The sequence below is a fragment of the Pseudarthrobacter sp. B907 genome, assembly GCF_040137805.1.
GTDB lineage: Bacteria > Actinomycetota > Actinomycetes > Actinomycetales > Micrococcaceae > Arthrobacter.
The window spans coordinates 227,412-283,193 of the sequence record NZ_JBEEQE010000004.1 but is presented as its reverse complement, the minus strand read 5'-3'; the positions used below and the strand labels follow the sequence as shown (position 1 = coordinate 283,193).

Below are 55,782 nucleotides of genomic sequence, written 5' to 3'. Positions count from 1 at the left end.
GGACCTGTCCACCACGGTGGAGGGAACCTCCTCGGCCGAGTGGATGCGCGCCCGGGAAGCGGTGGCCGAGCAGGAGAAATCCTTCACCGATGTACTGGCCAAGCGCGGACTTTCGGTGCGGACCGACCTGCTGAAACCGCTGGTGAACTGGCTCAGCCCGGACTTCTCACACCGCCGCTTCAATACCCGGTACTTTGCCGCGACCGTCCCGATGAACCAGCAGCCCTCGCTTCTGGCCAGCAAGGGCGTGTGGGGGCGCTGGGTCTGCGTCCGCAAGGTCATCGCCGAACGTGACAGCACCGCCCTCGGCGACGAGGTGGGCCAGCCGAATACCGTGGGCCTGAAGCTGGGCCAGCTCCTGGTCCCGGGCTCGGAGATCATGCTGGAGAAGATGGCGGCCGCGAACGGCTGCATCGCCTACCTCAGCTACAAGCGCACGGCGCACGCCTACCAGCCGACCCTCGTGGAGGAGGACGGCACACTGATGCTTGAGGTCGAGGCGGCCAAGACCGTGGCCGGGGAACCCCAGCGGGAGCGGTAGGAAGCCTGCCGGGCCTGTGCGGTAGGCCTGCGGGCATGGGCAATGGACATGCCCGTTGGGTCGGGCAGGCGTTGCTGGGCATGCCCATCGGTCGGGCTGGGGAATGGACATGCCCGTCGGGGCCGGAACTCGTTGCCGGACATGCTCATCGTTCGGGCTGAGCAATGGACATAGTGGGTGTATGTCCATTCCTGGCGTGCAGGGATGAGCATGCCCGTCGGGGCGGACGCGCGTTGTTGGGCATGCTCATCGTTCGGGCTGGGCAAATGGGCATGCCCGTTGGGGCCGGAACTCGTTGTTGGGCATGCTCATCGTTCGGGCTGGGCAATGGACATAGCGGGTATATGTCCATTCCTGGCGTGCAGAGATGAGCATGTCCGTTGGTAGCCGCCGCGAAAACCACTGAGGGCCGGCCCGTTGTCGCGGGCCGGCCCTCAGTGTTTAGCGAACGTTGCGCGGAACGCCTAGCGGGAACGCTGGCGCAGGCGCTGCATGTCGAGGATGACGACGGCGCGGGCTTCCAGGCGCAGCCAGCCGCGCTGGACGAATTCGGCGAGGGCCTTGTTGACGGTTTCGCGGGAGGCGCCGACCAGCTGGGCCAGTTCTTCCTGGGTGAGCTCGTGGGCCACCAGGACGCCGTCGGTCGCGGGACGGCCGAAGCGGTCCGCCAGGTCCAGCAGGGCCTTGGCGACGCGGCCCGGGACGTCGGAGAAGACGAGGTCGGAGAGCGAATCGTTGGTGCGGCGCAGGCGGCGGGCCAGGGCCTGCAGCAGCTGGGCGGAAACCTCCGGGCGGGTGCGCAGCAGGGCGTTGAGGCTCTCGTTCTTCAGCCCGGCCAGGCGGGTTTCGGACACGGCCGTGGCCGTGGCAGTGCGCGGGCTCGGGTCAAACAGCGCCATTTCGCCGAAGAGTTCGCCCGGGCCGAGGATGGCGAGGAGGGACTCACGCCCGTCGGGGGAGGTGCGGCCGAGCTTTACCTTGCCGGAGACGATGAAGTAGAGCTGGTCACCCTGGTCGCCTTCCCGGAAAACCGAGGCTCCGCGTGAGAGGTCCACCTCGGTGAGTTCGTCCGTCAGCAGACGGAACGCCTCGTCGTCGAGCGTGGCGAAAAGGGGTGCGCGGCGCAATACCTCGATATCCATGAAATCTCCTGACTTACTGTGTCGGCTGGGGGCGCTTCAGCCATTGTTTCAGAATTTTGTGGCTTCTGTGACGTACTTGGCACCGAAACACGCGAAACGGCGCCGGAGTGCGCGCCGGAGTGCGCGCCCGGGCCGCCGGCGCGCAGCCCCCCGGCCAGCCGGTGTGCACCCGGGCGCGGGACCGTCAGGTCCGGCCGCCGCCGGCCGACAAAGTGTCGGTGCGCGCCGGTAGAATAGTGGCCTAGACGTTTCTAAGGAGCCCCCGGTGTACGGCTTGACCATTTTGGACCTGGCGTTGATCCTCACGCTCCTGTCCTACCTGATCTACGGCTTCCGCAACGGCTTCCTGGTGACGCTGGGCGGCATCGCAGGGTTCGCGGCCGGGGCGGTGGCTGCTTTTGTGTCGGTGCCGATTGTCAGCGACCTCGTCGACGACCCGTCCTGGCGCCTGACCGCGATCATCGCCACGGCCGTGCTGCTGATGATGCTCGGGCACGGGCTGGGCACCATGATCGGACGGCGCATCCGCAGCGTCGTCAAGATCAGCCCGCTCCGGCTGGCCGACCGGGTGGTGGGCGGCGGCGTCAACGTGGCCGTGTCCGCCCTCGTGATGTCCATGCTGGCGTTCAGCATCAGCGCCCTGGGCGTTCCCTTTGTGTCCCAGCAGCTTGCCGACTCCAAGGTGATCGGGTTTATCGACGGCGTCACCCCCACCCCGCTGAAGACGTCCATGGCCCAGCTGCGGTCGGCCGTCATCGGCGACGGGATTCCGACCCTGTTCGAAGGCATCGGCGGCCAGCCCGTGCCGGTCCCCAACGCCAGCACCGACACCCCGGCACTGAACAAGGCGGCCGCGTCCGTCCTGAAGATCGCCGGAACCGCCTACCAGTGCGGACAGAACCAGACCGGAAGCGGCTTCGTTGTCTCGCCCGGCCGCGTGGTGACCAACGCCCACGTGGTGGCCGGCGTCCCCGAACCCGTGGTTGAAGTCCCCGGCGGCGGGGCCCTCCCCGGCCGGGTCGTCTACTTTGACAGCCGCCACGACCTGGCCGTGCTGGCCGTGGAGGGTCTGCCCTCCGCGCCGCTGCCGCTGGGGCCAAATCTCCCTTCAGGCAGCCCCGCAGCGTTCGCCGGCTATCCGCACGGCGGCCCGTTCCAGTCCAAGCCGGCCACCGTGCGGGATGTCGCGACCGTCCTGGTCCCGGACATCTACGGCAACAATGCCGCGGCCGAGGATGTCTACCGGCTCGCCGGCGACGTCCAGCCGGGGAACTCCGGCGGCCCGCTGCTGACCATGGACGGGCAGGTGTCCGGTGTGGTCTTCGCCAAGTCCACCTCGGAGGCCTCGCTCGGTTTCGCCATCACCATGAACGACCTCGGCCCCGTGGCCGCCCAGGCCCCTGGGCTGGGCGACGCCGTCTCACCCGGGCAGTGCATCAAGAAGTAGGCACCCAGCGCGCGGGGCTAAGTCAGCCGGCGCCCGCCTCGATCCACTCGAGGCCCTGGCCATGCGGTCCGGCAATGGCCACCGGCAGGCCGTCCTCCAGCAGCAGGAAGCGGCCGCCGAGCCGGGCGGCGTCCATTTCCGGAACCACGCTGGAGTCCGCCTGGACAATCACCGTGTGGCCCTCGTTGGAAATCCAGTGGCAGCCCCGGTCAGCGGCCAGCAGCGCCATGGTGTCCCGGAAGCGTTCGCGCCCGGCCGCGTCGAGGTAGGCCATCACCGCGCTGTGGAACACCACCAGGGCGGCGTCTGCCGGGGCCTGCCCGGCCAGGGCCATGAGCTGTTCGTTCAGCTCGCCGGCGACGAGCAGCGGCGGATCTGCCTGCGCGACGCCGATCGCCTGGCGCAGCCGCTCGCGGCGGAAGACCTGCTCCGGCCAGATTAGCGCCTCCAGCCAGGCGACGTCGTCGGGGTCTTTGATGTCGAGCGGATTCAGGTCGATGCCGGCGCGCCAAACGACCGCGGGCAGCCCGGTCGGCAGCGGAACGGGCCCGGTGGCGGCGCAGCGCAGGACCGGGTAGCTTCCGGCCGCGGCCCCGGCCGGCGCCAGGCGCGTCACGCCGCCGGGCCCGCCGTCGTACTCGTAGCCGTAGCGGTCCGGAAACAGCGCCAGGCCCGCCGAGGCGCCGACTTCGATCAGGGCCAGCGGACGGCCTTCCGCGGCGGCGATGCGGGCCAGCGACGGCAGCAGCGCGGCGCAGCGTCCGGCCTCGTTCGTCTGGGTGGACCGGGAGAGCACAATCCGGGAGACGTCGTCCCAGCGGGCGTCCAGGAAACTCCGGAACTCCCGGTAGGGGCCGATCCGGGCGCCGAGGAAGCGGGCGGCGGCCAGCATCAGCAGTGGCTGGCGCTTATTGTGCGGCCAGGCGTCGATCCGGCGGATCAGTTCGGGATCGTCCGCGATAGCCACCGACCACTCGGCATAGCAGGCGGAGTTTCCAGGGGCGTCGACGGTTCCAAAATGGCGGTACCAGTCCGCGGTCCCGGCAGGCTCCGCCGCGGGGGCCATGCTCAGTCCCGGCCCGCGTGCAGTTCGGCGAGGTATTCGACGGCGAAGCGGTACCCGAGGATGCCCGCCCCGGCAATCACCGCCTTGCTGACGTCCGAGAGGTAGGAGTGGTGCCGGAACGGTTCCCGGGCGTGCACGTTGGTGATGTGGACCTCGACGGCGGGCAGCTGCACGGCCGTGATCGCATCCCGGATCGCCACCGAGGTGTGCGTGTAGGCGCCGGCGTTCAGGACGATGCCCAGCGCCTTGCCGCGGGCGGCGTGAATGGCCTCCACCAGCGCGCCCTCGTGGTTGGACTGGAAGCATTCGACGTCGAGCCCGTGCGCCGCGCCGGCGTCCTTGGCGAGCTGTTCGACGTCGGCCAGTGTGGCCGTGCCGTACTTCTCGGGCTCGCGCGTACCCAGCAGGTTCAGGTTGGGTCCGTTGAGGACCAGGACGGTGCCGCGTCGGGCGACGGTATCCAAGGGGTTGGCTTCGCTCATGCCAGCCAATGTACCGCGGAACCCCGGTCTCTGGCCTGCACCTTGCCGGGAGCCTACTTCCTGAGCGACTGCGCGATCTGGGCCATCACGGTGTTGTCGGCCAGCGTGGTGGCGTCACCGACCTCGCGGCCCTCCGCGACGTCCTTGAGCAGGCGGCGCATGATCTTGCCGGAACGGGTCTTGGGCAGTTCCGGGACGATCAGGATGGTCTTGGGTTTGGCGATCGGACCGATTTCCTTGCCCACATGGTTGCGGAGCTCCTGGACCATCGCCTCGCCCGAGTCCACCGCGTCCCCGCGCAGGATGACGAACGCCACGACAGCCTGGCCGGTGGTCTCGTCCGCCGCGCCGACGACGGCGGCTTCCGCCACGGCCGGGTGGGACACGAGGGCGGATTCGATCTCGGCGGTGGAGAGCCGGTGGCCGGAGATGTTCATCACGTCGTCCACCCGGCCGAGCAGCCAGATGTCGCCGTCGTCGTCCTTCTTGGCGCCGTCGCCGGCGAAGTACATCGTCTCAAAGCGGGACCAGTAGGTTTCCTTGAACCGTTCCGGGTCGCCCCAGATGCCGCGCAGCATGGCCGGCCACGGCTCGCGGATCACGAGGTAGCCGCCGGCGCCGTTCGGCACGGACTCGCCGGCCTCGTCGACGACGTCAACGGCGATGCCCGGCAGCGGGACCTGGGCCGAGCCCGGCTTGGTTGCGGTGACGCCGGGCAGCGGGGCGATCATCTGCGCGCCGGTTTCGGTCTGCCACCAGGTGTCCACGATCGGGGCCGGGTTCTCCTTCGTTTCCCCGTGCGCGCCGGCGTTGGAGCCGATGACCTCCCGGTACCACATCCACGCCTCGGGGTTGATGGGCTCGCCCACCGAACCCAGCACGCGGATCGAGGACAGGTCCGACTTGGCCGGGATCTCCTTGCCCCACTTCATGAAGGTGCGGATCGCGGTGGGTGCGGTGTAGAGAATGGAGACCTTGTACTTCTCCACGATCTCCCACCAGCGGCCCTGGTGCGGGGAGTCGGGGGTGCCTTCGTACATCACCTGGGTGGCGCCGTTGATGAGCGGGGCGTAGGCGACGTAGGAGTGGCCGGTGATCCAGCCGACGTCGGCGGTGCACCAGTAGACATCCGTTTCCGGGTGCAGATCGAACACCGCCTTGTGGGTGTAGGCGCCCTGCGTGAGGTAGCCGCCGGTGGTGTGCAGGATGCCCTTGGGTTTGCCGGTGGTCCCGGAGGTGTACAGGATGAACAGCGGGTGTTCGGCGTCGTGGCCGACGGCGGTGTGTTCGGCGGACGCGGCCCCGACGGTGTCGGCCCACCAGTGGTCCCGGCCCTCGTGCCAGTCGACGTCCTGGCCGTTGCGCTTCACGACGACGACGTTCTGCACCGTGTGTCCGCTGCCGTCTCCCTCGTGGGCGAGGGCCTCGTCGACGGCCTGCTTGAGCGAGCTGGGCTTGCCGCGGCGGTAGGTGCCGTCGGCCGTGACCACAAGTTTGGCTTCGGCGTCGTCGATCCGGGACCGCAGCGCCTCGGCGGAGAAACCGCCGAACACCACCGAGTGGATGGCGCCGATCCGGGCGCAGGCCAGCAGCGTGATGACGGCCTCGGGGATCATCGGCAGGTAGACGGCGACGCGGTCGCCCTTGGCCACGCCGAGGGATTCGAACGCGTTGGCGGCCTTTTTGACCTCTTCGGTGAGCTGCGCGTAGGTGTAGGTTCGGGTGTCGCCGGGTTCGCCCTCGAAGTAGATGGCGACGCGGTCCCCGTTGCCGGCTTCGACGTGCCGGTCCAGGGCGTTGTACGCGGCGTTGATCTCGCCGCCGACGAACCATTTGGCGAACGGCGGGTTGGTCCAGTCCAGCGTCTGGGTGAAGTCCTTGCTCCAGCTCAGCAGGCTGCGGGCCTGCTTGGCCCAGAACGCCGGCCGGTCGGCGTCGGCCTCTGCGTAGTCGGCGGCGGTGACCACGGCGTTGGCGGCGAATTCGGCCGAGGGGGCGAACTTCCGGTTCTCCTGCGACAGGTTTTCGAAGGCGTCGCCCTGCCGGGGCGCCTGGGTTGTCGTGGAGCCTGGGGTCTGCTGGGACATGGTGAACCTCATCATTCATCGAGCCGTGCCGCACGGAACGTCCGTTGCACCGCAGTGCCCTGCCGCCTGCGCGGCATCGGGCATCGGCTGGTCACGGACGGGCCGCAAGAGCTGTTCCGAAATACACACTAACCCTTGGCACTGACCGAACGTGTGCCCCGTCACACAGGGAGCCGTGAGCGGTGTTTATTAAGCGCCGAATGGCGGCCGCGGGGCCGCGGCCGGCGCATCACCCTCTGGGGAAGCTCCAGCTGCCCGGCCGTCCCCTCCCGGATCGAAGCGACCGCCCCGGACCAGGTCAGCATCCAGATCGCACCGTCCCCGGGAAACCCGTGCACCGCGGACCTCGCGCCGACCTCACATGAGTTCAGTGTCCCCGCGGGGGCAGACACACTCCCGCTGACCATCACGCTCGTTTACGCGCAGGGCGAAAGGACCCACACGCTGGTGCTGGAGTGACGGCCAGTCAGCTAGTGATCGGTCCTGCTGTTGGCTAGGGTGAGATGGAGTTGTGACATCCGATGGGGGCGACAGGACCGCTGGCGGTCCTGTTTTTGCCTGCCGTTAGGCGGCACCGTCCAGGGTGCGGCCACGCTAAGGAGAACAGAATGAACGAGCAAAGCAACGGGCAGCTCAACGCGCCCTCCCCCAACGAAGCGACGGCCGGGCCCGCGCAGGCTGGCGGGCAGGCGGAACAGCCCCGCTTCACCGTGGACAAGCCGAACGCGAAGAACAACGAGGCCGTCCTGGGGCCCTTCACCGTCCGGGACCTCACCGTCTTCGGATCCACGCTGGTTCTCTTCATCGCCTCCCTGATCCCGATGTTCGCCATCCGGTACAACCTCTGGAACCTGGGCAGCCTCTTCTTTCTGGGCCTGGGGATCCTGCTGCCGTTGATCGTCGCGGCGCTCTTCGTGGCTCGCCGGGTCAGCCCGGGCACCAAAATCCGGATTGGCTCCCTCTCGGTCGACCAGTTCGGCTCCGTCGTGGCGTCGTTCAGCCTGGCCTTCTTCTTCCTGGCCGCCGCCGGCGCCTTTGTGCCCAGCATGCTGTTGGGCCTGCTGGGCGCCCTCGGACTCTTCACCGCCACCGTGCTGGCTCGGCTGATTCCGGTCTTCGCCGGCGACTTCCTGCACCGCGCCGAAACCCCGGCCCATGTGGTGGCCCGCGAAGCCGCCGAGCCCGTGCGCAAACCGCGCGCCCCCAAGGCGCCCAAGGCCCCGAAGGCCGCCGGCGAAGGCTCGGCCGCCAAGCAGGGAACCAGCCCGCTGGCAGGCTGGGCCAAGAAGCTTGTTCCGGGCAAGCAGGCCGGCGGGTCTGAGCGTGCGGCGCGCAGCCATGAAACCCCCGGAGCCTCGCCCGTTGCCGCCGCCGGCGCGGCCGGTGTTGCCGCCGCGGGTGCCGCCGCGGCTGGACATGGCCGCCCGGCCGCCGAAGAGCCGGCAACCCAGGCGCACGGCGTCGTACCCACGGCCTCCCCGACGCCTGCAGCCTCCCCGACGCCGGCGGCCGCCTACGCACCGCCTGCCGCCGAGCAGACCCAGGCTGCGGCAGCGCCGGTCGCCCCCGAAGCGCAGGGAGGGCCGGCCGCGCCGGCCGAACAGCGCGCCGGACTGGACGAGACCCAGGCCGCCGCGGTCCCGGCAGCGGCAGTGCCAGCCGCCGCAGGCCACGAGGCGCCCACCGCGCTCACGCCCCAGGTCCGTTCGCAGGAACCGATCGGCGCTACGGTGGATCCGGCGAGCCGGCGCGCGGCCGAGGCCCAGCAGCCCGCCTATGAGGCGTTCTGGTTCGCCGTCGCCCAGCCCCGCACCGCCGTCGACGAGCACACCGGAGCGCCGGCGTTCGTCGTCGAGCCCGGGGGCTGGGTCCTCGCCCTCGAAGACCGCGGCCACGAGTTCCTGGTCCAGCACACGGACGGCCGCGTCGGGGTGCTGCGGGACCTGAGCAACATCGAACGCGGCTAGCCGGACCATGGCCACCAAACCCGGCAGCGCCGCGCGGCACGGCGGCGCGGGGCTGCCCGGCGCTGTGTTAGCCGGCGCGAAATCCCGCCGGACCCGGGCATCCGGGGAGACGCTGCTGGGGCTCAAACGCCGTGCCCGCCGGATCAACAAGGCGCTGGCCGAGCAGTACCCATACGCGCATGCGGAGCTGGACTTCCGTAGCCCGTTCGAGCTGGTAGTGGCCACCGTGCTCTCGGCCCAGACCACCGACGTGCTGGTCAACCAGATCACGCCGGCCCTGTTTGCCCGGTACCCGGATGCCCGCAGCATAGCCGAGGCCGAGCCCGCCGAGCTCGAAGCCATCATCAAACCCACCGGGTTCTTCCGGGCCAAGGCGCGGAACCTGATGGCGCTGTGCACCAAGCTGGTGGACGACTTCGACGGCGAGGTGCCCGGCCGGCTGGAAGACCTGGTGAAGCTGCCCGGCGTCGGCCGTAAGACCGCAAACGTCGTCCTGGGCAACGCGTTCGGCGTCCCGGGACTCACGGTCGACACGCACTTCGGCCGGCTGGCCCGCCGCTTCGGCTGGACGGAGTCGGACGACCCCGTCCGGATCGAGTCCGACGTCGCCGAGCTGTTTGAGCCCAGGGACTGGACCATGCTCTCGCACCGCGTGGTCTTCCACGGCCGGCGCGTCTGCCATTCCCGGAAGCCGGCCTGCGGCGCCTGCGCGGTGGCGAACTGGTGCCCCAGCTATGGCGAGGGCGAGACGGATCCGGAGAAGGCGAAAAAGCTGCTGAAATACGAGCTGGCCCCGGGCCAGGAGGAACTGCTGGCGAAGCTGCTGGCGGAAACCCACCGGGCCGCCGAAATCCGGATGGAATCCCAGCGGAGGCCGCGGTGACGGCCCGCCAGGATCTTGTTGACCTCGTGGCCGCGGTAGAGGCCGGAACGGCGCCGTCTCCTGATCCGCGCTGGCGCGAGCTGGCCGTGGAGCCGGGCGAACGGGTGCGCCGCGCGGCCGTGCTGATGCTGTTCGGATCCCTGGACGATGTCCCGGCGACCTCGGTGAAGCTGCTGGCGCCGGCGGACCTGGACGTGCTGCTGCTCCAGCGCGCGCAGACCCTGGATGACCATCCCGGGCAGGTCGCCTTTCCCGGCGGCGGCATCGACCCCGGCGAAACCGTTATCGAGGCCGCCCTGCGTGAGGCAGAGGAGGAAACTGGCCTGGACCCGCGCGGTGTGGACGTCCTGGGCGTCATGCCCGAACTGGCGCTGCCGCGCGGGAACTTCCTCGTTACCCCTGTCCTGGGCTGGTGGGCGTCGCAGTCGCCCGTCCGGGTGGTCGACTACGGCGAATCCGCCCAGGTGTTCCGGGTGCCGGTCCGGGACCTGCTCGACCCCGACAACCGCGTTATGGCGACCGTCAGCCGGGCCGGCCAGACGTTCCAGAGCCCGGCGTTCACCGTCAACGGCGTGGTGGTGTGGGGCTTCACCGGGATGATCCTCAACCAGTTGTTCGACCAGCTGGGCTGGTCCGTCCCCTGGGACCGCACCCGCCTCCACGGCATCGACATCTAGCGGTACTCACGCGGCGGGTTGTCGACCCTGCGGGTGCCGTGTGTCAGCGCGATGTTACGAGCGGTCCGGGCCTCGCGGCGCCCCGCCGGGACGGTGTGGCGGCCGGTTTGGCGGCCGGCTTCGAGGGTGCGGCCGGTCTGCCGGGCGCCTCTCCGGCGGAGTGGTCCACGACCAGCCCGGTGGCGGCGTTCTCCCGCACCGCGGTGATGCCCGCGGCCGCCCCCTTGATGGTGCTGAAAAGGGGTGAAACGGCAACTACTGTCCCGTCCGGTGCTGTCAGCCTGAAAAAGTACGACTCTTCTCCGGCCGCTGCAATCTCGAATACGCCAGCCACTCTGCTGCCTCCCCGGTTCCCTGCCTCATTGCTTTGCACCGGCGGATCATTCGGGATCGGCGCCGGCCTTTTTTGAGCGTAACGGGGCTCACAGAGCGGGCGCAACGCTACTGGCGGGTACGTTACCCCGGGTGTCCGGCCCGGCGCCGGGGGGCAGTTTAAGTCTGCTATTTGGCGTTGTCGTAGGAGTCGACGACGGCGATACTCACCGGGAACTCCACCGGAATTCTGCCGAACAGCAGCTCCTTGGCGGCGGCCGCGGAGTCCTCGATGGCCCGGATGCTGGCTTCCACGGCGGCCTCGGGGCAGTGGACCATGACCTCGTCATGCAGGAAGAAGACCAGTTCCCCGGCCGGGGTGCCGTCCGCGCGCAGGGTCCGCAGCCGCCGTCGTAGTTCCGCAAGCCAGCAGGCGGCCCAGTCGGCGGCCGAACCCTGCACCACGAAGTTCCGGGTAAACCTTCCGCGCGATCGGGCGAGGGCCTCGGCCCGGCGCTGTTCCTCCGCGGTGGCGGACTGCTGGCTGCGCATCCAGCGTTCGGAGGGCGGCGGGCTGCTGCGGCCGAGCCGGGAGGTGACGGTCCTGCCGGCCTCGCCGTCGCGGGCGGCCTGCTCCACGAAGCCGACCGCGCGCGGGTAGGTGCGCGCCAGCTGCGGCATCAGCCGCCCGGATTCGCCCGTGGTGGCGCCGTAGATGGCGCCGAGCAGCGCAACCTTGGCCTTGGCCCGGTCGCCGCCGAATCCCTGCGCGGCGATGCCGGCGTAGAGGTCCTTGTCCCGGGCGGCCTCCGCCATCCTGGAGTCCTGGGCCAGGGCCACCAGCACGCGGGGTTCGAGCTGGGAGGCGTCGGCGACGATGAGTTTGTGGTCCGGGTCGGCGTGCACGGCACCGCGGATCTGCCGGGGGATCTGCAGGGCGCCGCCGCCGCGCGAGGCCCAGCGCCCGGACACCACGCCGCCCACCACGTATTCGGGCTGAAAGCGGCCGTTCTTGACCCAGGCGTCCAGCCAGGCCCAGCCGTTTGCTGCGTGCAGCCGGGCGAGTTTCTTGTAGGCCAGCAGCGGTTCGATCGCCGGGTGGGTGGATTCCTTCAGCTCCCACTGCCGCGTGCTTTTGACCTCGATGCCGTTCCGGTGCAGGGCCCGCATGAGTTCCTGCGGCGAATCCGGATTCAACGCCGGGGATTGCAGGAGGGTCCGCAGCTCGGTGTTGAGCGCCTCCAGCTTGGCGGGCCGGTGGCCCTGGGGCGGCCGCGGGCCGAGGTAGTCGGCGAGGATCCGCTCGTGCAGTTCCTCCCGCCAGGGCACGCCGGTGTGCTGCATCTCGGCGGCGATCATGGCGCCGGCGGACTCGGCGGCGAGCAGGAGCTGGAGCCTTTGCTTGCGGCGGTCGCCGTCGGGGTCGACCGCGGCCAGGGCTTCCTGCTGGGCGGTGTACTCGGCGCGGAGCTCCTCGGGGGAGTGCCGCGGGGCGGCGCGCAGCCCGGGGTCATCGAACAGGGCGCCCTGGTCCGCGGGCGGGGGAGGCGGCTGCAGTGCCCGCGGCGGCTGCTGGACGTCGTCGTCCTGGGTCAGCTTCTCCGCGTTGCGGGCGTACGCGGTGTGGGCGGTGAACTCCGAGTGGGCCAGGATCGCGCCGCACAGGGCCAGGTCGTAGCAGCGTTCCAGCTCGACGCCGGCGGCCAGCAGAGCCGGGTACCAGTCCTGGGTGCGGTGCCAGATCCAGCGCGGACGCTGCCGTTCCAGCTGGCGCACGACGCCGGGCAGCTCGGTGGCGCTGACCAGTCGCGGTTCGGGGGCCGCGGGATCGGGTGCGCCCGACGGCGTGAGCTGTTGGAGGGCTGCGCCGTCGGCGTGGGCGGCGAGCAGCAGGTACATAGGCTCAATTCTGCCCTGCCGCGCCGCCCGGTTTTCCACATAGCCGAAGATGGCGGGCAGCTGCAGCGTCCGATGCCTCCAAAGTGGTGCCATGAGCAGGCATCAACTACCCGAGCCAGTCGCCAGTCAGCCCGCGTCCCGGCAGTCCGGGGCCGGGGCCGGGCCCGGGCCGAGACTGGACCCGGTGTCCAGCCCGGGGTCGTGGCTTCCCGAAGGGACGGCGGAGACGCTGCTCGTCACCGCGTCCGAGGTCCTGCGCGGCGAGGTGGAGCGCATCGTCGCCGCGGCCGGGCGCCAGCTAAGCCTGGCACGGGATGCCGCGGAGGCGGCCCCGTACTGGGACTCCGCCGGCGCCGTGCTCGTTGGCAGCGACGTCCGGGAAATCCCGATCCGGCGCCGTGCGCCGGCAGTTCTTGTGGGACTGAGCGGTGAGGGGGACAGCCTTTGGCAGCTGGCCGCGGCCATGGGGGCCGAACGGGTCGCCGTCCTCCCCGAGGGCGGCCCCTGGCTCGCCGAGTACCTCAGCCGATCGCACGCCCCGGATCCGGGCGGGCATGTCCTCGGCGTCATTGGCGGCTGCGGCGGCGCCGGGGCCACCACCGCCGCCATCTGGCTGGCCCAGGCCGCCGCCGGACTGGGCGCCCGGGTCCTCTTGATCGACGGAGACCCGTGGGGCGGCGGCCTCGAACTGGCCCTCGCTGCCGAAGAAGAACCCGGGCTCCGCTGGCCAGACCTCGCAGAGGCCAGCGGCAGCATCGACCCGGATCAGCTCCACGAGGCGCTGCCCGAAGCGGGCGGGTTCTCGTTTCTGTCCTGGCCGGGGAACCGGGAACTGCCACGGGCCATCGACCCGGCCGCGGTCGCCGGTGTGCTTGACGCCGCGCGTCGCTGCTACGAGCTGGTGGTGCTGGACATCGGCCGCGCGCTCGAGCCACTGCGGACCTTCGCCTGGGAATGCGACCGGATCGTCGTCGTGCTGCCCGCCCAGCTCCGGGCCGCGGTGGCATCAGCCCGTTTGGTGCCCGAGCTACCTCCGGTGGAGACCGTGTTGGCGATCCGGACGAAACCCGGGGTCGCATTCGACTACCAGCTAATTTCCCAAGCCGTGGGGCTCCCCGTGCAGGCCATCGTGCCCGAGGTCCGGGGGACGGCCGCCGCCACGGAACTCGGGCGCCTGCTGGACGCCGGTGGACGGCGCAGCGTACAACGCTTCACCGAAGGAGTCCTGGCCTTCGGCGCGGACGTGTTCCCGTGAGTTCGCAGCTTGCGCCCGAACCGCCGGACCCGGAGAACCGACGGTTCCGCCGGCAGCTGCGCGGCCCCCAGCGGCGGGTGGATGCGTTGCTCCTTGAAGCGGTCCGCGAATCGGTCATGGCCGATGCTGGCCCGGTCACGCCGTCCCGCGTGGCCGCAGCCGTGCAGGCCAGCGGCAGGCTCCTCGGCACCGCAGGGGCGCTGGCCGCCGTCGAAAGCATCAGCGCCGAACTGAACGGGCTGGGACCGCTGCAGCCGTTGACGCGGGACCCGCTCGTGACGGACATCTTCGTCAACGGCCCGGCCTCGGTGTGGCTGGACCGCGGCCGCGGGCTTGAACGCGCCCCGGTTACCTTTGCCGGCGAGGCCGAGGTCCGTTCCCTCGCGGCCCGGCTGGTGGCCGCCGGCGGGCGCCGGCTGGACGACGGTTCGCCCTGCGTGGATGTCAGGCTCGAAGGCGGGTATCGGGTCCATGCGGTGCTGCCGCCGATCTCCACGGCCGGCACGCTGCTGAGCGTGCGGATCCGGCGCGAGTCGGTCTTCTCCCTGGACGAGCTCGGCCGTGCCGGCATGTTCGGGCCCATCGTGCGGGAGGTGCTGGAACGGATGGTGGCCAGCCGCCTGAGCTTCCTGGTCAGCGGCGCGACGGGGTCGGGCAAAACGACGCTGCTCGCCACGCTCCTCGGCCTGTGCCGACCGGGGGAGCGGCTCGTTCTGATCGAGGACGCCTCGGAACTGAACCCCGTTCATCCGCACGTGGTGTCGCTGGAGTCCCGCCACAGCAACCTCGAGGGCGGCGGCGCCGTCGGGCTCGGCGAGCTGGTCCGGCAGGCTCTGCGGATGCGTCCCGACCGGCTGGTGGTGGGGGAGTGCCGCGGCGCGGAAGTCCGGGAACTGCTCTCCGCGATGAACACCGGGCACACCGGTGCCGGCGGGACCATCCATGCCAACACTGCCGCCGCGGTCCCGGCCCGGCTGACGGCCCTGGGAGCTCTCGCGGGAATGGGGCCCGACGCCGTCCGGCTCCAGGCGGCCAGCGCCCTCGATGCCATAGTCCACCTGGAACGGACCGGTCACGGCCGGCACGTAGCATCCGTCGGGCTGGTCGGGGAAAACGGATCCGAACTGGCCGTCCAGGGGGCCTTGGAAACGATTGACGGCTCGGTCGTGTCCGGTCCGGCCTGGCCGGAGCTGGCCTCCCGCCTGGGCATGGATCCGGCTGCCGTGCCAGGCTGTCCTGGCGCCGCCGGAACCGACCGGTCGGGCGTGGCCCCATGACCGCCGCCGCCCTGACCGGAATCCTGGCGCTGGCGCTCTGGCTGGTCTTCGCGCCGCCGGGTGGCTCCGGCCGGCGACTGCGGAGGATTCTGGCCGTTCCGCGGGGCGGGCGCCTGCCGGAAGCTGCTGCTGCCCTCGGGCGCGGCTGGCGGGCCCGCTTGCCAATGAGGCACGGCGGGCGGGCAACCCGCTCGGAGGTTCCCATGACCGTGCTCGCGCAACAGCTGGCTGCCCTGCTGAAGGGCGGACGGGCGCCTGCCCAGCTGTGGGAGGACCTCTGGCTGCTCTACGGGGACCCGTCGCCGGAGGGCTTCCCAACGGACGGCTCCGGGCGGCGGGACGGGTTGCCAGGCCGCGCCGGTGCCCTAGGTGCGACGTCGCGGGACATCGTGGCCGCTGCCCGGGCTGCTGCCCTGCGGGGATCCCCGGTGGCAGCGGCCATTCGAACGCGAGCCTCCCCGGACCACGGACGGGGCGGCCCCCGGAGTTATGACCGGAGGGAACGGGCGGTCTGGATGGAGCTTGCCGCGTGCTTCGACGTGGCCGAGGCCAGCGGCTGCCCGCTCGCCGACGTCCTGACGCGTTTCGCCGCCCACCTGGAATCCGACGGCGACGCCCGGGCCGCCCGGCAGACCGCGCTCGCCGGGCCTAAAGCCACGGTCCGGATCCTGACCTGGCTGCCCTTCCTGGGGCTCGGAATCGGGGTACTGCTCGGGGTGGATCCGTGGACCATCCTGCTCGGCACTCCCTGGGGCACGGCGGCTCTCGGCGCGGGGGTGGCCCTCACCGCGGCCGGCCGGATCTGGTCCGCCCGCCTCGTCCGGGCCGCGGCCGGGCGGCGGCCGTGATCCTGCCCCCGGGCCCGCTCGCGGTGGCCGTCCTGCTGGCCGCGGCGGTGGTCGTGGCTGGCACGGACCGGCGGTGGGAGGACCGGCGCTGGAGGATTCAGGACCAGCACCGGCCCGAGAGCTCGGCCGGCCGCGTCAAGGGCGGCGGCCACCCGGAGGGCCCTGATCTCGGGCTCCGGGATCCCGCGCTGATGCTGGAACTGATCGGCGCCATGCTGGACGCCGGCTCCGGGCTTGGCCGCTCGCTGGAACTGCTCGCTGGGCACGCCTCCGACGCGTTGCGCCGCCCGTTGGTGCCGGTCATCTCCGCCCTAGCGATCGGCGCCGACTGGGAGACCGCCTGGCGGGGCTCCGGTCCCGTTCCCGCCCCGGTGCTGGCACTCAAGGAAGCCTTGGATTTCGCGGCGAAGACCGGAGTGCCCTCGGCGGCCATCCTTTACGCGCAGGCGGCCCGGCTGCGCCGCGAGCAGTTCCGGGATGCCGAGCGCCGCGCCGCCGCGCTGGGCGTGAAGCTGGTCATCCCGCTGGGGCTCTGCTCGCTGCCCGCCTTCGTTTGCCTGGGCATCGTGCCGGTGCTGCTTGCGCTTCTGCCCCCGGGCGCATGAGTCCCGGCACACCGAGGAGCAAGCCGCCGGTCCGGGGGTCGCCGCAGGAACGAGACGCCGGGCCGCCACCGGAACGGGCCGCTTCCGGGCCGCGACTTCTCCTCCACACCCGGATTTATCCACTTGGGACCTCAGCACTCTTACCCGCCGCGGCCGGGCAACGCAGATTGGAATCAGCCGGTGACCGTGCCGGAATCTCCCGAGAGGAACGCTCATGACTTTCCACCGAAACGCCCCCGCCGGCCCCGACCGAGCGCAGGACGAAACCGCAAGCGCGGACGTACGCGAAATTTACCCGGGCGCCCGGCAGGCACCGCCGGTGCAGGTCTTCCCCAGGCCCGCACGCCGGCAGCGGAAACTCCGCCATTCCGAAGCGGGGATGGCGACCGCCGAGTATGCCATCGCTACCCTCGCCGCCGTCGGGTTTGCCGGCCTGCTGGTCCTCATCATGCGCAGCGACGAGGTCCGGGGGTTCCTGCTAAACATCATCCGCACGGCCCTCGCGCTGCCGTGAACGGCGTGCCGCGGGGTTCGTCAGCCGGGCCGGCACGCTCCCGCGGCTCCGGGAATCCGGGGACCCCGCGGCCCTTACCCCGGTCCGCAGCGGGCCGGGGTGCCGTGACGGCCGAATTCGCCGTCGCACTGCCGGCCGTCCTCCTGGTCCTTGGCCTGCTGCTGGCCGGTTCCGCCGCCGGGTTGACGCAACTCCGGCTCGAGGAGGCGGCCCGGGCCGGCGCCCGGGCCCTCGCTCGCGGTGAGGACGCCGCTGCTGTAGGTGGCATCGTCCGGCAGCTCGCCGGAGAATCGGCGCGGTCAACCGTGACTGCCGACGGAATCTGGCTCAGCGTAACGGTGTCCGGAACTGTCAGCGGAGCGGCGGCTTCCCTGATCCCGTGGACCCTCACGGCGAAGGCCTGGGCGCGGCGTGAGTCCACGGACGCCGCGGCGCTCTCCGCTCCAGCGACGGCGCCCCACGGCCTGACCAGGGATGCATGATGGCCGTCCTCGTAAGGAACTCGGAGCTCGGCGCGGGCACCGTTCTCGCCGTGGGCCTCGGGCTGGTGCTGCTGCTGGCAGTGAGCGCCGTGGTGCTGCTGGCCCAGGCCGCGGCGCTGGTCGCGAAAGCCGCCTCGGCGGCGGATCTGGCGGCGCTCGCAGCGGCGGACGCCGCCCGCGGCCTTACACCCGGGGAACCGTGTGCCGTCGGCGCCGAGGTCGCCGGCCGGCACGGCGCCCGGTTAGTGGGTTGTTCGGTGGTATTCGGCGACACCGTCCAGGTCCGGACGGAACTCCCCTTCCACGGCATGTTCGGGCCGGCTATGGGGCTTGCCCGGGCGGGACCGCCGCCAGCCGGGGAAGACGGGCCGCCGGAGCCCGCCCGAGGACCGCCGGGGACCGGCGGCGGGTAACGCCGCCTGCCGGTCCGGGCTGCTGGGCCCTCCGGCCCGTCTGGCCCACACACTGCTGGTCCGCCCGGCAGCGCCGGCTACCCGGCCGGGCTGGCCACCGGGCCGGCGGCCCCCGCGACCGGGGTCGCCGACTCCCCGGCGGGGCCGCCCATCAGGTCCGTGGCGTCGGTCAGCAGCATCTCGATCAGCGTGACGGCAGCGTCCTTGTCCAGCGGGTTGTTCTTGTTGCCGCATTTGGGGGACTGGACGCACGACGGGCAGCCGGACTCGCATTCGCAGGCCTTGATCGCATCGCGCGTCGCAGCGAGCCACACCCGGGCCTTGTCGTAGCCGCGCTCGGCGAAGCCGGCACCCCCCGGGTGGCCGTCGTACACGAAAATCGTCGGGACTCCGGTGTCGGCGTGGATCGCCGTGGAGACCCCGCCGATGTCCCACCTGTCGCTGGACGCCACCAGCGGCAGCAACCCGATGGCAGCGTGCTCGGCGGCGTGCAAGGCGCCGGGGAACTGCGCCTCTATCAGCCCGGCGCCCGTCAGAGACCTGTTGTCCATCACGAACCAGACAGCCTTGGTGAAGAGATCCCGGGCCCCCAGTTGCAGCGGTTCCTCGCCGAGGATCTCGTTTGAAATCAGCGCCTTTCGCTGGAAGGAGACCACCTGTGTCGTCACTTTCACATCGCCGAAATGCACCGCAACGTCACCCCACTGCGTCGTGCGGAGCGTCTCCAGCACCTCGATCTGGGTCACGTCGCGCGCCGTCGTGTAGTAGTCGGGGTTGGCGCGCCGCACCACAACGCAGTGTTCGCCTTCGTTCAGGTCCTCGACGACATAGCTCTCACCCTGATGGACGTAGATGGCGCCGGTGTGCGCCTGGTAGTGCGTCTGCGGCGAATCCATCGTGCCGAGCAGCGAACCGGTGTCAGCGTCCACAATACTCACCGGGCCGCCGCCGTCCGCCCGCAGATTCACCATGGCCGCGGCGCTCTGCGGGTGGGTCCAGAACCAACCGGCGGGACGTTTGCGCAAGTAGCCCTGGACGACCAGCTGGTCCAGCAACTTCTCGGCGGTGGGGCCGAACAGCTCCAGCTCCGAGTAGCCCAGCGGTAATTCCGCCGCGGCCGCGCACAGGTGGGGTCCCAGCACATACGGATTGGAGGGGTCGAAGACCGTGGCCTCCACCGAGACGTCGAAGATCGCCTCCGGGTGGTTCACCAGATACGTGTCGAGCGGATCGTCGCTCGCGACGAACGCGGCGATGGCATCCTGCCCGGCGCGGCCCGCCCGGCCGATCTGTTGGAACAGCGATGCCCGGGTTCCCGGCCAGCCGGCGACCAGGACCGCGTCGAGGCCCGAAATGTCGATGCCCAGTTCCAACGCCGAGGTGCTGGAAACGCCCAGCAGCTCGCCGGAGCGCAGCGCCTTTTCCAGTGCCCGCCGTTCCTCCGGCAGGTACCCGGAACGGTAGGCCGCCACCCGCTGCGGCAGGCTCGGGTCCACCTCGTCCAGGAGGCGTTTGGTGATGGAGGCGATCGTCTCGGCCCCGCGCCGGGACTTGATGAACGCGATGGTCCGGATCCGGGAGGAAACCAGGTTCGCCAGCAGATCCGAGGTTTCGGCTACGGCGGTCCGGCGCTCCTTGGCCCCGTTCTCGCCGCGCAGCTCCGTCAGGGCCGGTTCCCAGAACGCCACGGTGGTGGCCCCGTGCGGCGAGCAGTCCTCGGACACCGCCCGGACGGGGGCGCCGATGAGCCGGCCGAAAGACGTTCCGGGATCGGACGCGGTGGCCGAAGCGGCGATGAACACGGGCCCCGGATGGCCGGCGCCGGGACTGTAGTAGGCGCAGATCCGCCGGAGCCGGCGCATCAGGTTGGCCACATGCGAGCCGAAAACACCGCGGTAGCTGTGCGCCTCGTCCACAATCACGTAGCGCAGCCGGCGGAAGAAGCGGGCCCACCAGGCGTGGTTCGGAAGGATCCCGAAGTGCAGCATGTCGGGATTGGCCAGGATCACGTTGGCGTGGTCCCGGATCCAGCGCCGGGAAGCAGGGTCGGTGTCGCCGTCATACGTTTCGGCGCGGACGGTGGGCAGCTGGAGCGAGCGGATGGCGGCCAGCTGGTCGGCGGCCAGGGCCTTGGTGGGGGAGAGGTAGAGCGTCACGGCGCCGTCGTCGTGGATCTTGCCGGGATCGGCCAGGACACGCAGCTCGGAGCGGTGGACCGCGTCCAGCGCCGGCAGTTGGTAGGCCAGGGACTTGCCCGAGGCGGTGCCGGTGGCGATCACCACGTGTTCGCCCGCGTGGGCCAGGTCGGCGGCCTGGACCTGGTGGCGGTAGGGCTCGTGGATGCCGAGCGAGCCGTAGGCCTGCACCAGATCCGGATGGACCCACTCCGGCCACGGCTCATTGACGGCCATCCGGGCCGGGATCGTCCTCACATGCCGCAGCTGCTCCGGGTCCGGGCCGCGGCCCAGCAACGGGATCAGGGACTCATGGGGATTCACTCCAACATTGTTTCACCCGGGCTCAAATCGCCCGTCAGAAGCCCCTGCTGTCCGGGACCGCGTGCAGGGCAGGTTTCGGCCTCACCCCCGGGCGGCAATCGGCCTCACTCCACGGAAAGATCGGCGCCCTCGTCCGAGGAAGAGAGCATCAGCACGTGGCACACCGTGGTCCAGCCCAGATGTGAGTACAGCTGCTGGCCGTCCAGCGAGGCAAGCAGGAGTCCGCCTTCGACGTCGTGCTCGAAGGCCTGCGCGGCCAGGGCCCGCATGATGAAGCTGCCGAGCCCCCGCCGCTGGAAGCCCGGCTCCGTGACGATCCGGTCGAAGACGGCGGTGTGGTCGGCGACGAACACCCGCCCGCTGGCAGCGACCTCGTCGCCGGCATAGACGACGGCGTGGTGGACGCCGCCCGCGGTTGTGGGCACCCACCGGAGGTCGTCGTCCGGAAGCCAGGGATCTTCGGCGTCCTGGGTCTCCATGTCCACGATCATCATGGTCTGCGACGCGGAGGTGACGTTCAGCCGGTGCTGCGCGGCCAGGGAAGTGTAGCGGGGCACATCGTTTGTGAGGACCGTGAGGATCCGGGCCGGGACCTCGGCGGTCTTGACGGCCAGGTCCGCAAACTCCGAGTCCGAGGGATCATAGGCGAAATACTCCCATTCGTGGGTGGTGTCCGCTCTCAGCACCGCGGGAAAGCGGCCCTCCCTGCGCGTCTCATAACCCCGGCAACCGGCCCACCCGGCAACCCAGACCTCAAGGAGGTGGGTGGTGTCTTCAACCATGGCGTCAAGACTCATGACATGAGCGTATTCCAGCCCCGGCACAAGCAACAGGGGCCGGGTTCTGTGACGGCGCTTGCTTACGCAATTGTGACTCGACAACGGCGCCGCCGGTGCCGCGAACCAACCCGAGACCCAACCGGCGACCCAACCGGCGCACGGCCGTGCCCCCGCCGTCGGACGGCACCGCGGGACGGCGCAGCGCAACGATTCACGCCCGGGCCGGCATCGCGTTTTGCCCCGCCCAGTACGCTTAAATACGTGAATCGAATTGTGCTCTTCTACGGCTTTACCCCGATCGCGGACCCGGAGGCCGTCCGGCTCTGGCAGCGGGCCCTCTGCGAGAAACACGGGCTGACCGGCCGGATCATCATCTCCGAAGACGGCATCAACGCAACCGTCGGCGGCGAAATCGGAGCCGTCAAGCAGTACGTCAAGACGACCCGCGAATACAAGGGCTTCCGCGGCATCGACGTGAAATGGTCCGACGGCGGGGCCGAGGACTTCCCCCGGCTCAGCGTGAAAGTACGCGAGGAGATTGTCTCCTTCGGCGCCCCCGGAGAGCTCAAAGTGGACGAAAACGGCGTCGTCGGCGGCGGCACCCACCTTGCCCCCGAGGAACTGCACCGGCTGGTCGCGGAGAAGAAGCAGGCCGGCGACGAAGTGGTGTTCTTCGACGGGCGCAACGGCTTCGAAGCCCAGATCGGCAAGTTCAAGGACGCGGTGGTCCCCGACGTTGCGACCACCCACGATTTCATCAGGGAACTCGACTCGGGCAAGTACGACGCCCTCAAAGACAAGCCGGTGGTCACCTACTGCACCGGCGGCATCCGCTGCGAGGTCCTCTCCAGCCTTATGGTCAACCGCGGCTTCAAAGAGGTTTACCAGCTCGACGGCGGGATCGTCCGCTACGGCGAGGCGTTCAAGGACCAGGGGCTCTGGGAGGGATCGCTCTACGTGTTCGACAAGCGCATGCACCTCGAATTCAGCGAGGACGCCAAGACCATCGGCCAGTGCGTCCGCTGCGAAGCGCCCACCAGCAAATTCGAGAACTGCTCCAACCCGAGCTGCCGCACACTGACGCTCTACTGTGCCGACTGCGCCTCGGATCCGGCCACGCTGCGCTGCCCGGACGGCTGCCCGGACGGCTGCGCCGCCTGAGGCCAGGACTCAGAGCCGGCTGACGCGGTAGGCGAAGTTCGCCGGCGCCAGCGACTCGACCAGGACCGTCAGTACCGTGTCCGCGGAAAGCTGGACCACGTTGACCCGCGAGGTGCCGCACCGCAGGCTCAGATCCACCAGGATGCTCTCCTTGTCCCGGATAGTGAACGACACCCGCCGGGTGCTCCGGCAGACCAGTGTGAGGGCGTACGTCCCGCTCGGCAACTGCGTTGTGGTTTCGTTGCGCGTCGCCCCCGCGTCCAGGAACCCGTAGCCGGTGTGAAAAACCTGGCCATGGATCTCGGGCAGCACCTCCGCCACCCAGTGGTTCAAGTCCGCCCCGGTCACCGGCAGGTTCATGGCGGGATCCTCAGGAAGCGCCGCGTCGGTATACGTCACCGACGGGGAAGGCAGATCGTCGGCGGACAACCCGTCGTCGTACTCATACTCGCAAGCGGACAGCCCGCAGGCCACGACGGCGGCAAGCGCGACGGCGGCGACCGCGCCGCGCGACCGCGGCGGCCGGGGTGCCTGCGCGGTGGGCATACTCCGACTGTAGGCCCGGCCGCGGCGCCGGACCAGAGCCGATCGGCCCGGAACGCCGGGGCTTAGACCTCAGCGTGGCCGTCGGCGGAACGAGCTGCGGCTTAGCTCAGCTGGCGGGCATCAGCTGGTAGGCAAAGATAAGCGGGGCGTCCACGCTGGAGGCGCTGATCGTCAGCCGGCCCGCGGCGGGAACCTTGATCCTGGCGGTTTCCCGGCTCCCGTTGCAGGCGGCTCCCGACTCTGCCAGCCGTTTGCCGTCGAGGGAGACGTCGAAGAATTCCTTGCCGCCGCCGTCGCAGGTCATGGTGAGGATGTAGCTGCCGGCCGGGACGGTGGCCTCCCGGGCGATTGGATCCCGGTTGAGGATCTTTCCCGCGTCCGCCAGGACGATCCCGCCGGCCGGCGGCAGGGCGGTGGCCTTCCAAGTATCCACGTTGGCGGATTCGATGGAGCCGGCGGGGGAACACGCCGAGGCGCCGAGCACGACTGCGGCAACGGCCGCCGCCGCAAGGGCGCGCCGGAACGCGCGGGAGCGGGCCGGAAGCGGAGGAGCAAAAAGCATGCCTCCAACTTACCGGCTCCAGCGCCCCTCCCCGGCCCGGCCCACGCTAGCCCGCGATCAGCTCCAGCACCGGCCCCCTGTGCAGGGCAACGTACACCCGGTTCCGCAGCCGGTTCGCCTCCGCGTCGGTCAGCGTCCGGTCCAGCGGCTGCAGGACCAGCCGGATCAGGACGTTCACCTGGCCCGGGGCCAGCCGGAGGCGTTCGACGGCGGCCCGCGGCAGTTCGGCTGCTGGCGTCACGGCCAGTACCTCGAGGGATGCCAGCAGATCGGCGTCCGCCCCGAGTGCGGTGCGGGCCAGGTCGCCCAGCAGCTCGCCGTCGGCATCCTCTGCCGCGCCCAGGACCAGGGACAGGTCGCGCCGGATCTCGGGCATAGCCGACACCGGCCGGTACGGGCGCAGGTCCTGCAGCTGGGCCTGGACCTCCGGATGCTCCGACCGCAGCAGGCGGATGTCCTGGATGCCCTTGCGCAGCATCAGCGCCCGGTCCAGACCCAGGCCCAGGGCCAGCCCGGCCCAGCGGCGGGGATCCAGCCCGGAGCCGCGCAGTACCCGCGCCGCCACGAGCCCGCACTCGGCAAGTTCCAGCCACTCGCGGCCGCCGTCGGGCCCGGTGACCAGCACGTCCAGCTGCTGACCCATCGCCGTGTAAGTGTGCTCCGCGGGTGTGGCCCGCCACTGGACATCCGGATATTGCGCAGCCGGGAGCACGGCTTCCACCACAGCGGCCATCATCGCGTGCAGTTCGGCCGGACCGAGCAGGCCGCGGGCCTTGAGCCGCCACAGGTCGACCTGGTGCGGCGCGCCGACATGGGTCCGGTCCACCGCGTCGCGCCGGTAGACGAGACCCGGCAGCACATGGAGCCGGTCATAGTGGCCGAGCTCGCTGCGGAGCGTGTCCAGCAGGGCCGGGACGCCGGCCGACGTGTGGCTGCGGAGCATCACCGTGGGGCTGACGTGGCGCGAGTAACGAGAGTCCCGGGTGACGTCGTCCGGCGAATACCCCAGCCGGTCGTAGTTGTCGGCGGTGGCCACGAGGGGGCTGTGGCGGTGAGTTGTGGCGGGTATGTCCCAGAGCCGCTTCAGGCCGGCGGCCACGTCGGCCAGCAGCAGTTGGAGCGCGTGAGGGCCGGCGGCGGGGTCCGACAGGTCGCGGACGGCGAGGGCGGAGTTNGGGTATGTCCCAGAGCCGCTTCAGGCCGGCGGCCACGTCGGCCAGCAGCAGTTGGAGCGCGTGAGGGCCGGCGGCGGGGTCCGACAGGTCGCGGACGGCGAGGGCGGAGTTCAGCTCGGGCAGGGAAAGGTATGTCTTCATGGCGGGGTCCTTGGTTTTTTTGGGGGCGGGGAGGAGATATCACCCTCAACCGCTGTGCCGGACGGACCCCGGCGGCCACAGTCAGGCGCGCGTCAGAAAGCCCGTGCGGCCGGTAAACGGCCGAGGGCTGATAAATCGCTGCTGCCTGTGCATGGGTCCATGGTACGCCCGGCCCGAGTCCCGCGAACCCGGCAGGGCTTGACCTTGACGCAGCGTCAACATCTAGGCTCGCTGTAGCGGGCCGGAGAGACCGGTCGGCGCGGGAGGAGGCACCGTGGAGTGGTCCGTCCAGCAGATCGCCAAGCTTGCCGGCACCACGAGCCGGACGCTGCGGCACTACGCCGGCGTCGGGCTGCTCAAGCCCAGCCGCACCGGGGACAACGGCTACCGCTACTACGACCAGCCCGCCCTGCTCCGGCTGCAGCGCATCCTGCTCCTGCGCGAACTGGGCCTGGGCCTGCCGGCGATCGCCGAGGTCCTCGCCCAGGAGCGGCCGGCGGAAACCGCGCTGGTGGGCCACCTTGAGTGGCTGAAACAGGAACAGGACCGGCTGGCACGGCAGATCGCGTCGGTCCAGCACACCATCGAGGCAGTGCAGGCAGGAAGGGAAATCATGGCAGAGAAGATGTTCGACGGTTTCGACCACACCCGGTACCAGGAGGAGGTGGAGGAACGCTGGGGCAAGGACGCCTACGCGCAGGGCGACACGTGGTGGCGCGGCATGGGGGCGGCCGACAAGGACACCTGGAAGCAGGCGTCCCGCCAGCTTCGCGACGACTGGACAGCGGCGGCGGAATCGGGCGCCGCCCCGGACGGCCCGGAGGCGCAGGATCTGGCCCGGCGCCAGGTCGAGTGGCTCAGCGCCATTCCGGGCACCCCGGCCGCAGCCGGCGGGAGCGTGAAGGACTACGTGTCCGGCCTCGGCGAGACGTACGTGGCGGATCCGCGCTTCGCCGCGAACTACGGCGGGGCCGCCGGGGCGGCGTTCGTGCGGGACGCGCTGCAGGCCTACGCACGGAAGCACCTCTGAGGCCGCAGCCCCTGCCGGACCCCTGACCCCGGACCCAGGACCGCGGACCGCGCGGGGCACGCGCCGCGCCTAAACTTGTCCGGTGACCCCCTCAACGCTCTTCACGGCCGGCAACACCCCCGACGCTCCGCGCAGCGACCTCCCGGACCTGCTCACGGCGCTCGCGGGGGACCTGCGCCGGATCGGCTACACGGTCGACGGCGTCGCCGGGCTCCTGGGCCACGCCGCCCACGCGGCGCTGGCCCGGGACCAGCTCGTCCCGGCCCTGATCGCCACCGAGGCCGCCGCCGGCGACGAGACGACGGCGGCGCTCGCCGCCGTCGTCCGCCTGTGGCTGCTGGCCGAACCGCAGCCCGCCGGGACCCTCGACGCCGCCCTGCCGGGCATCCGCACGGCGGGGCTGCTGGAGCTAGGCCTGGTGGAGCCGTCCGGGGAAGGCCGGGTGCAGGCAAAGGTGGACCTCCGCCCGTACGGCTGGGAGGGCAGTTCCGACGACGGCGCCCAGGGCGAAGATACCGTCAGCAGCGGCGGCGCCGAGCTCTGGGTGGCCAGCGACCTGGCCGCGTACCAGCGCCCGGGCGTGCTGCGCCACGACCACGTGCTGGGGATCGGGCAGGCGTCCACCACCCTGGTCCAGGTAACCGCCCGCCGGCATGTGGCCCGCGCCCTGGACCTCGGCACCGGCTGCGGCATCCAGACCTTCCACCTGCTGCACCATGCCGAGCACGTCACCGCCACCGACATCTCGGACCGGGCGCTGGCGTTCACCCGCTTCAACCTGCTGCTGAACGCCGGGGCGCTGCACCTGGACCCCGCCGCCCTGGAGGCCCGGGTGAGCCTGCGGCTGGGTTCGCTGCTGGATCCCGTCGCGGGGGAGAAATTCGAGCTGGTGGTCTCCAACCCGCCGTTCGTGATCACCCCGCGCAGCTCCGGGGAGGCCGCGGCGGACCAGTTCACCTACCGTGACGGCGGCCTGCCGGGAGACGACATCGTCGCCGCCCTGGTCCGGGATCTGCCCTCGGTCCTCACGCCCGGCGGAACGGCCCAGCTGCTCGGCAACTGGGAGATCCGGGCCGGCGCCGCGTGGGCGGACCGGCCGCAGTCCTGGGTCAGCCCCGACGCCGACGCCTGGTTCATCCAGCGCGAGCAGGTCAGCCCTGAACAGTACGCCGAAACCTGGCTGCAGGACGCCTCCGAGGCCCGCGACCGGCGGCTCTATCAGGACTCATACGCCGCCTACCTGAACGACTTCGCGTCCCGGGACGTGGCGGCCATCGGCTTCGGGATGATCTGGCTGCGGCGACCCGCGGCCGGCGGCCGGCCGGTGATCTCCCGCTTCGAGGAGATCACCTACCCGATCGAACAGCCCGTCGGCCCGCACCTCGGCGCCGCCGTCGAGCGCGCCGACTGGCTCGCCGCCCACGACTTGGAATCCGCGCACCTGCTGGTGGCCGACGACGTCACGGAGGAGCGGCACCAGCGCCCCGGCGCCGAACACCTCGGCGTAATCCTGCTGCGCCAGGGCGCCGGGCTCCGCCGCACCAACCTGCTCAGCACCGAACTGGCCGGCTTCGTCTCAGCGTGCGACGGCGAGCTCTCCGTCGGGCAGATCATCGGTGCCCTGGAGGCCCTGCTGGGCGGGTACGAGGGCTACGACAGCGCGGCCTTCCGCGAGGGGGTCCTCAGCGAGGTGGCCAACCTGGTGCGCGACGGCTTCCTGCTCCCCGCCTGAGACGGGCGCAACGGCGGCCGGAACCGATGACGGCGCGGCCGCCGCCGGCGCCGCCGGGACTGCCGCGCCCTCGCGGCCGAACCGGGGCAGCACATAGGCGGTGACGGCCAGGGCCACGAGCACACCGCCTGCGCCGGTGATGAGGAAGCTCAGCCGGATCGGCAACAGCGCGCCCAGGAGACCGCCGATGGCCAGGGCGGCGATGGACACCGCCCGGGTCATGCCGCCTATGATCGCTATCGCCTGGCCGCGCCCGCTTTCCGGGATGCACAGGATCGCGATGGCCCCAAAGCACGCGTTCAGGGCGCCGCAGGCGGTACCCATCGCCGTGTAGGCCACGAAGAGGAGCTCCACGGTGGGCACCAGCGCCATCACCCCCAGGAAGGCCGAGGTCAGGACCATCGAGGCCAGCAGCACCCGAAGCCGGGCCGGCGGCGTCCTGATGCGTCCCGCCAGCGCGGCACCGGCCGCCATGCCCAGCCCGAAGGCCGCTGCCAGCAGCCCGTACTGGGTCTCGGTGGCGCCCAGCTCACCACGGGCCAGGAAGACCTCGAGTACATTGGTCGCTTCGCCCACGACGATAAAGAACAGTGCGCCCAGCACCAGGGCCCACACCAGGGCGTCCCGGCGGATCAGCCGCAGGCCGTCCAGCAGCGCCGGCGCTTCCCGGCCCGTGAGTTCCGCAGCGGTGCCGCGCCGGGTCCGGATCAGCAGCGCGCCGGCGCCCATGGCCAGATAGCAGCCGCTCGCGACGCCGAACACGGCCCCCGAGCCGCCCCAGCCGCTGAGCAGCCCGCCCGCCGCCGGGCCGGCCATGCCCGCAATCATGACGGTGGCCTGCATGGTGCCCATCGCCCGCGGGGTGCGTTCCTCGCCGACGATCCTGGGCAGCAGCGCCTGCCAGGTGGGGCCGGCCACGGCCTGCGCGGCGTCGAGCAGGAAGGTCAGGGCGAACAGCACCGGGATGTGGTGGTCCACGAACTGCAGGCTGACGCCCATCCCCGCGACGGCGGCGGCGCTGAGCAGGGAGGCCGCCGTCGCCAGCGTGCGGGAGTCCCGGGTGTCCGCCAGCCGGCCCGCCCAGGGCGCCAGCACCACCAGCGGCAGCGCCGAACACAGCAGGTACCCCGCTACCAGCCACGGTCCGGCAGCCGCCGTCGGGCCCGCGGCCGAAACGTTCTGGAGGTGCAGCATGATGCTGACCACGACGGCGCCCATGCCGGCCGTGGCCAGGAACCGGGAGCTGCTGGCGAGCAGAAAGTCGCGGTTGCGCCACAGCGGAGAGACACCGGATGCGCTCCGCCATTTATGAAGTATCTGTTTCATAAGTAGAAAGGTAGCCCGCCCCGAATCGCAGTGTCAAGCATTCCTTTCACAGTTTGGCGGGCGTCGGTAGACTGGAAGCGTGAATGCAGAAATACCGAAGGCGGAACTGTCCGCCGCTCCGGCCGCCAAGCGACGGCAGCGTCCGGAGAAGAAGGTCGAGATCACCGACCCGAAGGCGATCCGGGCCCTGGCCCACGCCGCGAGGCTCGAGGTGATTTCCGAGCTGTATTCCACTCAGGTCAGCCGGACCGCCACCGAACTGGCCGCCCAGACCGGCCTGACCCCCAGCGCCATGAGCTACCACCTGCGCGCCCTGCAGAAGTGGGGCATCGTGGTGCCGGCCGCCACTGCCGGCGACGCCCGGGAACGCCGCTGGAAAGCCGCCGGCACGGACTTCACCATCAACTCCGGTGGGGGAGTGGCGAGCCCGGAATTCGCCGTGCTGGACCTGGAGCTGGATGCCTACCGCCGGCGCGTCAACGCCTACGCCCGGACCCGGGACGAACAGCGCCAGCGCGGCGAGGTTGTGGACGGGACTTCCTCCGTCGTGCTGGCCAGCAACCTGCTGTACCTGACCCCGGCGCAGCGGGCTGAGTTGAACGAAAAGCTCTTCGATCTGCTCAAGGACTACGAGCTTGAGGACCCGGACCGGGTGCCCGAGGGGGCCGTCCGGATGGCCACCATGTGGTCGATGATCCCGGACGACCGGGGCAACGCCGCGCCGGCCTCCTGAGCACCCGCCTGAGCACCGGCGCGGGCGCGGCAAAAGGCCGGGACGAGGGTGGTGACCCTCATCCCGGCCTTCGGTGTTGCGCGTAGGCCGCGCGGAACCCCTTTAGCGGCGGGTGCCGTCCGTGCCGTCGGTTTCGATGCGTTCCTTGCGGACTTCCTCATCGACCGTGACCTCGTCGGTCACGGTGTCCTTGTCGAGGCGGACACGTTCCACCGGGACGGTCTCCTTGTCCACGACCGGCCGCTCCTCATGCAGGACAACCTCGTGCTCTTCCTCGCTGAGGTCCGGGCCGGACATCGCCTGGCCGCGGTTGGCCTCGGTGATCGGCTCCCGTTCAACGCGGACTTCCTCCCGCTGCACCGGAACGGTCTGGGTGACGTTTTCCGTGGTGACGTACTTGCGCAGCCGGACCCGGGCAGCATCCTGCGTCTCGGTTCCGACGTTCAGCCGTTCCTCGGAGCGCGTCATGGCGTCGTCCGTGGTCGGGCCGGAGGTGTCGCGACCGACGGTCCCGCGGTCGTCGTAGCGGCCCGTATGGGTGCCCGCGGTGCCCGCGAAGTCTGCGTCATGGCCGGTCGTGGCGTCCGTGTAGGTCCGGCCGCCGCCGCTCAGCTGGTAGTGCTGGTACAGCCGCTCCTCCTCGGAGGGCTCCAGATGGCCGTCAGCGTCGACGCGCGGGGCGTCCTTGACGAGGTCTTTGTGGTAGGGGACCACGACGTCGTCCCCTTCGATCCGGGCCCCCTCCAGCGGGACGAAGCTCTCGGAGCTTCCGAAGAGGCCGGTCTTCGCGGTCACCCAGCTGGGCTGTCCGCTCTCGTCGTCGGCGTACACCTGGCCGATGGAGCCGATCTTGTCGCCGTCGGTGGAAAGGATGTTGCCCTTGCGGTTCAGCAGGTCGTTGATGTGTTCCTTGGTGATCATGGTCTCTCCTTGGATTTCAATCATTTACTGCGGTGGGTGTTGCTCCGGCCGGAGCGTGTCGCCTGGCCGGCAGGCCGTCAGTTTTGGGGTGCCGGGCTGGTGGGGGATCTTCCGGCCGAGCGAAGGGCCCTGCGGCTGGGCCTTCGATGTATCTATCCTAAGCATGCTTACTAGTCCCTTGGCAAGCATGCTTACTAATTTTTCTGAGAGTGAACAGCCGGGCCCCGGCGTCCGGCGCCGCGACCTGGCGCTGCGTCGCGGGCATCCGACCGCGGCTTGGCGCTCGACGCCCCGCCATGCCCGAACGCGGAAGCCCCCGCGCGAACCGAGGATCCGGGCGGGGGCTTCTGCGTGGATGTGGGGGTCCTAGTGCTGGCCGAGGCTTCCGCCGGCGGGCGGGAGCGTGCCGGGGCCGCCCTCGGTGCGCGCCCTGCGTTCCGCCTCGCTCGCCGTGTCGCTCAGAGCCGTTTCGTCCGAGTCGCCCTCGATGTCGACCAGACCGTTCGTCTGGTCGAACGGCTTGGCGTCCGAGCGGGGGCCGGGCTGGCTGGCGGTACCGTCCGCGAGTCCTTCGTCCGGGAAGACGCTTCCCGCGGTCCCTGTCGGCGGGACGGTGGTGGTCGGCGTGGTGACGGGCGGCACAGCGGTCGTGTCGGGCTGCGCCGTTCCGCTGTCGGCGTCCTTGCGTCCCGAGGCGGCGGCCACGCCAGCGGCCGCTGCTGCGGCGAGGCCGACGCCGGCAACGACCTTCCCGGACACGCCGGCCTTGCCGCTGTCGCCGCGTGAGGCGGCCGCGTCCTCCACTCCGGGCGTTCCGGCTGGCACGCCTTCACCGACGGTGCCACGCCAGGCTCCGGTGGCGTAGCCCTCGTCCTCGATGAAGGCCTTGAACCGTTCCAGGTCGCTCTCCGCCTGCTTTTCCACGACGTTGAGCTTGTCGCCGATCTTTTCCACGACGCCCTCGGGCTCGTACTCGAGTGAGAGCTGGACCGAGGTCTGCCCGCCGCCGAGGTCCTCGAAGGTCACGGACCCGGCGTTAGTGGCGCCCTCCGTCGCGGCCCAGGCCACCTTCTGGTCCGGGACCTGCTCCAGGATCCGCGCCTGCCACTGCCGGCGGACCCCGCCGATCTCGGCGGTCCACTGAAGCCTGTTGTCGCTGAGCTGCTCGACGTTCTTTACCCCGCCCATGAAGTGCGGGAACTCTTCGAACTGGGTCCACTGGTTATAGGCAACGCTGACGGGAACGTTGACCAGAATGCGCTTTTCAACCTTGGTGCTCACTGTGTCTCCTTTGATTGGAATCGGGGGACCAACAAGAGATGAACCACTCATCAGTATGCTTACTATATCTACTGATGCAACCCCGGGCCAGAGGCCGGGGTACGCCTGTCCGGCTGCGGACGGCGTTCGCGTCAGCCCTTCCTGCCGTACTCGTAGACGCTGAAACTTTCCGCGGTGCCGTTCAAGGACAGGGACGGCAAGCCCTTCACGGTGGCCGGCGGCACCTCGTTCGTGATCCCCGCGGGCGCCCGCGGCGGGCGCGGCCCCTGCGGCGGTGTCCTTTTCGCAGCATCCATCCGAATGGTAGGCGTCCTTACTGCAGTGGCGGGGCCGTCGACGGCGAGGCAGCGCGGCTGGGTCCTGCCGCCGGATCGGATCGAGGAGCTGCTGCGGGCCGGCTGAGCGGCGGCGCCCGTTCGTGAATTCCATTCGGACGGCGGCTGGATGCGCCCGGCCGCCCCCGTTTCGGCCTCCGGCTGGGGCTTGGGTCCGTGATGGTTTCGACCCGGTTGCGCGGGAATCTGCAAAATATGGTGAACTAGGCGGATATGGGCGCATCTGCCCGAGCCACCTTTTTCTGTAGGAGCACCGTGCCAAGCAAGGCCCCCACCGGCAAGAAACTCGTGATTGTGGAGTCTCCCGCCAAGAGCAAGACCATCGCCAAGTACCTGGGCGAGGGTTTCATCGTTGAGGCCTCCATCGGTCACATCCGCGACCTTCCGCAGCCCTCGGAGCTCCCTGCAGACCTGAAGAAAACGCCGCTGGGCAAGTTCGCCGTCGACATCGAGCACGACTTCAAGCCGTACTACGTGGTGTCCCCGGACAAGAAGAAAAAGGTGGCCGAGCTCAAGGCCCAGCTCAAGGGCGCCGACGCGCTCTACCTTGCAACCGATGGGGACCGCGAGGGCGAGGCCATCGCGTGGCACCTGCTGGAAGTCCTCAAGCCCAAGGTTCCGGTGTACCGGATGACCTTCGGTGAAATCACCAAGGAAGCCATCCACCGCGCCATGGACAACCTGCGCGACGTGGACCAGGACCTGGTGGACGCGCAGGAAACCCGCCGCGTGCTGGACCGCCTCTACGGCTACGAAATCTCCCCGGTGCTGTGGCGCAAGGTGGCCCGCGGCCTCTCCGCCGGCCGCGTGCAGTCCGTGGTGACCCGCATGGTGGTGGACCGCGAACGCGAACGGATGGCCTTCAAGGCGGCCTCCTACTGGGACCTGACCGGCCAGTTCGGCGCCGAGTCCGGCTCGTTCAAGGCCAAACTGGCGTCCGTCGACGGCGCCAAGGTCGCCAGCGGCCGCGACTTCAACGACAACGGCGAGCTGACCTCCCGCAACGTTGTGCACCTCAACGAGGAGCTCGCCACCTCGCTCGCCGCGGGACTGCAAACGGCGGACTTCCGGGTCCGTTCCGTCGACACGAAGCCCTACACCCGCCGTCCCGCGGCGCCGTTCACCACCTCCACGCTGCAACAGGAGGCCGGCCGCAAGCTGCGCTTCTCCTCGAAGAGCACCATGCAGGTGGCCCAGCGGCTGTACGAAAACGGCTACATCACCTATATGCGTACGGACTCGAACGCGCTGAGCAACGAGGCCATCACGGCCGCGCGGCGCCAGGCCTCGGAGCTGTACGGTCCGGAGTACGTTCCGCAGTCGCCCCGCGTCTACAGCGGCAAGGCAGCCAACGCGCAGGAGGCCCACGAGGCCATCCGTCCCGCCGGTGACTCCTTCCGCACCCCGGCGCAGGTCGCCAAGCAGCTCTCCGGCGACGAGTTCCGCCTCTACGAGCTGATCTGGAAGCGCACGGTCGCCTCGCAGATGGCCGACGCCAAGGGTTCGACGGCGACCATCCGCCTCGGCGCCGTCGCCACCGACGGCAGGGACGCCGAGTTCTCCGCCTCCGGCACCGTGATCACCTTCCCGGGCTTCCTCGCCGCCTACGAAGAAGGCAAGGACGAGAGCCGCGGGGACGAGGACTCCGAGGAAGCGCGCCGGCTGCCCAACGTGGCCAAGGACGACGCGCTGACTGCGTCGGAGATCGTCGCCGTCGGGCACGAGACCTCGCCGCCGCCGCGCTACACCGAAGCGTCGCTGACCGCGGAACTGGAAAAGAAGGGCATCGGCCGCCCGTCGACCTACGCCTCCACGATTTCCACCATCCAGGACCGCGGCTACGTCCGGAAGCAGGGCTCCGCGCTGGTGCCGAGCTGGATCGCGTTCTCCGTGATCCGGCTGCTCGAACAGCACTTCCACGACTACGTGGACTACGACTTCACGGCGGACATGGAAGCGGACCTGGACAAGATCGCCAACGGCCAGGAGGCCGGACCCGCCTGGCTCAAGCACTTCTACTTCGGTGCCGATTCCGAGCCCGGGCTGCTGAGCATCGTCAACAACCTTGGCGAGATCGACGCCCGCGAAATCAACTCCATCCCGATCACCGACGGCATCACCCTGCGCGTGGGCAAGTTCGGCCCGTACCTGGAAAGCTCGGTCCCCACCGTGGACCCGAAGACCGGCGAAGTGGTCGAGTCGGCCCGCGCCAACGTCCCCGAGGACCTGGCCCCGGACGAGCTCACCGCCGCCAAGGCCATCGAGCTGATGGAGACCGCGGCCCCCGAGGAACGCGTGCTCGGCACGGACCCGCACACCGGGCACACCGTCGTGGCCAAGAACGGCCGCTACGGGGCGTACGTCACCGAGGTCATCCCCGAGATGACCGACGAACAGCTCGCCAACCAGCCGGTGGAGTACTACAAAAACGGCAAGCCGAAGCCGCCGAAGAAGCCCGTCAAGGCCAAGCCCCGCACCGGATCGCTGTTTGCGTCCATGGGCGTGGACACGGTCACCCTGGATGAGGCCCTGCAGCTGATGAGCCTGCCGCGCGTGCTCGGCCAGGACGCCGAGGGCAACCCCATCACTGTGCAGAACGGCCGGTTCGGCCCGTACCTGAAGAAGGGCACCGACTCCCGCTCCATCGGCTCGGAGGAGGAAATCTTCACCATCACGCTGGAGCAGGCGCTGGAGATCTACTCCCAGCCCAAGCAGCGCGGCGCCCGCGCCGCCGTGCCGCCGCTGGCGGAGTTCGGCCCGGACCCGGTCTCGGAGAAGAACATCGTGGTGAAGGAAGGCCGCTTCGGCCCGTACATCACCGACGGCATCACCAACATCACCGTGCCGCGGTCCACCTCCATCGAGGAGCTGACCCGGGAACAGGCCGTCGAACTCCTCGCCGAGAAGCGCGCCAAGGGCCCGGTCAAACGCACGACGACGGCGCGCAAGGCCCCGGCCCGCAAGAAGGCCCCCGCCAAGAAGTAGGGGCATTTACATCCCGCTCGCGGGTTCCGTTCCAGCTCGACGTCCGAAGACGCCGACGGCGGACGGAACCCGCGAGTGGTTGTGCACATAGGTGGTTCACGGACTTTTGGGCAGGCGTCCGCAGCGGCAGGCTGGTGCCATGGAATACCCCGTCGCCGAGCCTGAGGACCCCCTCGCCGCCGTGTGGGCCGATTCTGCGGAGTCGGTCCCTTCAAGAGCGGCGGTCCAGGAGCCCCCGGCAGCAGCCCTGGCCGCGAGGCTTCCCGACGCCGCCAACCTCTGGCGCACCGAGGAACTGCTGGACCGGGGTCTATCCGCCCGGCAGATCCTGCAGTTGACCCGGGCAGGAGCTTTGGTCCGGCTCCGCCGCGGCTGCTACGTCCGCCGCTCCTTTTGGGCAGCACTCGATGCGGATGGTGCCTCGCGATGCCGGATCGAGGCCTACGCCCATCGCTGTCTGACTAGCTCAACGGGCGCCTACGTGTTCAGCCACACCACGGCAGCCCGGCTCCACGGCCTCTTTCTCTGGCAAGTAGACGACACCATCCACCTCACGGTGCCGTTTCTCCCGTCGTCCGGCGGCCACGCGCGCGACGTGAAAGCGCATACCCGTGCGCTGGCTCCCGCCGACGTCGTGCACGTGGCGGGGCATCGCGTTACGTCGTTGGCCCGAACGGCCGCGGACAGCTGCCTCGTCCTGAACTATTCGCAGGGACTGATCTTGATGGACCATGCCCTGCGGCTCGGTGCCGGCCGGGAGGCGGTGGAACTGGAGTGCGCCCGGCTCCGCAGGGCACCGGGTGTCGCGGCCCTGAAGAAGGTTGTTGCCCATGCGGATCCCCTTTCCGAGTCGCCGGGTGAAACCCTTCTTCGCGACCTGGTCCGGCGGCTGAGGCTTCCTGCTCCGCAGCTCCAGTTCGAGGTCCGGACGCGGCTGGGGATTCGCAGGCTCGACTGCGCGTGGCCGGAGCGGCGGGTCGCGTTGGAGTTTGACGGTCGCGGAAAATATTTCAACTACGCCCCCACCGCCGAGGCCATTTTTGCGGAGCGGCGCCGCGAGAAGGCCTTGATGGAACTGGGCTGGAAGTTCATCCGGGTCGAATGGCGGGACCTGTTCCGCGAGCAGGAGCTGAAGACGAGGCTGCTTCGGGTGCTCGGGCGCTGAGATTGCCGTCGGCTCGCGGCTTCGAGCCGGGCTCGCGGCGTCCAAACCGCGAGCCTGGACGGAACCCGCGAGTGGGCCGGCCGGGCGGGGGAGGAATTGCGGACCCGGGCGGGACGTGATCGAGTAGGAACATGACTGAACAGCCCGCACACCTGGACAACCAGCCGCTCAACGACCTCGAAGAGATGCTCGCCCGCGGGGAGCAGCCGGACGCCAACCCGGTGGACGTCATCCTGGCCTTCCTGAACAACGAGGTGTACATCGTCAGCTCCGATACGATCGAGGGCCCGGATTCCCAGGTCGAACCGCTGGTGCTGGCGAACTCCGCGGGCAAGCCGGTGCTGGCCGTCTTCTCGCACCCGAGCCGTGTCACCGAGCAGTACCTCGAGGCGGCGCCGAATGTGCTCGGCACCCAGGGCGCGGCGATCATCGGAAACCTCGGCGACGAGCTCGGCATGGTCATCAACCCCGGCGCCGTCTACGGCTTCGAAATCGATCCGGAGGGTGTGGCCAACATCCGCCGCGACTTCAAGCCCTCCGACGAGGAGCCGGACGCCGAGGACAGCAGCCAGGCCTAGCCGCGGGACCCGCCCAGGGGCAGTACCCGGTTAGGGCCGGGACACTCCGAGGACAATAATGGCCCTATGCGTCTTGGCGTCCTCGATATCGGCTCAAACACCGTCCACCTCCTCCTGGTGGATGCGCACCCCGGCGCGCGCCCGGTTCCGTTCGCCTCGCACAAACGTCCGCTCTCGCTGGTGCAGTTCCTCGACGCGGACGGCAACATCAACGACGCCGGCCAGCACGAGCTGATCGAGTTCGTCCTTGAAGCCTGGGAGTTTGCGGCGAAGCACAAGGCCGAGGACCTGCTGGCGTTCTGTACCTCCGCGATCCGCGAGGCTACCAACGGGGCCGCCGTCCTCGCCCGGGTCAAGCACGAAACCACCGTCACGCTGCGGGAACTGACCGGCAGCGAGGAGGCGTCAATGACGTTCTTCGCCGTCCGCCGCTGGTACGGCTGGGGCGCGGGACCCATGCTGAACCTGGACATCGGCGGCGGTTCCTTTGAAATGGCCTACGGGGAAGATGAGCTCCCCGAGCTTGCGACGTCGGTCCCGCTCGGCGCGAGCCGGCTCACCCGGGACTGGCTGCAGGAGGACCCGCCGTCGGCGAAAAGCGTCAAGGAGCTTCGACGCTACATCCGAAGCACCCTGAAGCCGGCGGTCCGGGACATCGCCAAGCTCGGCAAGGCCAACCACGTGGCCGGCACCTCCAAGACATTCCGCTCCCTGGCCCGCATCGCCGGGGCCGCCCCCAGCGGCGCCGGCCCCTACGTAAAGCGGGAACTGCATGCCACGGACCTGGGCCTCTGGGCGCAACGGATCTCCGCCATGGAAGTGGAGGACCGGCTGAACCTCCCCGGCGTCTCCGAAGCCCGCGCCCCACAGCTGCTCGCCGGCGCGCTGGTGGCGGAGGCTGCCCTTGAAATGTTTGAGTTCCCGAGCCTGGAGATTTGTCCGTGGGCCTTGCGGGAGGGGCTGATCCTCCGCCGGCTGGACCAGCTGGTCACCGAGGGCCCGCTGCAGCCCGCACCCCACGTTGCCATGGCCGAGGACCCGGCCGAGCCGCAGTCTCCCGGCGATGAGGGGCCGGACGCGGCGTAGGCACTCTCCGGCGGCGGTGTGTCGTTTCTGGCGCAGGCCGTTCGTCGAGTAGGTGGAAGGCCGAAAACGAACCGGCCGAATCGTCAAGGAGGACAGCATGGCACAGTACCTGCTCAGCGTTTACCAGCCCGTCGGCCCCGCCCCTGCGCCGGAGGTGCTGGCGCCCGTCATGGCGAACCTTGAGGCCTTGAACCGGGAGCTGAAGGCTGCCGGCGCCTGGGTGTTCGCCGCGGGCCTCCACCCCACGGACACCGCCACGGTGGTGCGGCAGCAGGGCGCGGAGACGCTCATTACGGACGGACCGTTCGCCGAAGCGAAGGAGCACCTCGGCGGATTCACCGTGATTGAGGCGCCGGACCTCGACGCGGCGCTCGGCTGGGCCGGAAAGCTGGCCCGCGCCACCACGCTTCCCATCGAAGTGCGGCCCGTCCAGCATTAGGCGCGGCACCGGGGCGCCGCAAACAGAAAGTTAAAAGCGAAGGCACCGGCGGCCCGCTGCGGGAAAATGGGGGAAACCCGCTGCAGACCCCCGGTGCCGGGCAGACATCCGCATGACTGCCTATCATCACTCGCACCCTCAATGAGGTAGTTCCTACGTTATTCGTGGAGTTTGGGAGCAAGCTGCGCTGAGGATGTGAGCTGGCTGTGAATCGCGGCGGACTGCAATGATGGGGGCATGAGCAACCGAATCGCATTCCTGGGCTGTGGGTCGATGAACGAGGCAATCATGAGCGGCATGATCGCCGGCGGGACGGACCCCGCCGACGTCGTCGCCACGGTCCGGCATGCCGAACGGGCCGCCGAGCTGGCCGAGCGGCACCACGGCATCACGGCCATCGCCAGCGAAGAAGAACCGGAGAACAACACGCAAGCCGCCACCGGCGCCGCCGTCGTCGTCCTGGGCGTCAAGCCGGTGGGGATCGCGGACCTGGCCCGGGAGATCAGCGGTTCCCTCTCGCCCGAGACGATCGTCGTGAGCGTCGCTGCGGCAGTGTCGCTGGAGCAGCTGGAAGCGGCGCTTCCGGCGGGGCAGCCGGTGATCCGCGCCATGCCGAACACGCCGGCGAGGCTGGGCCGCGGCGTTGTGTCGGTCTCCGCCGGGAAGCACTGCTCGGCCGCGCAGCTGCAGCAGGCGAAGGACATCTTCGCCGCCGTCGGCACGGTCGTCGAGATTCCCGAGGAACAGGTGGATGCGCTGTCCGCGATCAGCGGCTCCGGTCCTGCCTACGCGTTCTACCTCGCCGAGGCCATGGCGGCCGCCGGGGCCGAACTGGGCCTGGACGCCGAGCTGTCGCTGCTGCTGGCCCGCGAAACGGTCGCCGGCGCCGGGCTCATGCTCGCCGAGCCGGGCGCCGACCCCACCGCGCTGCGCCGGGCCGTGACCAGCCCGAACGGGACCACCGAACGGGCAATCGCCACCTTCGACGAGCGCGGCCTCCCCTCGATCATCGCCGACGGCGCCCGCGCCGCCGCCGAGCGGGCCGCGGAAATCACGAAGCAGCTCGGCTAACGGCACGGCAAGCCATGACGGAGACCGGCGCCGGTGGCAGGATAGGACCCATGGAACTGCACATCACAGGCGATCCCGCGGCGGACAAACTGCTCAGCGAAGACGCGTTTGCGCTGCTCACCGGCATGCTGCTGGACCAGCAGGTGACCATGGAGTCGGCATTTGCCGGCCCCGAAAAGATCCGGACGCGCCTCGGCACCATGGATCCGGCCGCGATCGCCGAATACGATCCGCAGGCATTCGTCGAGATGTTCAAGGAACGCCCGGCCGTCCACCGGTTCCCCGGCTCAATGGCCGGCCGGGTCCAGGCCCTTGCCGAAACCGTGCACAGCGACTGGAACGGAGACGCCACCGCCATCTGGACCCGGGGCAAGCCGGACGGGCCGGAGGTGCTGCGCCGGCTCAAGGCGCTGCCGGGATTCGGCGAGCAGAAAGCCAAGATCTTCCTGGCCCTGCTGGGAAAGCAGTGCGGGCTCCGGGCCGAGGGGTGGCGCCAGGCCGCCGGCCACTACGGCCAGCAGGACGCCTTCCTGTCCGTCGCCGACATCGTGGACCCGGAGTCGCTTGGCAAGGTGCGCGCCAGCAAGCAGGCGGCCAAAGCCGCCGCGAAAGCAGCAACGACCGCCGGGCCCTGATCCTGCGGTAGCCAGCCAGCGACGCCGGGAGGAACCTGCCCGACGTCGGAGGGAACCAAGTGCGTGGAGGTCGGGACCGTGACTGAACAGCCCGCAGGACGGCTCCTTTCGCTCTGGGCGGCCACCGCCGGAACCGCCTCGTATGCGTCCCTTGATGCGTCCGCGGACTCGCCCGTGGAGGTGGACGTTGCCGTGATCGGCGGCGGCATCGCCGGGCTGAGCGCCGCGCTGGCCCTGAAGCGGGCGGGCCAGACTGTGGCGGTGCTGGAGGCCTCGCGGGTGGGTACCGGCGTCACCGGAAACACCACGGGCAAGGTCACCTCGCTGCACCGGCTCGCCTACTCCGAGCTCGCGGCCCGCCACGGCACGGGTGCGGCCGCGGTTTACGGGCAGGCCAACGAGGCGGCGATTGCACACATTGCCGGCGTCGTCGCGGCAGAAGGCATCGACTGCGGCTTCCGGCGGGTGGCCAACTACACCTACGCCGAAACCGGGCCGGCGCTTGCGCTGGTCCGGGAGGAGGCCGCGCTGGCGGAGCGGCTGGGGCTCCCGGCGTCGTTCACGGCGGATGTGCCGCTGCCCTTCGCCGTCCGTGGCGCGGTCCGGTTCGACGGCCAGGCTCAGCTGAACGCGCTCAAATACGTGCAGGGCCTGGCCCGCGCCGTGCAGGGGGACGGCAGCTTCGTCTTTGAGGAGTCGCCCGCCACGGGCTTCCGCGACGGTTCCCCGGCCGTAGTGGATACCGGGCAGGGATCGGTTCGGGCGAAGGAGATCATCGTGGCGACCAACCTGCCCTTCGGTGACAACGGACGCTTCGATGCGCGGTGCTACGCGCACCGGTCGTATATTGTCGCCGCCCGGAGCGCCGGTCCTGCGCTGGACGCAACCTTTGTCAGCGTTGAGGAGCCGATGCGCTCCATCCTGACGGTCGAAGTCGAGGGCGCCAGCTATGTGCTGGCCGGCGGCGAGGGGCACCGGGCCACCGAGAGCGTCGACTCTGCCGAACGGTACGGCCGGCTCGCGGTCTTTGCCCGCGACCGACTCGGCGCAGCGGAGACCGTCTTCCGCTGGTCCACCCAGGACGCCATGCCTGCCGACGGGCTGCCGTACGTGGGCCTCATGGGTCCGGAGTACCGGCATGTCCACGTGATCACGGGGCTGCGGAAGTGGGGCCTTACCAACGGCACCGCCGCCGCCTTGATCCTCCGGGACAGGCTCTGCGGTACCGCGAACCCGTGGGCCGCGGTGTTCGACAGCAACCGCAGCGCCGGCGAAACGCAGGAGGTGCCCGTGGGTCCGGGCGAGGGGGCGACGGCCGCCGTTGCCGCTCCGGCGGAGGGCATCCTCGCGGACATAGCCCCGGGAGAGGGGATGGTGGTGGACGTCAGGGGTGCCAGGGCCGCCGTGTACGTCAGTCCCGCGGGGGACGTCCAGGCGGTCTCCGCGGTCTGCACCCACCTTGGCTGCACGGTCGAGTTCAACCGGGCGGACGTGACGTGGGACTGCCCCTGCCACGGCTCCCGGTTCGCCACGGACGGCAGCGTCATCCAGGGCCCGGCCACTAGGAACCTGGCGGCTGCGCCGGAGGATCCCGGCCGTCCCCGTCGCGGGACTTAGTCCCGGCCGCCGCAGGCGCTAAGGCCTCGCGGCGAACCGCTCCAGCAGGTCCACGTGCCCGGACACGATGAGCATGTCCCGTGCGGACACCTTCGTCTCGGGCCGGGCATAAGTGAAGTCCTCGCCCGGGGACTTCACGCCGACAATCGTGACCCCGTACTTGGAGCGCACCTTGGACTCGTCGAGCGTGAATCCCACCGTTTCGCGCGGCGGGTACATCTTCACGATCGCGAAGTCGTCGTCGAACTCGATGAAGTCCAGCATCCGGCCGGACACCAGGTGCGCGGCGCGGACACCGGCGTCGGCCTCCGGATAGATCACGTGGTTGGCGCCGATCCGGGTCAGGATCTTGCCGTGCGAGGGCGTGATCGCCTTGACCCAGAGATGCTCGATGCCGAGGTCCACCAGGTTGACCGTGATCAGCACCGAGGACTCGATCGAGGTGCCCACGCCCACGACGGCTGAGCTGAATTCCTGGGCCCCGAGCTGGCGGAGGGCGTCAATGTTGGTCGCGTCGGCCTCCACGACGTGGGTCAGGACGCTGGCCCACTTCTGCACGAGGCTCCGGTCGCGTTCGATCGCCAGCACCTCGCGGCCCTGCTTGACCAACTGCTCTGCGGTGGATGCGCCGAAGCGGCCCAGCCCGATCACCAGCACGGGCGCGTTGTGGGCGGGGCGGTTGACGGCGCCTGAGGAACTAGCCAATGATCGGTCTCTCTTCCGGGTAGTGGTACAACTGGCTGCGCTGGCGCAAGGCCAACCCAGCGGCGAGGGTGACGGTGCCGACGCGGCCGGCGAACATCAGGACGGTGAGGACATAGACACCTGCCGGGGGCAGTTCGGCACTGAGGTTGGTGCTCAGGCCCACCGTGGCGAAGGCGGAAATCGTTTCAAACAGCACCCGGTCCAGGGACGCGCCGCTGATCTGGAGCAGCAGCAGGGCCGAGACCGCCACGAGGGTGGCGCCGGCGACGATGACGGAGATGGCCACCCGCATGGTGCCCTCGGGGATGGTGCGGCCGTAGACCTTCACGTCCGCGTCGCCGCGGGCCTCGGCGACGATCGCCAGGAACATCACCGCGATCGTGGTCACCTTGATGCCGCCGGCCGTCGACGCCGAGCCGCCGCCGGCGAACATCAGCGCGTCGGTCAGCAGCATGGTGGTGGAATCCATCTGGTTCTGGTCCACCAGGTTGAAGCCGCCGGAGCGGGTCATCACGGAGGCGAAGAGCGAATGCGTGACCTTGTCACCGAGGCTCATGCCGCCGATGGTGCGCATGTTCTCCCACTCCATCAGGCCCCAGAGCACGGTGCCTGCGGCCAGCAGGATCAGTGAGACCTGGATGGTCAGCTTGGTGTGCAGATTCCATTTCTTCCAGTTCAGCCCGTTCTGCTGCAGCACCATCACCACCGGGAAGCCCAGGCTGCCGAGGAAGACGCCGATCATCAGCGGGATGAGGATCCACAGGTCGGTCTCGTAGGGGACAATGCCGTCCGAGTGCGGGGTGAACCCGGCGTTGTTGAACGCGGAGATGGAGTAGAAGACGCCGTGCCAGACGGACTGGTCGAAGCTCTCGCCGAGCGCCAGGAACCGCGGGATCAGCGCCAGGGCCAGCACCGCCTCGATCACAACGGACGTGACGATGACGATCCGCAGCAGGGTGCCGACTTCGCCGAGGCGTCCGGCGTTCATGGCCTCCTGCGCGATCAGCTTGCCACGGACGCCGAGTTTCTTGCTGACCATCAGCGCCAGCAGCGAGGCCAGGGTCAAGGTACCAAGGCCGCCCACGAAGATGCCGACCAGGATCACAAGCTGGCCGAAAAAGGACCAGTGCACCGCGGTGGAAACAACGGTCAGCCCGGTGACGCACACCGCCGAAACCGCCGTGAAGAGGGCCTGGTGCAGGGGCGTCGCCTGCCCGGCGGCGGAGGACACCGGCAGCGAAAGCAGGGCGGTGAAGATCAGCACCACCACGGCGAACGCCGAGACGGCCAGGCGCGCGGGGGAGCTGTTGGCGATGTTGTCGATAAAGTCGCGCAACCGGGTGAAGATCCAGAGCCCCTCGCGCTCCGGCTGGCCGGGGTGCCAGCCGGCCGGGCTCGATGACCTCGACTGGCTTTGCGTCATGTGCGGCTTGTCCTCGGTTGAAACGGCGTCCTCAGTAGTAAACCACTATATTCCGCGCAACGACGGGGGAAGGGGCGGTGGGCTCCGGTAGCCTGTGATTGATGACCTTCCTGCCCGGACTCGCCCAGACCGCCCTGCCGACGACGGTGGTGTGGGACTCGGCCATGACGGCCTACAACTTCGGCCACAGCCACCCGATGGCGCCGGAGCGGATGGAACTGACCGCGCGGCTGGCCCGGAGCCTCGGGCTGCTGGACCTGGGCCACGTCTCGGTGGCCGCCCCCGAAGTGGCCACCGACGCGGAACTCGGAGCGGTGCACAGCGCGGACTACATCGCCGCCGTCCGGCGCGTCAGCGCGGACCCGGGCACCCCGGACCTGGAACGCGGCCTGGGCACCGAGGACGACCCGGCCTTCGCCGGCATGCACGAGGCCAGCGCACGGCTGGCTGGCGGCTCCCTGCTCGCAGCCGCCGCCATCCTGGACGGCAGCGCGGTCCGGGCGGTGAACTTCGGCGGCGGCATGCACCACGCCGCACGGGAGCGGGCCAGCGGCTTCTGCATCTACAACGACGCGGCCCTGGCGATCGCGCGGCTGCTCGACGGCGGCGTGCAGCGGGTGGCATATATCGACGTCGACGCCCACCACGGCGACGGAACCCAAAGCATCTTCTGGGACGACCCGCGGGTGCTGACGATCTCGCTGCATGAGACCGGGCTGACCCTGTTCCCGGGCACGGGCTTCGCGAACGAGATCGGCGGCCCGAACGCCCAGGGCAGCGCGGTCAACGTGACACTGCCGGCCGGAACGGGGGACGCAGGCTGGCTTCGGGCCTTCCACGCGGTCGTCCCGCAGTTGGTGGGCGCGTTTGAGCCGGAGGTCATCGTCAGCCAACACGGCTGCGACTCGCACCGCCTGGATCCGCTGACGCACCTGAACATCAGCGTGGACGGGCAGCGCGAGGCCGCCACCGCAATCGGCAACCTCGCAGCCCGCTACTGCGACAACCGCTGGATCTCCACCGGGGGCGGAGGCTACAACGTGATCACCGTCGTCCCGCGCTCGTGGAGCCACCTGATCGCCATTGCCGCCGGCCGGCCGGTCCCGCTGCGGACCCCCGTCCCGGAGGATTGGCGGCACTACGTGCAGGAGAAGTACGGCGCCAAGTACGGTGTCGAGCCGCCCTCGGTAATGGGCGACGACGTCGAGCTCTGGTGGCGTTCCTGGGAGGTCGGCTTCGACCCGAACGACGAGGTGGACCGAACGGTGATGGCCACCCGCAAGGAAGTCTTCCCGCTCTACGGCCTGGATCCCTGGTTCGACTAGGGTCCCGTCCGGGCTGGCGGCCCGGGCCCGGCGGGGCGCCCGTAATTGGTGGATGCCATCTGGCGTATATGTCGCTAGTGTGGAGGACATGGTGACAGACGACGTATTTGCCGTCATTGCTGAGGCAACCCGGCGTGACATTCTGGTGTCCCTCCGCAACGGGGACAAAGCGGTGGGGGAGCTGGTCCAGGAACTCGAGGCGAGCCAGCCCACCATTTCCAAGCACCTCAAGGTCCTGCGCGAAGCGGACCTGGTCAGCATGCGCGCCCAGGGCCAGAAGCGCTACTACGCGCTGAACCCCAAGCCGCTGGCCGGCGTCGCGAGCTGGCTGGAGACGTTCGACGTCGGCCGTCCCGCCGCTGCCGTGCCCGCTCCCGCGACCGCAGCCCGGCCGCAGCCCGGCCCAGACACCCTCGTTGCCGGCACGGTGGCCGCCGCGGCGCCCGCGCAGGCGCTGCCCGGGGTTCCCGCGGGCAGCGCGCTGAGCCCCGCCGTAGCACTGCCGGTCGGGACCGCAGGGGAGGATCGGCGGCCGCAGCAGATCGGCCGGACGGTGGGCCGTGCCGCAACCCGCGCCGCGGACCTGCTGGCGAACCTGCCGAAGTTCGGCCGCAAGAAGTAGCGGGCTACCTGGCGAGCAGCCGCACATGGTCCGGGGTCAGCTCGGAGATCCGGCTGACGCCCAGCAGGGCCATGGTGCGGAGCATGTCCTTTTCCAGGATCGCGATGGCCCGGTCCACGCCGGCCCGGCCGCCCGCCATCAGCCCGTAGAGGTAGGCGCGGCCGATCAGCGTGAAATCGGCGCCGAGGGCCAGTGCCGCGATGATGTCCGCGCCGCTCATGATGCCGGTGTCCAGGATGATGGCAGCGTCGCTGTTGTCCGCCTTGAGCGCCGCCGAGACGTCCGGGAGCAGGTGGAACGGGATCGGGGCGCGGTCCAACTGGCGTCCGCCGTGGTTGGACAGCACAACACCGTCGGCACCGTGGTCCACCACCTTGCGGGCGTCCTCGGCCGTCTGGATGCCCTTGACCACCAGCTTGCCCTTCCAGGTTTCGCGCAGCCAGTCGAGGTCCTCGAACGTCAAGGTGGGGTCGAACATGGAGTTGATCAGGTCCGCCACGGTGCCGGTGTAGCGCGAGAGCGAGGCGAAGGTCAGCGGCTCGTGGGTGAGGAAGTTGAACCACCACGCCGGCCGGTAGGAGGCATCCAGCACGGTCTTCAGGGTCAGCGCCGGCGGGATGGTCATGCCGTTGCGGACGTCGCGGAGCCGGGCGCCGGCGACGGCGGTGTCCACCGTGACCATGAGGGTGTCGTTGCCGGCCCGGGCCGCGCGCTCGATCAGTTCCAGCGAGCGGTCCCGGTCGGTCCAGAGGTAGAGCTGGAACCAGTTCCGGCCGTCCGGCGCGGCGGCCGCCACGTCCTCGATGGACGCGGTGCCCATGGTGGAGAGCGTGTAGGGGATCCCGGCGGCCGCGGCGGCCTGCGATCCGGCGTACTCGCCCTCCGACTGCATCATCCGGGTGAAACCGGTGGGCGCGATGCCGACGGGCAGCCGGGAGGGCTTGCCCAGGATCTCGGTGCCGAGGTCCACGCTGGAGACGTCGCGCAGGATGCCCGGGCGGAACTCGATGTCCAGGAACGCCTCACGGGCCCGGCGCAGGGTGATCTCCGCCTCCGCGGCACCGTCCGTGTAATCGAAGGGCGCCTTGGGCGTCCGCCGCTTGGCCATGTCCCGCAGGTCCCAGATGGTGCTGGCCCGGCGCAGCCTCGCCTCGCGGCCGAACTCCGGCTTCTTGAACTGCATCAGCGGCGCGAGGTCGGAATACTTCGGCACCCGGCGCCGGAGGGCGGCAGGCAGGCCGATGCCCGGGAGGCCGGCGGGCGGCGTCGCGCCGGCCGGCGCTGCGCCATGGTCCGCGCCGCCGGAGGAAATCCCACCGGATGCTGCGGGGGCCGCGGTGGCCTCCGCCGTGGTGGGTGCCTCAGGGTTTCCAGGGTTGCCGGTCATGGTGGGTTGCGTCATTGCTGCCTCCGGGGCGTCTCGATCCAGCACTGTGGTCCAACCACACTGTAGGGGATGTGGTCCAACCACATCAAGTACTATGTGGCCATGCGTACGCACCGGGTCGTCCTGCAGTGGATCGAAGAGCAGCTCTCCAGCGGGCAACTGCGCGTGGGAGGAAGGCTGCCGGCGGAACGGACCCTGGCCGAGCAGCTGGGCGTCTCCCGCACCTCGGTCCGTGAGGCGATCCGGATCCTTGAGGCCCTGGGCGTGGTCCGGGCGGGCGTGGGCTCCGGCCCCGACGCCGGCACCGTGGTGATCTCGGAGCCGACGGCGGCCCTCGGCTCGGCCCTGCGGCTCCACGTGGCCACCTCGCACCTACCCGTCGCGGACATAGTGCAGACGCGGGTGCTGCTCGAATCCTGGGCCGCTGCCCGGGCGCTGCCCGATTCGCCCGCCCTCGCCGAGGCGGCATCGCTGCTGGAGCAGATGGAGGGCAGCGGGGACCCTGAGGAGTTTCTGGCTCTCGATGTGCGCTTCCACCTGGCGCTGGCCGACGCCGCCGGCAACGTGGTGGTCAGCGCCATGATGGGCTCCCTGCGCGAGTCCATCCAGGACTATGCCGGACGACTCACCGGGAACCTGCCGGACTGGGCCGCCACGGCGGCGCGGCTGCGGCAGGAACACCGGGGAATCCTGGCGGCGATCACCGGGCACGACGGCGCCGCTGCCGCCCGGCTGGTGGCGGAGCATATCGAGGGCTACTACGCCGAAGCCGGACTGGGCGGCAGCCTGTGATCCGACGGGGACGGTCCCGGCCCGCACGCCGCGCGTCCGATTATTACGGCCAGCTTTGCCCTCCCGCCGTGACCGGGGATATGGTCGATGGCATGACTAACCGTTGGTATGCGTATTTTTCGTTGGCTCTGGAGGGGCCCGCGTCTAACTGACACGCATCCACACACCTTCAGAGCCAACAGGGCAGAGATCACTCTCTGCCCTTCGCCATTTCTCCGGCGGGTTCTGACCAGGGCCCGCTCCGCACCCCCGGAACAGGACCCGAACCATGAGCATCGAAACAGCCCCCGCCAGCCAGCAGTCCACCTCGAACCTGCGGGTCAGCGAATTCACGGCACTGCCCACCCCGCAGGACATGATCGCGGAGTTCCCGCTGGACGCGCGGGGCTCGGACGTCGTCGGGCGCGGCCGTGACGAGGTCCGCGCGATCCTGGACGGCGTTGACGACCGGCTCCTGGTGATTGTCGGCCCGTGCTCCATCCACGATCCTAAGGCAGGGCTGGAATACGCCCGGCGCCTGGTCAGCCAGGCCGAACGGCACCGTGAGGACCTGCTGATCGTGATGCGGACGTACTTCGAGAAGCCGCGCACCACGGTGGGCTGGAAGGGCCTGATCAACGACCCCCGGCTCGACGGCAGCCACGACATCGCCGCCGGCCTGCGCGCCGCCCGTCAGTTCCTGCGCCAGGTCACCGCCCTGGGGCTGCCCACCGCCACGGAATTCCTCGAACCGATCAGCCCGCAGTACATGGCCGACCTCGTGGCCTGGGGCGCCATCGGTGCCCGGACCACCGAAAGCCAGATCCACCGCCAGCTCGCCTCCGGTTTGTCCATGCCGATCGGCTTCAAGAACGGCACCGACGGCGGCCTGCAGGTGGCGCTCGACGCCTGCAGCGCGGCAGGCGCTGCCCAGGCCTTCCTGGGGATCGACGACGAAGGGCGGGCCGCGCTGGTCAGCACCGCCGGCAACCCGGACACCCACGTCATCCTGCGCGGCGGCAGCGACGGCCCGAACTTTGCCGCCGCCGACGTCGAGGCCGCCTCCGCCCGGCTCGCCGCGAAGGGCCTGAACCCGCGGCTGATCGTGGATGCGTCCCACGCCAACAGCGGCAAGAACCACCACCGCCAGGCCGAGGTCGCGCTGGAGATCGGCGCACAGCTTGAGCACGACGGCGGCTCCGCGTCCGCCATCGCCGGCGTCATGCTGGAGAGCTTCCTGGTGGGCGGCGCGCAGGCCCTGGACGTCGCCGAACATGCCGCCGGAACCGACGAACTGGTTTACGGCCAGAGTGTCACCGATGCCTGCATGGACTGGGACGTGACGGCTTCCGTGCTGGCCCAGCTGGCGGCGTCGGCGCGCACCCGGCGCACGCGGCGCTGAGGACGCCGGACCCGGTCCGCCCTGGCTGGCGGACGGGGGCCCTTGCTGCGGAAATCCTTCGCAGATTCCTGCGGAAACCTTTCACATTGGCACCACAAACCCCTAGAGTATCTAGCACATGGTTGTTTGATGGCTCAGCATCGGCACACCGCCATGTCGTTCAGACGGGGCAGCCGTTCGCTTGAGCAAAAGGAATAAGGGAAATGTCTTCGGAGGCCAACTTCTCCAACGCGCGCTTTCTCACCGTGGCCGAGGTCGCGGATGTCATGCGGGTATCAAAAATGACCGTGTATCGCCTGGTGCACTCCGGTGAAATGCCGGCGGTGCGCTTTGGCCGCTCATACCGGGTTCCGGAAAACGCCGTCGAGCAGTACCTCAAGGGTGCTGTCGTCGACGGACATACTGAGACGGCCTGAGTCTTCTGCGCTTGCACCGGGCCGCAGCAGACCCCCTCGCGGGGCCTGCGGTCGTGGTGTGCCCCGGATAGGCGGTACCCTGTTAAGGAACGTTTTACGTCATTGTAAGAACCTGTCAGTTGTTCAGTTCGCTTGCTTAGCCCGCGGACCCTTCCCAACGGGCAGGTACTGCATCTAGCCGGTAAGGAACTTTCGTGGGTTCAGTTATTAAGAAGCGTCGCAAGCGTATGGCCAAGAAGAAGCACCGCAAGCTGCTTCGCAAGACGCGCCACCAGCGTCGCAACAAGAAGTAGAGATACTTCAACCAGCGTCAATGCCCGTTGCCTTTCCGGCGGCGGGCATTTTCTTTGCCTGGGCGCAGGGGTTCTGCCGAAAGCGCGGCGGATGCGGACAGGGGCACCCCGGGCCCGGGCCGCGGCGGTCCGAAACCGTAGCGCAAACACGAAGCCGCCGGCAGGGCGCCTAGACCGTCGGGCCGCGGAAGCGGGAGAAGCCCCGCCAGAGGCCGTAGATGGCCCCGCCGACGGTCGCGGCCTTCAGGCCCAGGGTGGCGGCCCGGCGTCCGGACCGGAAGTCGTACACCGGCCAGTTGTGTTCGCGGGCGTGGCGGCGCAGCCGGGCGTCCGGGTTGATGGCCACCGGGTGGCCGACCATGCTGAGCAGCGGGATGTCATTGTGCGAGTCGCTGTAGGCCCAGCAGCGGTTCAGGTCCAGGCCCTCGGACTCGGCGATGCCGCGGACCGCCACGGCCTTCGCGGGCCCGTGCAGAATCTCGCCCACAAGCCGTCCGGTGTAGGACCCGTCGCGGATTTCGCCCACGGTGCCGAGGGCGCCGGTGAGGCCCAGCCGGGTGGAAATCACGGTGGCGACCTCGATCGGGGTGGCCGTGACGAGCCAGACCGGGCGGCCCATGCGCAGGTGTTGTTCGGCGAGGGCCTTGGTGCCGGGCCAGATCCGGGACTCGATCATCTCGTCGTAGACCTCCTCGCCCAGGGCCGCGATGTCCTCCACGGTGAAACCCGAGGCCAGGCTCAGGGCGGTGTCACGGACGGCATGGACGTCGTCGATGTTTTCGCCGCGAAACACGAACATCAGCTGCTTCCACGCGAAGCCGGCCGCCTGGGGGATGGTGAACGCCCCGCGCTGGTACATCTTGCGGGCCACGTGGAACAGGCTCGCGCCCCTCATGAGGGTGTTGTCGACGTCGAAGAAAGCGGCCTCGCCGTGCTGCGCTGACGCAACCGGCCTCGTGGCCACGGCGACGATCTTCTCCTCGGGCATGCACCGAGTCTAGTCAATACCGGGGATTCCCATGCGCAAGCGGTCCCCGCCGCACCCCCGGCGACGCGTGGTGCGGCGGCCGCGTCGACGCCGGGCTACCGTGGAACCATGGCCACACCCGCGCCCCTTCCCGAAGTAGTCCTCATCACGAAGGCCGACTGCCACCTCTGTGCCGACGCGCGCGACGCCGTCGGCCGGGTCACTGCCGCGCTGGGGCTCGGCTGGTCGGAACGGTCCATCGACGACGACGCCGAACTGCGCGAGCGCTTCGCCGAGGAAATTCCCGTGCTGCTTGTGGACGGTGTCCAGCGGGATTTCTGGCGGATCGACGAGGTGCGGCTGGCCCGGACGTTGCGGCGGGCGCTGGAGCGTTCCGCCTGAGCACGCCCGGACCTGCGCCTGCGGGAGCGCCCGCGGCTGCTTTGTGGCCCGAACTGCCGGGGCTCTAGAGTGGAGCCACAACGCGACGCAACGGAGCAGATAGTGACCTCGCTGGATTCTTCACCCGACGCCCTGCCCGGGGCAGCCGGGACTGCCGCCAAGCAGATCCCGCCCGCGGCCGTGGCCCGGCTGACGATCTATCTGCGCGCCCTGACGACGCTGCTGGCCGAGGGCGTGGACCGGGTTTCCTCCGAGTCGCTGGCCGAGGCGTCCGGGGTCAGCTCCTCCACTCTCCGCAAAGACCTCTCCTATGTGGGCTCCTATGGAACCCGAGGCGTCGGGTATGAAGTCCAGTACCTGAACCGGCATATTGCCGCCGCGCTGGGACTGACGCGCGACTGGAAGGTCGCGATCGTCGGTGCCGGCAACCTCGGCAAGGCCCTCGCCCGGTACGGCGGGTTCGAATCCCGGGGCTTTGAAATCGTGGCGATCTTCGACGCCGACCAGATGGTGGTGGGCAGCGAGGTGGGCTGGCTCCGGGTGAGCGACGCCGCGGACCTCGAAGCCGTGCTGCACCGCACCGGCGCGAACATGGTGGTGCTGGCGCTGCCCGCCGCAGTGGCGCAGGGCGTGTGCGACCGGGTGGTGGCCGCGGGCGTGCGCAGCATCCTCAGCTTCGCCCCGGTCATGCTCCAGGTGCCGCCCGGAGTGAACCTGCGGAAGGTGGACATGGCCACCGAACTGCAGATCCTCGCCTACCACGCACAAAGGGCGCAGGACCCGGAAGACGCCGACTAGCATCAGTCGGCGATCCGGATCCCGCGCCCATTGGCGGGGCCGTGGACTAGCGGCCGTAGGGGCCCTGCGAATACGGGTTGGCGAAAGGCTGCTGCTTCTGGAAGTACGGGGCCACCGACGGCAGGTACAGGATCACGATGCCGGCCGCGCCCATCAGGATCACGACGAGCTGCAGGATACCGGACAGAACACCGAAGGCGAACATGCCGCCAAAGAGGCCCAGCAGCGAGAACGCGGCAAAGACAGTCCCCAGGATGCGGGCCCAGTTCTTACCCTTGCGGACCGGGAAGGCCACCAGGGAGTAGAGCCCGAAGGAAATCAGGCCGCCGATCACGCCGCTGATGGGGATGATGGCGCGCATCGCGTTGAGGTCGTCCGCCGTGAGCTTTCGGCCCTGCTGGGCGGCCGCCTGCTGCATGGCGGTCTCAAAGTACCCCGGCCCGGAGAAGGAAACAACCAGGCTGTTGATGAGCGACAGCACACCCGCGCCGATGATCAGCCAGAACGCCAGGTCAAGCTGGGAGGGCCGGGTCCCGGCGCCGCCGGTGGGAAGCTCCGACGGGTACTGCGCATAGGGCGACTGGCCGTAGGGACTCTGGCCGTACTGGCCCTGGCCGTAGGCCGGCGGCTGCTGCCCGTACTGGGGGGCCTGCTGGCCGTACTGCGGCGGCTGCTGCCCGTACTGGGAGGCCTGCTGGCCGTACTGCAGCGGCTGCTGCCCGTACTGGGAGGCCTGCTGGCCGTACTGCAGCGGCTGCTGCCCGTACTGGGAGGCCTGCTGGCCGTACTGCAGCGGCTGCTGCCCGTACTGGGGGGCCTGCTGGCCGTACTGCGGCGGCTGCTGCCCGTACTGCGGGGCGTTCTGCCCGTACTGCGGCGGCTGCTGGCCGTACTGGGGGGGCTGCTGCCCGTACTGGGGTGCATTCTGGCCGTACTGCGGGGCGTTCTGCCCGTACTGGGGGGCCTGCTGGCCGTACTGCGGCGGCTGCTGCCCGTACTGCGGGGCGTTCTGCCCGTACTGCGGCGGCTGCTGGCCGTACTGGGGGGGCTGTTGACTGTGCTGGGGTGCGTTCTGGCCGTACTGCGGTGCGTGCTGCCCGTACTGGGGGGCCTGCTGGCCGTACTGCGGAGTGTTCTGGCCGTACTGCGGAGCCTGCTTGCCCGACTCGGGTCCGTCCGGACTGGAAGGCTCGACTGGCGGGTTACTCATGGCGGTCCTTTGCATTCGATAGCGGATGGGACTGCCGGGACCAGTGTCTAACCCTGCCCCCAGCGTGGTTTAACTCCACCGTACCCCGGGCCTGCGGCGGTTTGGGTGATTCCGCAGAGGTATTCTCAGCCGCATTTTCCGCCGGTTGCAGCCCCTGCCGCGCCGCGCTCCAGGACTCCGCGCCGGCCGGGGGACCTCGCTTGGCCGCGGGCTAGAACCGGGACTTACCCGCGGTGAACCACGGCTGGGAGTTGGGCAGCCACATCAGCACGGTCGCGGCCAGGCTGATCAGGAAGCCCGGCCAACTGCCGCCGCCCGTGAGGCCGGTGCTGAGGGCCGCGAGCACCAGGCTGACGCCAGCGGCGATGGTCAGGGCAAAGCGAGCCCACTCCCAGCCCTCCTTCATCTTCATGGCGAGCGTGATCTGGGCCCCCGCCAGAGCGAGGGCCACGAAGACCAACAGGAACAGCAGAATGCCCGCCGGCGGTGAGACCACGAACAGCACGAGCGCGCCGAAGAGCCCGATCACCCCCGCGAGCAGACCCAGCAGGCCGCCAATCACCCACACCCAGTAGGAGATCCGCAGTTCCGTGGGCATCGCGGGGACAGTGAACATTCCGGAGTAGCCGCCGGCGGGCAGGACCTCGTTGAAGGTCCGCGGCCAGTGGTCCGGCACCCTGAAGCCGCGGCCCGGTTCCGGGGAATTGGCGCCCGGCTCTTCGGGTTCGGGGACGTCGCCGGAGGTGCTCATGAATGTCACTTTAGACCGCGGCACCAGTGCTTGCCAGCGGCCCCGGTTAAGCCAGGCACCCCGCGCCATCCGTGGATGGCGCGGGGTGCCTGTGGGGTCTCCGGCGAGGTGCCGGTATGGCCTGTCCGCTGCGTGCGGAGGCCGGACTAGGCTGCGGGGGCGATGAAGGCCAGTTCGAGGTTGATGGCGACCTTGTCGCTGACCAGCACGCCGCCGGCTTCGAGGACGGCGTTCCAGGTCAGGCCGAAGTCCTTGCGGCTGATGGTGGTTTCGGCGGTCAGGCCGGCGCGGGTGTTGCCGAACGGGTCGACGGCCACACCGTTGAGCTCGGTCTCGAGCGCCACGGGGCGGGTAACACCCTTGATGGTCAGCTCGCCCTGGAGTTCGTAGGCATCGCCCTTGGGGACGATTGCGTTGGAGACGAAGGAGATTTCCGGGAACTTCTCGACGTCGAAGAAATCCTCGCCGCGGACGTGGCCGTCGCGGTTGACGTCGCCGGAGTCGAAGCTCGCGGTCTTGATGGTGGCGTTGACCTTGGAGTCGGCGACGTTCTCGGCGAGGTTCAGGGTTGCGTCGGCTTCCTTGAACTGGCCGCGGACCTTGCTGATGCCTGCGTGGCGGACGGTGAAGCCGATCTCGCTGTGCGAGGAGTCGAGGGTCCAGATGCCGGTGGTGAGGTTTGCGGGAAGTGCCATGGTGGTTCTCCTTGAGTCGGGTGGGTCGTGCGGAAGGTCATCTGATCGTTGGTTGCTGCTTCATTTGTTGAAGTCTCAACTAACTGCTTCACCCAGTATAAACATGCATTTGCATCTTTTATTCCGTCGCCGGGAAACATTTCGCAAAAAGTTTGAGTTCTACTTCCTGTAGAAGATTTCGTCATTGCCCCTGCCCTTTGAGAAACTGGTACACATGCCCCAAGCCACTGTTCATCTGCTCCGCCACGGCGAGGTCCATAACCCCGACGGCGTCCTGTACGGACGGCTGCCCGAGTTCCACCTCTCCGAACTCGGCCGGCAGATGGCCCGTACCCTTGCCGGGCACTTCACTGAACGCGCTGCGCAGGGGGCCAGGATCGTGCATCTCGCGGCGTCCCCGCTGACCCGCGCCCAGGAAACGGCCCAGCCGATCTCCGAGGCCCTCAACCTTGACATCGTCACCGAGGACCGGATCATCGAGGCCGCCAACTACTTCGAGGGGATCCGCGTCTCGCGGGCCGAAATCCTCCGGCCGAAGCACTGGCCGATGCTGCGCAACCCGCTCCGGCCCTCCTGGGGCGAGCCCTACCGGGAGCAAGCCGCGCGGGTGACCGCCGCGGTGCAGGACGCGCGGCTGCGCGCCATCGAGCTCGGCGGCGACGGCGCGGAAGCGATCCTGGTCAGCCACCAGCTGCCCATCTGGGCCACCCGGCTCAGCGCCGAAGGCAGGCCGCTGTGGCACGACCCGCGCAAGCGTGAGTGCACGCTCACCTCCGTGACCTCCCTGGTGTTCGACGACGCCGGAAAGTTGCAGCGCGTTGACTACAGCGAGCCCGCTGCCGCCCTGCTGCCCGGTGCCTCGAGCACCCCGGGGGCCTGACCATGCCAGCGAGCGACCCCCGGCTGACCCGCCGCAGCGTCC

The 55,782-nt window shown here is 69.8% G+C and carries 56 protein-coding genes and 1 pseudogene (2 of these 57 running past the window's edge); 36 read left to right on the top strand and 21 right to left on the bottom strand.

What is annotated here, in order from left to right; translation table 11 throughout:
* Positions 1-541 carry the 3' portion of an NUDIX hydrolase gene (locus ABLI39_RS05725; protein WP_349412458.1) on the top strand. Its footprint begins 371 nt before the window's first position, so 541 of the gene's 912 nt are visible here — the last part of the coding sequence; the start codon falls outside the window, past its left edge; its stop codon occupies positions 539-541.
* A 464-nt stretch (positions 542-1,005) separates the two neighbouring features.
* On the opposite strand, the gene ABLI39_RS05720 is transcribed toward ABLI39_RS05725, so the two are convergent.
* Complete coding sequence (locus tag ABLI39_RS05720) at positions 1,006-1,683, bottom strand: Crp/Fnr family transcriptional regulator (RefSeq protein WP_011693220.1); 678 nt, start codon at positions 1,681-1,683, stop codon at positions 1,006-1,008.
* A 265-nt stretch (positions 1,684-1,948) separates the two neighbouring features.
* On the opposite strand from ABLI39_RS05720, the gene ABLI39_RS05715 reads away from it, so the two are divergent.
* Positions 1,949-3,130 (top strand): MarP family serine protease, encoded by a 1,182-nt coding sequence (locus ABLI39_RS05715; RefSeq protein WP_349412457.1) that lies wholly within the window; start codon positions 1,949-1,951, stop codon positions 3,128-3,130.
* Positions 3,131-3,152: 22 nt separating this feature from the next.
* Here the strand turns inward: ABLI39_RS05715 and ABLI39_RS05710 are convergent, their stop codons facing one another.
* Genes ABLI39_RS05710 through acs form a run of 3 tightly spaced genes read right to left on the bottom strand, consistent with a single transcriptional unit; the run spans position 3,153 to position 6,765 of the window.
* Positions 3,153-4,196: a DUF2332 domain-containing protein gene (locus tag ABLI39_RS05710; RefSeq protein WP_349412456.1), complete on the bottom strand. Its 1,044-nt coding sequence runs from the start codon at positions 4,194-4,196 to the stop codon at positions 3,153-3,155.
* 2 nt (positions 4,197-4,198) lie between these two features.
* Positions 4,199-4,678: a type II 3-dehydroquinate dehydratase gene (gene aroQ, locus ABLI39_RS05705; protein ID WP_349412455.1), complete on the bottom strand. Its 480-nt coding sequence runs from the start codon at positions 4,676-4,678 to the stop codon at positions 4,199-4,201.
* A 53-nt stretch (positions 4,679-4,731) separates the two neighbouring features.
* Complete coding sequence (gene acs, locus ABLI39_RS05700) at positions 4,732-6,765, bottom strand: acetate--CoA ligase (protein ID WP_349412453.1); 2,034 nt, start codon at positions 6,763-6,765, stop codon at positions 4,732-4,734.
* A 135-nt stretch (positions 6,766-6,900) separates the two neighbouring features.
* Between acs and ABLI39_RS05695 the strand changes: the two genes are divergently transcribed.
* The 4 genes from ABLI39_RS05695 to ABLI39_RS05680 all read left to right on the top strand — a co-directional run bounded on the left by ABLI39_RS05695 (position 6,901) and on the right by ABLI39_RS05680 (position 10,292).
* Positions 6,901-7,224, top strand: a complete 324-nt coding sequence (locus tag ABLI39_RS05695; RefSeq protein ID WP_349412452.1) for a hypothetical protein — start codon at positions 6,901-6,903, stop codon at positions 7,222-7,224.
* 149 nt (positions 7,225-7,373) lie between these two features.
* The gene (locus tag ABLI39_RS05690) at positions 7,374-8,732 is read left to right on the top strand and encodes a hypothetical protein (RefSeq protein ID WP_349412451.1); all 1,359 of its coding nucleotides are present in this window, start codon (positions 7,374-7,376) and stop codon (positions 8,730-8,732) included.
* 7 nt (positions 8,733-8,739) lie between these two features.
* Positions 8,740-9,615 carry an endonuclease III gene (gene nth, locus ABLI39_RS05685; protein WP_349412450.1) on the top strand — a complete coding sequence of 292 codons (876 nt, stop codon included), beginning with the start codon at positions 8,740-8,742 and terminating at the stop codon, positions 9,613-9,615.
* Entirely contained in the window at positions 9,612-10,292 is a 681-nt protein-coding gene (locus ABLI39_RS05680; protein WP_349412449.1) for an NUDIX hydrolase, read from the top strand. The genes nth and ABLI39_RS05680 overlap by 4 nt, the downstream gene beginning before the upstream one ends.
* A gap of 43 nt (positions 10,293-10,335) precedes the next feature.
* Here the strand turns inward: ABLI39_RS05680 and ABLI39_RS05675 are convergent, their stop codons facing one another.
* Together ABLI39_RS05675 and ABLI39_RS05670 are read right to left on the bottom strand one after the other, a co-directional pair.
* The gene (locus tag ABLI39_RS05675; protein WP_349412448.1) at positions 10,336-10,626 is read right to left on the bottom strand and encodes a YegP family protein; all 291 of its coding nucleotides are present in this window, start codon (positions 10,624-10,626) and stop codon (positions 10,336-10,338) included.
* A 167-nt stretch (positions 10,627-10,793) separates the two neighbouring features.
* A complete protein-coding gene (locus ABLI39_RS05670; RefSeq protein WP_349412447.1) occupies positions 10,794-12,503 on the bottom strand; it encodes a bifunctional 3'-5' exonuclease/DNA polymerase in 1,710 nt (569 codons plus the stop codon).
* Between the two features lie 91 nt (positions 12,504-12,594).
* Between ABLI39_RS05670 and ssd the strand changes: the two genes are divergently transcribed.
* From ssd to ABLI39_RS05635, 7 genes are all read left to right on the top strand, one after another.
* On the top strand, positions 12,595-13,758 hold the full coding sequence (ssd, locus tag ABLI39_RS05665) for a septum site-determining protein Ssd (protein ID WP_349412446.1): 1,164 nt from the start codon (positions 12,595-12,597) through the stop codon (positions 13,756-13,758).
* A gap of 56 nt (positions 13,759-13,814) precedes the next feature.
* Positions 13,815-15,035: a TadA family conjugal transfer-associated ATPase gene (locus ABLI39_RS05660; protein ID WP_349412473.1), complete on the top strand. Its 1,221-nt coding sequence runs from the start codon at positions 13,815-13,817 to the stop codon at positions 15,033-15,035.
* Complete coding sequence (locus ABLI39_RS05655; protein ID WP_349412445.1) at positions 15,032-15,883, top strand: type II secretion system F family protein; 852 nt, start codon at positions 15,032-15,034, stop codon at positions 15,881-15,883. The genes ABLI39_RS05660 and ABLI39_RS05655 overlap by 4 nt, the downstream gene beginning before the upstream one ends.
* Positions 15,883-16,488 carry a type II secretion system F family protein gene (locus ABLI39_RS05650; RefSeq protein WP_349412472.1) on the top strand — a complete coding sequence of 202 codons (606 nt, stop codon included), beginning with the start codon at positions 15,883-15,885 and terminating at the stop codon, positions 16,486-16,488. Before ABLI39_RS05655 ends, ABLI39_RS05650 begins: the two co-directional genes overlap by 1 nt.
* Positions 16,489-16,702: 214 nt before the next feature.
* Positions 16,703-17,002: a DUF4244 domain-containing protein gene (locus ABLI39_RS05645; RefSeq protein ID WP_349412444.1), complete on the top strand. Its 300-nt coding sequence runs from the start codon at positions 16,703-16,705 to the stop codon at positions 17,000-17,002.
* A 104-nt stretch (positions 17,003-17,106) separates the two neighbouring features.
* Positions 17,107-17,484: a TadE family type IV pilus minor pilin gene (locus ABLI39_RS05640; RefSeq protein ID WP_349412443.1), complete on the top strand. Its 378-nt coding sequence runs from the start codon at positions 17,107-17,109 to the stop codon at positions 17,482-17,484.
* Positions 17,484-17,897, top strand: a complete 414-nt coding sequence (locus tag ABLI39_RS05635; protein ID WP_349412442.1) for an Rv3654c family TadE-like protein — start codon at positions 17,484-17,486, stop codon at positions 17,895-17,897. The genes ABLI39_RS05640 and ABLI39_RS05635 overlap by 1 nt, the downstream gene beginning before the upstream one ends.
* Positions 17,898-17,974: 77 nt before the next feature.
* On the opposite strand, the gene ABLI39_RS05630 is transcribed toward ABLI39_RS05635, so the two are convergent.
* Both ABLI39_RS05630 and ABLI39_RS05625 read right to left on the bottom strand, forming a co-directional pair.
* Complete coding sequence (locus ABLI39_RS05630; protein WP_349412441.1) at positions 17,975-20,395, bottom strand: DEAD/DEAH box helicase; 2,421 nt, start codon at positions 20,393-20,395, stop codon at positions 17,975-17,977.
* Between the two features lie 104 nt (positions 20,396-20,499).
* Positions 20,500-21,192: a GNAT family N-acetyltransferase gene (locus ABLI39_RS05625; RefSeq protein WP_349412440.1), complete on the bottom strand. Its 693-nt coding sequence runs from the start codon at positions 21,190-21,192 to the stop codon at positions 20,500-20,502.
* 243 nt (positions 21,193-21,435) lie between these two features.
* On the opposite strand from ABLI39_RS05625, the gene trhO reads away from it, so the two are divergent.
* A complete protein-coding gene (trhO, locus tag ABLI39_RS05620) occupies positions 21,436-22,335 on the top strand; it encodes an oxygen-dependent tRNA uridine(34) hydroxylase TrhO (protein ID WP_349412439.1) in 900 nt (299 codons plus the stop codon).
* Positions 22,336-22,344: 9 nt separating this feature from the next.
* Here the strand turns inward: trhO and ABLI39_RS05615 are convergent, their stop codons facing one another.
* From ABLI39_RS05615 to srmL, 3 genes are all read right to left on the bottom strand, one after another.
* Positions 22,345-22,881, bottom strand: a complete 537-nt coding sequence (locus tag ABLI39_RS05615; RefSeq protein WP_349412438.1) for a DUF6023 family protein — start codon at positions 22,879-22,881, stop codon at positions 22,345-22,347.
* Between the two features lie 106 nt (positions 22,882-22,987).
* Complete coding sequence (locus tag ABLI39_RS05610) at positions 22,988-23,443, bottom strand: DUF6023 family protein (RefSeq protein ID WP_349412437.1); 456 nt, start codon at positions 23,441-23,443, stop codon at positions 22,988-22,990.
* 46 nt (positions 23,444-23,489) lie between these two features.
* Complete coding sequence (gene srmL, locus ABLI39_RS05605; protein WP_502935190.1) at positions 23,490-24,593, bottom strand: PheS-related mystery ligase SrmL; 1,104 nt, start codon at positions 24,591-24,593, stop codon at positions 23,490-23,492.
* A gap of 440 nt (positions 24,594-25,033) precedes the next feature.
* Here srmL and ABLI39_RS05600 point away from each other — a divergent pair, with 440 nt between their 5' ends.
* A complete protein-coding gene (locus ABLI39_RS05600; RefSeq protein WP_349412435.1) occupies positions 25,034-25,789 on the top strand; it encodes a MerR family transcriptional regulator in 756 nt (251 codons plus the stop codon).
* An 82-nt stretch (positions 25,790-25,871) separates the two neighbouring features.
* Positions 25,872-27,521, top strand: a complete 1,650-nt coding sequence (locus ABLI39_RS05595) for a DUF7059 domain-containing protein (RefSeq protein WP_349412434.1) — start codon at positions 25,872-25,874, stop codon at positions 27,519-27,521.
* An 81-nt stretch (positions 27,522-27,602) separates the two neighbouring features.
* Here the strand turns inward: ABLI39_RS05595 and ABLI39_RS05590 are convergent.
* A pseudogene (locus ABLI39_RS05590) lies at positions 27,603-28,739 on the bottom strand (MFS transporter); the annotation flags it as partial.
* A 187-nt stretch (positions 28,740-28,926) separates the two neighbouring features.
* Between ABLI39_RS05590 and ABLI39_RS05585 the strand changes: the two are divergent.
* Positions 28,927-29,580 carry an ArsR/SmtB family transcription factor gene (locus ABLI39_RS05585; RefSeq protein WP_349412433.1) on the top strand — a complete coding sequence of 218 codons (654 nt, stop codon included), beginning with the start codon at positions 28,927-28,929 and terminating at the stop codon, positions 29,578-29,580.
* Positions 29,581-29,682: 102 nt separating this feature from the next.
* On the opposite strand, the gene ABLI39_RS05580 is transcribed toward ABLI39_RS05585, so the two are convergent.
* Together ABLI39_RS05580 and ABLI39_RS05575 are read right to left on the bottom strand one after the other, a co-directional pair.
* Complete coding sequence (locus ABLI39_RS05580; protein ID WP_349412432.1) at positions 29,683-30,501, bottom strand: DUF2382 domain-containing protein; 819 nt, start codon at positions 30,499-30,501, stop codon at positions 29,683-29,685.
* Positions 30,502-30,867: 366 nt separating this feature from the next.
* Positions 30,868-31,782: an SRPBCC family protein gene (locus tag ABLI39_RS05575; RefSeq protein ID WP_349412431.1), complete on the bottom strand. Its 915-nt coding sequence runs from the start codon at positions 31,780-31,782 to the stop codon at positions 30,868-30,870.
* 174 nt (positions 31,783-31,956) lie between these two features.
* On the opposite strand from ABLI39_RS05575, the gene ABLI39_RS05570 reads away from it, so the two are divergent.
* From ABLI39_RS05570 to ABLI39_RS05530, 9 genes are all read left to right on the top strand, one after another.
* Positions 31,957-32,184, top strand: a complete 228-nt coding sequence (locus ABLI39_RS05570; RefSeq protein ID WP_349412430.1) for a hypothetical protein — start codon at positions 31,957-31,959, stop codon at positions 32,182-32,184.
* 188 nt (positions 32,185-32,372) lie between these two features.
* Positions 32,373-35,102, top strand: coding sequence for a type I DNA topoisomerase (gene topA, locus ABLI39_RS05565; RefSeq protein WP_349412429.1), 2,730 nt, complete (start codon positions 32,373-32,375; stop codon positions 35,100-35,102).
* A 139-nt stretch (positions 35,103-35,241) separates the two neighbouring features.
* Entirely contained in the window at positions 35,242-36,267 is a 1,026-nt protein-coding gene (locus tag ABLI39_RS05560) for a type IV toxin-antitoxin system AbiEi family antitoxin domain-containing protein (RefSeq protein WP_349412427.1), read from the top strand.
* 131 nt (positions 36,268-36,398) lie between these two features.
* Positions 36,399-36,845: an SseB family protein gene (locus ABLI39_RS05555; RefSeq protein ID WP_349412426.1), complete on the top strand. Its 447-nt coding sequence runs from the start codon at positions 36,399-36,401 to the stop codon at positions 36,843-36,845.
* Positions 36,846-36,911: 66 nt separating this feature from the next.
* Positions 36,912-37,931 (top strand): Ppx/GppA phosphatase family protein, encoded by a 1,020-nt coding sequence (locus ABLI39_RS05550; protein WP_349412425.1) that lies wholly within the window; start codon positions 36,912-36,914, stop codon positions 37,929-37,931.
* A 97-nt stretch (positions 37,932-38,028) separates the two neighbouring features.
* Complete coding sequence (locus ABLI39_RS05545) at positions 38,029-38,370, top strand: YciI family protein (protein ID WP_349412424.1); 342 nt, start codon at positions 38,029-38,031, stop codon at positions 38,368-38,370.
* A 237-nt stretch (positions 38,371-38,607) separates the two neighbouring features.
* Positions 38,608-39,441 (top strand): pyrroline-5-carboxylate reductase, encoded by an 834-nt coding sequence (gene proC, locus ABLI39_RS05540; protein ID WP_349412423.1) that lies wholly within the window; start codon positions 38,608-38,610, stop codon positions 39,439-39,441.
* 50 nt (positions 39,442-39,491) lie between these two features.
* Positions 39,492-40,076: an HhH-GPD-type base excision DNA repair protein gene (locus tag ABLI39_RS05535; RefSeq protein WP_349412422.1), complete on the top strand. Its 585-nt coding sequence runs from the start codon at positions 39,492-39,494 to the stop codon at positions 40,074-40,076.
* A 78-nt stretch (positions 40,077-40,154) separates the two neighbouring features.
* Positions 40,155-41,693: an FAD-dependent oxidoreductase gene (locus ABLI39_RS05530; protein WP_349412421.1), complete on the top strand. Its 1,539-nt coding sequence runs from the start codon at positions 40,155-40,157 to the stop codon at positions 41,691-41,693.
* An 18-nt stretch (positions 41,694-41,711) separates the two neighbouring features.
* Here ABLI39_RS05530 and ABLI39_RS05525 read toward each other — a convergent pair whose 3' ends face one another.
* The gene (locus ABLI39_RS05525; RefSeq protein WP_186372291.1) at positions 41,712-42,350 is read right to left on the bottom strand and encodes a potassium channel family protein; all 639 of its coding nucleotides are present in this window, start codon (positions 42,348-42,350) and stop codon (positions 41,712-41,714) included.
* A 40-nt stretch (positions 42,351-42,390) separates the two neighbouring features.
* Positions 42,391-43,821, bottom strand: a complete 1,431-nt coding sequence (locus ABLI39_RS05520) for a TrkH family potassium uptake protein (protein WP_349412420.1) — start codon at positions 43,819-43,821, stop codon at positions 42,391-42,393.
* Between the two features lie 101 nt (positions 43,822-43,922).
* On the opposite strand from ABLI39_RS05520, the gene ABLI39_RS05515 reads away from it, so the two are divergent.
* Both ABLI39_RS05515 and ABLI39_RS05510 read left to right on the top strand, forming a co-directional pair.
* Complete coding sequence (locus ABLI39_RS05515; RefSeq protein ID WP_349412419.1) at positions 43,923-45,146, top strand: acetoin utilization protein AcuC; 1,224 nt, start codon at positions 43,923-43,925, stop codon at positions 45,144-45,146.
* An 88-nt stretch (positions 45,147-45,234) separates the two neighbouring features.
* Entirely contained in the window at positions 45,235-45,768 is a 534-nt protein-coding gene (locus tag ABLI39_RS05510; RefSeq protein WP_349412418.1) for an ArsR/SmtB family transcription factor, read from the top strand.
* Between the two features lie 4 nt (positions 45,769-45,772).
* On the opposite strand, the gene ABLI39_RS05505 is transcribed toward ABLI39_RS05510, so the two are convergent.
* The gene (locus ABLI39_RS05505; RefSeq protein WP_502935189.1) at positions 45,773-47,155 is read right to left on the bottom strand and encodes an alpha-hydroxy acid oxidase; all 1,383 of its coding nucleotides are present in this window, start codon (positions 47,153-47,155) and stop codon (positions 45,773-45,775) included.
* Between the two features lie 102 nt (positions 47,156-47,257).
* Here ABLI39_RS05505 and ABLI39_RS05500 point away from each other — a divergent pair, with 102 nt between their 5' ends.
* From ABLI39_RS05500 to ABLI39_RS05485, 4 genes are all read left to right on the top strand, one after another.
* Entirely contained in the window at positions 47,258-47,947 is a 690-nt protein-coding gene (locus ABLI39_RS05500; protein WP_349412416.1) for a FadR/GntR family transcriptional regulator, read from the top strand.
* 268 nt (positions 47,948-48,215) lie between these two features.
* A complete protein-coding gene (locus ABLI39_RS05495; RefSeq protein ID WP_349412415.1) occupies positions 48,216-49,328 on the top strand; it encodes a 3-deoxy-7-phosphoheptulonate synthase in 1,113 nt (370 codons plus the stop codon).
* A 203-nt stretch (positions 49,329-49,531) separates the two neighbouring features.
* The gene (locus ABLI39_RS05490) at positions 49,532-49,744 is read left to right on the top strand and encodes a helix-turn-helix domain-containing protein (RefSeq protein WP_138768374.1); all 213 of its coding nucleotides are present in this window, start codon (positions 49,532-49,534) and stop codon (positions 49,742-49,744) included.
* A gap of 194 nt (positions 49,745-49,938) precedes the next feature.
* Positions 49,939-50,037: a 30S ribosomal protein bS22 gene (locus tag ABLI39_RS05485; protein WP_003792170.1), complete on the top strand. Its 99-nt coding sequence runs from the start codon at positions 49,939-49,941 to the stop codon at positions 50,035-50,037.
* A 169-nt stretch (positions 50,038-50,206) separates the two neighbouring features.
* Here ABLI39_RS05485 and ABLI39_RS05480 read toward each other — a convergent pair whose 3' ends face one another.
* The gene (locus tag ABLI39_RS05480; RefSeq protein WP_349412414.1) at positions 50,207-51,025 is read right to left on the bottom strand and encodes an HAD family hydrolase; all 819 of its coding nucleotides are present in this window, start codon (positions 51,023-51,025) and stop codon (positions 50,207-50,209) included.
* Between the two features lie 108 nt (positions 51,026-51,133).
* Here ABLI39_RS05480 and ABLI39_RS05475 point away from each other — a divergent pair, with 108 nt between their 5' ends.
* Positions 51,134-51,406 (top strand): glutaredoxin family protein, encoded by a 273-nt coding sequence (locus tag ABLI39_RS05475; RefSeq protein WP_349412413.1) that lies wholly within the window; start codon positions 51,134-51,136, stop codon positions 51,404-51,406.
* A 102-nt stretch (positions 51,407-51,508) separates the two neighbouring features.
* Entirely contained in the window at positions 51,509-52,204 is a 696-nt protein-coding gene (locus ABLI39_RS05470; protein WP_349412412.1) for a redox-sensing transcriptional repressor Rex, read from the top strand.
* A 46-nt stretch (positions 52,205-52,250) separates the two neighbouring features.
* Here the strand turns inward: ABLI39_RS05470 and ABLI39_RS05465 are convergent, their stop codons facing one another.
* The 3 genes from ABLI39_RS05465 to ABLI39_RS05455 form a co-directional block, all read right to left on the bottom strand.
* A complete protein-coding gene (locus tag ABLI39_RS05465; protein WP_349412411.1) occupies positions 52,251-53,414 on the bottom strand; it encodes a GtrA domain-containing protein in 1,164 nt (387 codons plus the stop codon).
* Between the two features lie 211 nt (positions 53,415-53,625).
* Positions 53,626-54,165, bottom strand: coding sequence for a hypothetical protein (locus ABLI39_RS05460; protein WP_349412410.1), 540 nt, complete (start codon positions 54,163-54,165; stop codon positions 53,626-53,628).
* A gap of 146 nt (positions 54,166-54,311) precedes the next feature.
* Positions 54,312-54,860, bottom strand: a complete 549-nt coding sequence (locus ABLI39_RS05455; protein ID WP_349412409.1) for a YceI family protein — start codon at positions 54,858-54,860, stop codon at positions 54,312-54,314.
* Between the two features lie 214 nt (positions 54,861-55,074).
* On the opposite strand from ABLI39_RS05455, the gene ABLI39_RS05450 reads away from it, so the two are divergent.
* On the top strand, positions 55,075-55,740 hold the full coding sequence (locus tag ABLI39_RS05450) for a histidine phosphatase family protein (RefSeq protein WP_349412408.1): 666 nt from the start codon (positions 55,075-55,077) through the stop codon (positions 55,738-55,740).
* Between the two features lie 2 nt (positions 55,741-55,742).
* Positions 55,743-55,782, top strand: the start of a protein-coding gene (locus tag ABLI39_RS05445; RefSeq protein WP_349412407.1) for a TlpA family protein disulfide reductase. It continues 572 nt past the right edge of the window; the window shows 40 of its 612 coding nt (coding positions 1-40); it begins with the start codon at positions 55,743-55,745; its stop codon lies beyond the right edge, outside the window.

Coding starts and splice junctions, on each gene's coding strand:
- ABLI39_RS05555 (WP_349412426.1), top strand. CDS start 36,399: ATGACTGAACAGCCCGCACACCTGGACAACCAGCCGCTCAACGACCTC.
- ABLI39_RS05455 (WP_349412409.1), bottom strand. CDS start 54,860: ATGGCACTTCCCGCAAACCTCACCACCGGCATCTGGACCCTCGACTCC.
- ABLI39_RS05465 (WP_349412411.1), bottom strand. CDS start 53,414: ATGAGTAACCCGCCAGTCGAGCCTTCCAGTCCGGACGGACCCGAGTCG.
- ABLI39_RS05460 (WP_349412410.1), bottom strand. CDS start 54,165: ATGAGCACCTCCGGCGACGTCCCCGAACCCGAAGAGCCGGGCGCCAAT.
- ABLI39_RS05655 (WP_349412445.1), top strand. CDS start 15,032: ATGACCGCCGCCGCCCTGACCGGAATCCTGGCGCTGGCGCTCTGGCTG.
- nth (WP_349412450.1), top strand. CDS start 8,740: ATGGCCACCAAACCCGGCAGCGCCGCGCGGCACGGCGGCGCGGGGCTG.
- ABLI39_RS05645 (WP_349412444.1), top strand. CDS start 16,703: ATGACTTTCCACCGAAACGCCCCCGCCGGCCCCGACCGAGCGCAGGAC.
- ABLI39_RS05490 (WP_138768374.1), top strand. CDS start 49,532: ATGTCTTCGGAGGCCAACTTCTCCAACGCGCGCTTTCTCACCGTGGCC.
- ABLI39_RS05720 (WP_011693220.1), bottom strand. CDS start 1,683: ATGGATATCGAGGTATTGCGCCGCGCACCCCTTTTCGCCACGCTCGAC.
- ABLI39_RS05505 (WP_502935189.1), bottom strand. CDS start 47,155: ATGACCGGCAACCCTGGAAACCCTGAGGCACCCACCACGGCGGAGGCC.
- ABLI39_RS05510 (WP_349412418.1), top strand. CDS start 45,235: ATGGTGACAGACGACGTATTTGCCGTCATTGCTGAGGCAACCCGGCGT.
- ABLI39_RS05480 (WP_349412414.1), bottom strand. CDS start 51,025: ATGCCCGAGGAGAAGATCGTCGCCGTGGCCACGAGGCCGGTTGCGTCA.
- ABLI39_RS05615 (WP_349412438.1), bottom strand. CDS start 22,881: ATGCCCACCGCGCAGGCACCCCGGCCGCCGCGGTCGCGCGGCGCGGTC.
- ABLI39_RS05545 (WP_349412424.1), top strand. CDS start 38,029: ATGGCACAGTACCTGCTCAGCGTTTACCAGCCCGTCGGCCCCGCCCCT.
- ABLI39_RS05500 (WP_349412416.1), top strand. CDS start 47,258: ATGCGTACGCACCGGGTCGTCCTGCAGTGGATCGAAGAGCAGCTCTCC.
- ssd (WP_349412446.1), top strand. CDS start 12,595: ATGAGCAGGCATCAACTACCCGAGCCAGTCGCCAGTCAGCCCGCGTCC.
- proC (WP_349412423.1), top strand. CDS start 38,608: ATGAGCAACCGAATCGCATTCCTGGGCTGTGGGTCGATGAACGAGGCA.
- ABLI39_RS05520 (WP_349412420.1), bottom strand. CDS start 43,821: ATGACGCAAAGCCAGTCGAGGTCATCGAGCCCGGCCGGCTGGCACCCC.
- ABLI39_RS05625 (WP_349412440.1), bottom strand. CDS start 21,192: ATGAGTCTTGACGCCATGGTTGAAGACACCACCCACCTCCTTGAGGTC.
- ABLI39_RS05495 (WP_349412415.1), top strand. CDS start 48,216: ATGAGCATCGAAACAGCCCCCGCCAGCCAGCAGTCCACCTCGAACCTG.
- ABLI39_RS05560 (WP_349412427.1), top strand. CDS start 35,242: ATGGAATACCCCGTCGCCGAGCCTGAGGACCCCCTCGCCGCCGTGTGG.
- acs (WP_349412453.1), bottom strand. CDS start 6,765: ATGTCCCAGCAGACCCCAGGCTCCACGACAACCCAGGCGCCCCGGCAG.
- ABLI39_RS05515 (WP_349412419.1), top strand. CDS start 43,923: ATGACCTTCCTGCCCGGACTCGCCCAGACCGCCCTGCCGACGACGGTG.
- ABLI39_RS05450 (WP_349412408.1), top strand. CDS start 55,075: ATGCCCCAAGCCACTGTTCATCTGCTCCGCCACGGCGAGGTCCATAAC.
- ABLI39_RS05610 (WP_349412437.1), bottom strand. CDS start 23,443: ATGCTTTTTGCTCCTCCGCTTCCGGCCCGCTCCCGCGCGTTCCGGCGC.
- ABLI39_RS05550 (WP_349412425.1), top strand. CDS start 36,912: ATGCGTCTTGGCGTCCTCGATATCGGCTCAAACACCGTCCACCTCCTC.
- ABLI39_RS05535 (WP_349412422.1), top strand. CDS start 39,492: ATGGAACTGCACATCACAGGCGATCCCGCGGCGGACAAACTGCTCAGC.
- ABLI39_RS05710 (WP_349412456.1), bottom strand. CDS start 4,196: ATGGCCCCCGCGGCGGAGCCTGCCGGGACCGCGGACTGGTACCGCCAT.
- ABLI39_RS05635 (WP_349412442.1), top strand. CDS start 17,484: ATGGCCGTCCTCGTAAGGAACTCGGAGCTCGGCGCGGGCACCGTTCTC.
- aroQ (WP_349412455.1), bottom strand. CDS start 4,678: ATGAGCGAAGCCAACCCCTTGGATACCGTCGCCCGACGCGGCACCGTC.
- ABLI39_RS05690 (WP_349412451.1), top strand. CDS start 7,374: ATGAACGAGCAAAGCAACGGGCAGCTCAACGCGCCCTCCCCCAACGAA.
- ABLI39_RS05580 (WP_349412432.1), bottom strand. CDS start 30,501: ATGATCACCAAGGAACACATCAACGACCTGCTGAACCGCAAGGGCAAC.
- ABLI39_RS05475 (WP_349412413.1), top strand. CDS start 51,134: ATGGCCACACCCGCGCCCCTTCCCGAAGTAGTCCTCATCACGAAGGCC.
- ABLI39_RS05670 (WP_349412447.1), bottom strand. CDS start 12,503: ATGTACCTGCTGCTCGCCGCCCACGCCGACGGCGCAGCCCTCCAACAG.